The sequence below is a fragment of the Vibrio sp. M260121 genome, assembly GCF_036533715.1.
Classification (GTDB): domain Bacteria; phylum Pseudomonadota; class Gammaproteobacteria; order Enterobacterales; family Vibrionaceae; genus Vibrio.
Genome location: NZ_JATABF010000015.1, coordinates 57,672 through 103,500 on the forward strand (window position 1 = coordinate 57,672; position 45,829 = coordinate 103,500).

The 45,829-nt window shown below is 44.9% G+C and carries 38 protein-coding genes, 1 pseudogene and 1 riboswitch (1 of these 40 running past the window's edge); of the genes and pseudogenes, 22 read left to right on the forward strand and 17 right to left on the reverse strand.

The annotated features are described in order from the left end of the window. The 4 genes in view from QTO06_RS10650 to QTO06_RS10665 are tightly spaced (at most 18 nt apart) and all read left to right on the forward strand, a layout consistent with a single transcriptional unit that may run on beyond the window. Nucleotides 1-1,352, forward strand: the 3' portion of a protein-coding gene (locus tag QTO06_RS10650; RefSeq protein ID WP_331407943.1) for a TolC family protein. It extends 64 nt beyond the left edge of the window; 1,352 of the gene's 1,416 nt are visible here — the last part of the coding sequence; its start codon lies beyond the left edge, outside the window; it ends in the stop codon at nt 1,350-1,352. A 3-nt stretch (nt 1,353-1,355) separates the two neighbouring features. After that, nucleotides 1,356-2,336 (forward strand): HlyD family secretion protein, encoded by a 981-nt coding sequence (locus QTO06_RS10655; protein ID WP_005446013.1) that lies wholly within the window; start codon nt 1,356-1,358, stop codon nt 2,334-2,336. Between the two features lie 18 nt (nt 2,337-2,354). Then, the gene (locus tag QTO06_RS10660) at nt 2,355-3,542 is read left to right on the forward strand and encodes an ABC transporter permease (RefSeq protein WP_331407944.1); all 1,188 of its coding nucleotides are present in this window, start codon (nt 2,355-2,357) and stop codon (nt 3,540-3,542) included. Beyond that, on the forward strand, nt 3,539-4,690 hold the full coding sequence (locus QTO06_RS10665; protein ID WP_009703302.1) for an ABC transporter permease: 1,152 nt from the start codon (nt 3,539-3,541) through the stop codon (nt 4,688-4,690). The genes QTO06_RS10660 and QTO06_RS10665 overlap by 4 nt, the downstream gene beginning before the upstream one ends. A gap of 207 nt (nt 4,691-4,897) precedes the next feature. Here QTO06_RS10665 and QTO06_RS10670 read toward each other — a convergent pair whose 3' ends face one another. The 3 genes from QTO06_RS10670 to QTO06_RS10680 form a co-directional block, all read right to left on the reverse strand. Further along, the gene (locus tag QTO06_RS10670; RefSeq protein WP_331407946.1) at nt 4,898-6,823 is read right to left on the reverse strand and encodes a UvrD-helicase domain-containing protein; all 1,926 of its coding nucleotides are present in this window, start codon (nt 6,821-6,823) and stop codon (nt 4,898-4,900) included. A gap of 9 nt (nt 6,824-6,832) precedes the next feature. After that, a complete protein-coding gene (locus QTO06_RS10675; protein ID WP_331407948.1) occupies nt 6,833-8,995 on the reverse strand; it encodes an ATP-dependent nuclease in 2,163 nt (720 codons plus the stop codon). Nucleotides 8,996-9,377: 382 nt separating this feature from the next. After that, entirely contained in the window at nt 9,378-10,886 is a 1,509-nt protein-coding gene (locus tag QTO06_RS10680) for a DUF3360 domain-containing protein (RefSeq protein ID WP_331407950.1), read from the reverse strand. 237 nt (nt 10,887-11,123) lie between these two features. On the opposite strand from QTO06_RS10680, the gene QTO06_RS10685 reads away from it, so the two are divergent. Together QTO06_RS10685 and QTO06_RS10690 are read left to right on the forward strand one after the other, a co-directional pair. Further along, the gene (locus tag QTO06_RS10685; RefSeq protein ID WP_443088832.1) at nt 11,124-11,285 is read left to right on the forward strand and encodes a hypothetical protein; all 162 of its coding nucleotides are present in this window, start codon (nt 11,124-11,126) and stop codon (nt 11,283-11,285) included. Between the two features lie 327 nt (nt 11,286-11,612). Next, nucleotides 11,613-12,599, forward strand: a complete 987-nt coding sequence (locus QTO06_RS10690) for a cytochrome-c peroxidase (RefSeq protein ID WP_331407951.1) — start codon at nt 11,613-11,615, stop codon at nt 12,597-12,599. A 74-nt stretch (nt 12,600-12,673) separates the two neighbouring features. Here the strand turns inward: QTO06_RS10690 and QTO06_RS10695 are convergent, their stop codons facing one another. From QTO06_RS10695 to QTO06_RS10730, 8 genes are all read right to left on the reverse strand, one after another. Continuing rightward, nucleotides 12,674-12,823: a hypothetical protein gene (locus QTO06_RS10695; protein ID WP_331407953.1), complete on the reverse strand. Its 150-nt coding sequence runs from the start codon at nt 12,821-12,823 to the stop codon at nt 12,674-12,676. A 60-nt stretch (nt 12,824-12,883) separates the two neighbouring features. Further along, complete coding sequence (locus QTO06_RS10700) at nt 12,884-14,308, reverse strand: aspartate kinase (protein ID WP_331407954.1); 1,425 nt, start codon at nt 14,306-14,308, stop codon at nt 12,884-12,886. Between the two features lie 81 nt (nt 14,309-14,389). After that, on the reverse strand, nt 14,390-14,776 hold the full coding sequence (locus tag QTO06_RS10705) for an ectoine synthase (protein ID WP_331407955.1): 387 nt from the start codon (nt 14,774-14,776) through the stop codon (nt 14,390-14,392). Between the two features lie 13 nt (nt 14,777-14,789). Next, nucleotides 14,790-16,055 carry a diaminobutyrate--2-oxoglutarate transaminase gene (gene ectB, locus QTO06_RS10710; RefSeq protein ID WP_331407957.1) on the reverse strand — a complete coding sequence of 422 codons (1,266 nt, stop codon included), beginning with the start codon at nt 16,053-16,055 and terminating at the stop codon, nt 14,790-14,792. A gap of 35 nt (nt 16,056-16,090) precedes the next feature. Continuing rightward, the gene (gene ectA / locus QTO06_RS10715; RefSeq protein ID WP_009704321.1) at nt 16,091-16,624 is read right to left on the reverse strand and encodes a diaminobutyrate acetyltransferase; all 534 of its coding nucleotides are present in this window, start codon (nt 16,622-16,624) and stop codon (nt 16,091-16,093) included. Between the two features lie 342 nt (nt 16,625-16,966). Then, a complete protein-coding gene (locus QTO06_RS10720) occupies nt 16,967-18,631 on the reverse strand; it encodes a BCCT family transporter (RefSeq protein WP_331407958.1) in 1,665 nt (554 codons plus the stop codon). Nucleotides 18,632-18,856: 225 nt separating this feature from the next. Then, complete coding sequence (locus QTO06_RS10725) at nt 18,857-19,606, reverse strand: 3'-5' exonuclease (RefSeq protein ID WP_331407959.1); 750 nt, start codon at nt 19,604-19,606, stop codon at nt 18,857-18,859. Beyond that, nucleotides 19,603-21,483 (reverse strand): DUF294 nucleotidyltransferase-like domain-containing protein, encoded by a 1,881-nt coding sequence (locus QTO06_RS10730; protein ID WP_331407960.1) that lies wholly within the window; start codon nt 21,481-21,483, stop codon nt 19,603-19,605. Before QTO06_RS10730 ends, QTO06_RS10725 begins: the two co-directional genes overlap by 4 nt. Before the next feature lie 438 nt (nt 21,484-21,921). Here QTO06_RS10730 and proV point away from each other — a divergent pair, with 438 nt between their 5' ends. The 4 genes from proV (at nt 21,922) to QTO06_RS10750 (ending at nt 26,868) form a co-directional block, all read left to right on the forward strand. Then, a complete protein-coding gene (gene proV, locus QTO06_RS10735; protein ID WP_071236067.1) occupies nt 21,922-23,109 on the forward strand; it encodes a glycine betaine/L-proline ABC transporter ATP-binding protein ProV in 1,188 nt (395 codons plus the stop codon). 5 nt (nt 23,110-23,114) lie between these two features. Continuing rightward, nucleotides 23,115-24,233, forward strand: a complete 1,119-nt coding sequence (gene proW / locus QTO06_RS10740; protein WP_331407964.1) for a glycine betaine/L-proline ABC transporter permease ProW — start codon at nt 23,115-23,117, stop codon at nt 24,231-24,233. Further along, nucleotides 24,226-25,233 carry a glycine betaine/L-proline ABC transporter substrate-binding protein ProX gene (gene proX / locus QTO06_RS10745; protein ID WP_138942471.1) on the forward strand — a complete coding sequence of 336 codons (1,008 nt, stop codon included), beginning with the start codon at nt 24,226-24,228 and terminating at the stop codon, nt 25,231-25,233. The genes proW and proX overlap by 8 nt, the downstream gene beginning before the upstream one ends. A gap of 225 nt (nt 25,234-25,458) precedes the next feature. Further along, the gene (locus QTO06_RS10750) at nt 25,459-26,868 is read left to right on the forward strand and encodes an MATE family efflux transporter (RefSeq protein WP_331407967.1); all 1,410 of its coding nucleotides are present in this window, start codon (nt 25,459-25,461) and stop codon (nt 26,866-26,868) included. 70 nt (nt 26,869-26,938) lie between these two features. Here QTO06_RS10750 and cysS read toward each other — a convergent pair whose 3' ends face one another. Beyond that, complete coding sequence (gene cysS / locus QTO06_RS10755; RefSeq protein ID WP_331407968.1) at nt 26,939-28,312, reverse strand: cysteine--tRNA ligase; 1,374 nt, start codon at nt 28,310-28,312, stop codon at nt 26,939-26,941. A 392-nt stretch (nt 28,313-28,704) separates the two neighbouring features. Between cysS and QTO06_RS10760 the strand changes: the two genes are divergently transcribed. Further along, complete coding sequence (locus QTO06_RS10760) at nt 28,705-30,642, forward strand: LTA synthase family protein (RefSeq protein ID WP_331407969.1); 1,938 nt, start codon at nt 28,705-28,707, stop codon at nt 30,640-30,642. A gap of 275 nt (nt 30,643-30,917) precedes the next feature. Continuing rightward, nucleotides 30,918-31,301, forward strand: a complete 384-nt coding sequence (locus tag QTO06_RS10765) for a hypothetical protein (RefSeq protein WP_009704311.1) — start codon at nt 30,918-30,920, stop codon at nt 31,299-31,301. Nucleotides 31,302-31,423: 122 nt separating this feature from the next. Here the strand turns inward: QTO06_RS10765 and QTO06_RS10770 are convergent, their stop codons facing one another. Then, the gene (locus QTO06_RS10770; protein ID WP_331407970.1) at nt 31,424-32,158 is read right to left on the reverse strand and encodes a chromosome partitioning protein ParA; all 735 of its coding nucleotides are present in this window, start codon (nt 32,156-32,158) and stop codon (nt 31,424-31,426) included. 31 nt (nt 32,159-32,189) lie between these two features. After that, a complete protein-coding gene (locus QTO06_RS10775) occupies nt 32,190-32,348 on the reverse strand; it encodes a hypothetical protein (protein WP_005434065.1) in 159 nt (52 codons plus the stop codon). A 530-nt stretch (nt 32,349-32,878) separates the two neighbouring features. Next, nucleotides 32,879-32,980: riboswitch (glycine riboswitch) on the forward strand. Nucleotides 32,981-33,096: 116 nt separating this feature from the next. On the opposite strand from QTO06_RS10775, the gene QTO06_RS10780 reads away from it, so the two are divergent. After that, nucleotides 33,097-34,473, forward strand: coding sequence for an alanine/glycine:cation symporter family protein (locus QTO06_RS10780; protein WP_331407971.1), 1,377 nt, complete (start codon nt 33,097-33,099; stop codon nt 34,471-34,473). 469 nt (nt 34,474-34,942) lie between these two features. Next, nucleotides 34,943-35,611 (forward strand): ParA family protein, encoded by a 669-nt coding sequence (locus tag QTO06_RS10785; protein WP_331407973.1) that lies wholly within the window; start codon nt 34,943-34,945, stop codon nt 35,609-35,611. A gap of 99 nt (nt 35,612-35,710) precedes the next feature. On the opposite strand, the gene QTO06_RS10790 is transcribed toward QTO06_RS10785, so the two are convergent. Then, entirely contained in the window at nt 35,711-36,277 is a 567-nt protein-coding gene (locus tag QTO06_RS10790; RefSeq protein WP_331407976.1) for a threonine transporter RhtB, read from the reverse strand. Beyond that, the gene (locus tag QTO06_RS10795; protein ID WP_331407979.1) at nt 36,277-36,912 is read right to left on the reverse strand and encodes a LysE family translocator; all 636 of its coding nucleotides are present in this window, start codon (nt 36,910-36,912) and stop codon (nt 36,277-36,279) included. Before QTO06_RS10795 ends, QTO06_RS10790 begins: the two co-directional genes overlap by 1 nt. A gap of 257 nt (nt 36,913-37,169) precedes the next feature. On the opposite strand from QTO06_RS10795, the gene QTO06_RS10800 reads away from it, so the two are divergent. The 8 genes from QTO06_RS10800 to QTO06_RS10835 all read left to right on the forward strand — a co-directional run bounded on the left by QTO06_RS10800 (nt 37,170) and on the right by QTO06_RS10835 (nt 45,543). Then, nucleotides 37,170-37,673 (forward strand): hypothetical protein, encoded by a 504-nt coding sequence (locus QTO06_RS10800; RefSeq protein ID WP_331407981.1) that lies wholly within the window; start codon nt 37,170-37,172, stop codon nt 37,671-37,673. Nucleotides 37,674-37,761: 88 nt separating this feature from the next. After that, nucleotides 37,762-38,256, forward strand: coding sequence for a hypothetical protein (locus QTO06_RS10805; protein WP_331407983.1), 495 nt, complete (start codon nt 37,762-37,764; stop codon nt 38,254-38,256). Between the two features lie 74 nt (nt 38,257-38,330). Next, nucleotides 38,331-39,035: a molecular chaperone gene (locus tag QTO06_RS10810; protein WP_331407985.1), complete on the forward strand. Its 705-nt coding sequence runs from the start codon at nt 38,331-38,333 to the stop codon at nt 39,033-39,035. Between the two features lies 1 nt (nt 39,036). Next, nucleotides 39,037-39,723 (forward strand): pilus assembly protein, encoded by a 687-nt coding sequence (locus QTO06_RS10815; RefSeq protein ID WP_331407987.1) that lies wholly within the window; start codon nt 39,037-39,039, stop codon nt 39,721-39,723. Further along, nucleotides 39,707-42,190 (forward strand): fimbria/pilus outer membrane usher protein, encoded by a 2,484-nt coding sequence (locus tag QTO06_RS10820; RefSeq protein WP_331407988.1) that lies wholly within the window; start codon nt 39,707-39,709, stop codon nt 42,188-42,190. The genes QTO06_RS10815 and QTO06_RS10820 overlap by 17 nt, the downstream gene beginning before the upstream one ends. Continuing rightward, complete coding sequence (locus QTO06_RS10825; protein WP_331407989.1) at nt 42,180-43,052, forward strand: hypothetical protein; 873 nt, start codon at nt 42,180-42,182, stop codon at nt 43,050-43,052. Before QTO06_RS10820 ends, QTO06_RS10825 begins: the two co-directional genes overlap by 11 nt. A 107-nt stretch (nt 43,053-43,159) precedes the next feature. After that, nucleotides 43,160-43,828: a response regulator transcription factor gene (locus QTO06_RS10830; protein ID WP_331407991.1), complete on the forward strand. Its 669-nt coding sequence runs from the start codon at nt 43,160-43,162 to the stop codon at nt 43,826-43,828. A 236-nt stretch (nt 43,829-44,064) separates the two neighbouring features. After that, complete coding sequence (locus tag QTO06_RS10835) at nt 44,065-45,543, forward strand: carboxypeptidase M32 (RefSeq protein ID WP_331407992.1); 1,479 nt, start codon at nt 44,065-44,067, stop codon at nt 45,541-45,543. Between the two features lie 121 nt (nt 45,544-45,664). Here the strand turns inward: QTO06_RS10835 and QTO06_RS10840 are convergent. Continuing rightward, nucleotides 45,665-45,829: pseudogene (locus tag QTO06_RS10840) on the reverse strand (IS5/IS1182 family transposase); the annotation flags it as partial.

The window sequence follows — 45,829 nt, forward strand, 5'->3', positions numbered from 1 at the left end:
ACTCGGCTCCCATCACATTCGATGATGCATGGAAATTGTTGTTAGAAAACAACTATTCCCTTAAAGCGCAACGTGCCAATGTAGAAAGTTATGAATACCAACAAAGCGCGACAGATAACCTCAACTTACCGCAAGTAAGCATCGGCGCGAACTACACGCGTTTAGATACGGACGTCACCTTGTCCGGACAGCAGATTCTCGATAGCACTGGGCAACACATTAGCGTGCCACCTGTTTTCCAACCTATTTTTAGTGCGCTTGCGAATACTACATCGACGATCACTGAGCGTGACATCTTCTCCTCTTCTATTCGTGCTATTTGGCCAATCTTTACTGGCGGTCGCATCAATGCAGCTCAAACCGCTGCAGAAGGTAAAACGGACGAGGCAAAAAGCCAACTCGCAATGGAGCAGCAAGCTCGCTTTGAAGACCTCTCCAAATACTACTTCTCCGTTGTCCTAGCAAAAGAAGTATTGGCAACCCGCCAAGCGGTAGAGAAAGGCTTAACCAAACACCGCGACTTTGCGATTAAGATGGAGGAGCAAGGTCAAATCGCCCGTGTTGAGCGCCTTCAAGCGGAAGCTTCACTAGACAAAGCCAAAGTCGAAACACGCAAAGCTGCCAGTGACCTGAGTATCGCGCAAGCGGCTCTTGGCAAGATCTTAGCGCAAAACGATTCTGTAGAACCTTCAGAAACGCTGTTTATCAACAATAACCTGCCGCCGTTGAATGCGTTTGTTGATCAAACACTGCTGACCTACCCGGGCTTAGATTTGTTGGATGCCAAACACAAACAAGCATCAAGTCTAATCAAAGCTGAAAAAGGCAAATACTACCCAGAAGTTTACCTATACGGTGATTACAGCCTGTATGAAGACGACTCTCTTGCCAGCCAAATGAAACCGGATTGGTTAGTGGGTGTGGGCGTAAACATCCCGCTTATCGAATCCACTGGCCGTAGCGAAAAAGTAAAAGCGGCGCAAAGCATGGTCACGCAAGTCGATGCGCTAAAATCACAAGCGAAACAAGACTTGTCGCTTCTGGTACAAAAGACCTACCTAGAAGCACAACAAGCCATTGATGAAGTGCAAGGTCTAGAATCTAGTATCGCCCTTGCGGACGAGAACCTACGCTTGCGCGAAAAAGCATTCACTCAGGGCTTATCATCCTCTTTGGATGTCGTTGACGCGCAACTGTATGTCGCCAGCGTAGAAACACAGCAATCAGCGGCACGTTTCCGTTATCTGATTTCTTTAACCAAACTATTAGCACTGAGCAGCGAAATGAACAGCTTCGCTCAATACCAACATACTGCTTACGTTCCAACATCAGCATCCAAAGAGGCAAAATAAGTCATGGCAGCAAAATCTCTAAAACCCGCTCTACTATCACTTTGTGCTTTGGGTGTCGCTTCTTGGGTTGGCTACCAGTTCTACCAAGCATATCAACCAGAACCGGCACGTTTACAGGGGTTGATTGAAGCGCAGCAATACAGCATCTCTTCTAAAGTTCCTGGTCGTATTGATGAAGTCATGGTGCGCAAAGGCGATGATGTCGAGAAAGGTCAGTTGATCTTTACCCTTCACAGCCCAGAAATAGAAGCAAAATTGGAACAAGCCAAGGCAGGTGAAAAAGCCGCTGGCGCATTGGCCCTAGAAGCAGAAAAAGGTGCACGTGAGCAACAAATTCAAGCCGCAAAAGACCAATGGTTGAAAGCGAAAGCGGCTGCAGATTTGATGGAAAAGACCTACCAACGTGTAAACAACCTTTATAAAGATGGCGTAGTTGCGGAGCAAAAACGCGACGAAGCCATGACGCAATGGCAAGCATCTAAATACACCGAAAGCGCAGCGTTCCAAATGTACAACATGGCGAAAGAAGGCGCGCGTAGCGAAACCAAAGTCGCAGCAGCAGAAAAAGCACGCATGGCGGCTGGCGCAGTAGCGGAAGTAGAAGCGTATGCCAAAGACACGCAAATCTACAGCTGGTTTGATGGTGAAGTCTCTCAAGTTTTACTGCAAAGCGGCGAACTTGCACCTCAAGGCTTCCCGGTTGTGACGGTTATTGATACCCAAGATTCTTGGGCAACACTGAACGTACGCGAAGATTTGCTCAAACACTTCACCAAAGGCACGACCTTTAAAGCTTACCTACCAGCATTGGATAAAGACGTTGAGTTTAAAGTCACCCATGTTGCCGTAATGGGCGATTTCGCTACATGGCGCGCGACAGACGCATCGAAAGGTTTTGATCTTCGCACATTCGAAGTGGAAGCTCGCCCTACCCAACCAGAGCCTGAGCTACGCATGGGCATGAGTGTTGTGGTTGAGCTGTAATCGCGTTGGCTTAAGATTATGACGATTCAAATCTCACAACGACAAATCCTGCGGCGCGATAAGTGGTTATTATCTTGCCTGACATGGGTGCCGATCTTATTGGCCGTCACTATTTGGGGTGTTTTCTCTGCAGGTATTGCAAGAGATCTCCCTATCGGTGTGGTTGATTTGCAGCACTCGCAGTTGTCACGCAAGATGATTCAATCTCTTGATGCCTCTTCCACTCTTTCTGTTGATTTCCACTACAGCAGTTCGACAGAAGCGAAGAACGCGATGATCGAGGGTGATATCTACGCTTATGCTGTGATTCCCCCTCAATTTGACCAAGACATTCTTTTGCATCGACAACCACAGCTATCTGTCTTCTTTAACAGCCAATACATTTTGGTTGCCAAGTTGATCAACTCGGCAGTCGCGCAGTCTCAAGGGTATTTTGATGCGCAGCTAGAAACCATGGGTAACTTAGCAAAGGGGAATACCACAACGCTTACTGCCGTTGGTCAAGCAGTGCCGATTTCGACTCAGATTACGGCTCTATTTAACCGCAATACCAACTACGCTCAGTTTTTGGTGACAGCGATTGTTCCGGCGATCTGGCAGATCTGTGTCGTAGTCAGCACCATTTTGATCCTCGCGGCGCATTTTCGCCTTTATGGTAACGGCAACAATAGTTTTGCTTTCTTAGGCGAGCGCCCTTTCACTCGACTAAGCAAAATTCTAAGCCAGTACATTCCTGTCTTTATGGCACAAGGCGCGCTGTTCTTAGTCTGGTTCTACATGGTGCTTGATTGGCCGATGGAAGGCAGTTATCTGGTGATGCTATTAGCGCAGTTCGTAACGACTATCGCATGCATCATCATGGGAGCCTTGTTCTTCTTCCTATCGATGGACCCAGCTCGCGCGATGAGCTTTGCTGGCGCATTTACCGCGCCTAGCTTCGCGTTTATGGGTATTACTTTCCCCGTTTCAGACATGAATGCTCTTGCCCATGCATGGAGAGGATTGCTGCCAATTACGCATTACATCGAAGTTCAAGTGGACCAAGCAAGCTACGGCGCAAGTGCGGCACAATCTATCGGCTCACTCTGGCCGATGGTTGGGTACATTATCCCGCTACTGATGACGGCAGCTTTATTAGCAAAACATCGCAACACAGCTTTGCTAAACAGCGCATCTTCAACAGATAGCAAACAGGAGGTTGTATGACACTGTGGCAACTGATTAAAACAGAACTTCGCTCAGTGATGACCAACCCTGTCGTGGTACTGACGGTCTTTGGTGGCGTGGTATTTTACTCCTTCTTATACCCACTTCCATACGCACAACAAACACCGAGGGAACAGCCAATAGCGATTGTGAATCTCGATGGAAGCCAAACCAGTCTAACCTTAGAGCGCATGGTCGATGCCACGCCTCAGGTTAAGGTAGTGACACGTTTACATACTATTGCCGATGCGAAACAAGCATTCTTAAACCGAGAGATAACTGGCTTCTTGGTGATTCCAGAACACTTCTACAAAGACTTGATGCTTGGCAGCAGCCCTACTCTGGCTTATGCCGCCGACGCTTCTTACTTCTTGGTGTACGGCACAGTCGTCGAAGGTTTAGCACAAGCTGGTGGTACGCTTGGCGCTCAAGTTAAAGTAAGCAAGATGGTAATCGATGGTGTGCCACTGAGCATGGCGAGCCATGACTACTCTGCAATCAAACTCAACATGAAACCAACCTTCAACCCAACCATGGGCTACATCGAATACGTGGTGCCAGCGGTGTTTGTATTGATCCTTCAACAAACGTTGATCATGGCAGTCGGGTTGCAAACCGGTACTCAGCGCCATGGTCGTGGGTATTGGTCACAAGTGCCAACAGGCGCTCTGTTGCTGGCCAGAACCTTGGTCTTCGTTGCTATCTACTACTTGCTCAGCGCCTACTATTTTGGCTTCAGTTTTGAACGCTTGAACGTCAATCATGTTGCCAATGCCGGTGAATTGTTGACCTTGCTGTTGCCGTTCTTGCTCGGCTGTTGTGGATTAGGTTTATGGCTCGGTTACTTGTTACCAAGACGCGAGTTGGTGACATTGGTCGTGCTGGTTAGCTCAATGCCATTAATCTTCTTAGCAGGCTTTATTTGGCCGGTTGAGTCGATTCCTGCCCCGCTGCTTTGGTTTGCTGATTTGAGCCCGAGCACGTGGGCAATCAAAGGCTTTTTAGCACTCAACCAAATGGGCGCAACGTGGCAACAAGTCGCTAAACACTGGACCGCACTTTGGGTGCTTACAGTACTTTGGGGTGGCGTTGCTTACTGGATTGCCAAACGCAACACCAAACCAGTAGTAACAGAAAGCTTAGGTTAACGGCTTTTCATCCAATTAAGAAAGGGGCTCACGTAGCCCCTTTTTGTTTGTGTCGATGTTCTAGTGACTCAGTTGAACAGAACAGTTACTGGCTCGTTTTTGGACAGAAGCGAGCTAAGTTATTTGTGGTAGCTCGCCAATATAAGATTAGTAAAAGTAAGTTAAAACCCTAGAAACAATTGGCTCCCATTCGCGAGACTTATTTCCTTAAAGCTCAATAATCTCACATTCTCGAGCAAATTTTCTTTCAATAAGATTTGTCTTTAGTCTGTTTACATCGGAAGTGTATATCACATGGGCAAGGCTACTCTTCGCTCGTGTAGATGTAACATAGAACAGCCGTCGAGTGCGCTCCAAACCAGTTTCTTCACCCGCATCCTGCTTTTTCTTACTACTTTGAGAAAGTTCCTTTACGCCAAAATACTGCTCGTAGGAAAATAAGAACCCGCCGGCTTCATCATCATCCATGATAACCATAACACGATCGAATTCGTTTCCCTTCACGCCTTGATGGGTGCGAAAGATTGAGTTCTCCTCAATGTATTCTTTATAGTTCCGAATTTGAAAGAAATCAGTCTCTAAGGCTTCAGCCCAAGCAGAAATCTCGCTGTCATCCCACTCTTCAGGTTCCGGTTCAAACTCCAGTATGACTTTCGCTTGATCTAGCTTTGATTCAACCACGCGTTCTTCAGTGGTAGCTACAAAAGACTGCAATTTCGCTGGAATTCTTAGGAGATTATGCTCAGCAAGCACTTCTAGAACTTCACGAAAGCTAACCTTATCATTTGAAACCACACATCTAAACGCATGTTCTGCTGCTCGGGCAAGAGCTAGCGGATCATCCTTGTGAGCATCAAGCACACTGGCTTCCAGAAGCGGCGACTTCGTTTCCCTTAAGATAGACATCAATTCAGCTCGGTTTTTCTTCAAACTCGCCTCAGCAATAGGAAAAACAATGCCAGCAAAAAAATTCAGCTCTGTATTTTCACCTTCAGAAATCCGATCTTTAATTTTGCCTGATTTTGAAAGCTTGTCCCAAAGAGCATCAAAACCAAGCCGACGACCAGCCATCTTATGTTCCAGAAGTAAGATAGCTGTTTCTTTTGATTGAATATCTATCCAGTCAGCGTCGCCCGTAACTTCCGCCATAGTCTCACGAATTTTCAATTCGATGTCATCTTTATCCGAAACACCTTGCTGTAATAAGAAATATCGTACGTAACCTTCTGCAGCTCCTTCTCGGGCATACTGTTTCCGTTCATCACCTGCATTACGTATTTGATTGCCTAGCCCAACGATACGTCGAGCTGAACGATGGTTCATTTCCTTATTGAAAGTGATCCAATCGCTTGGCTTTGTGTTGCCTAGTTCGGGTTCACCCCCACCAAAGATGCGCTGCATCGTATCTCCAAACAAGCCGATGACAACTTTATCCGATTTGGTATCTTGCAGCTCAAAAAATGCACTGACTACATCTTTGTTGGTATCCTGACTTTCGTCGAGAAATATAAAAGGGAACTTATTTACTATTACTTCGGCCATCATCTGCTTATTAATCAAAAAAGTTGAGAAAATTTTTAAGACATCTGCATGCGACAGCGAATTCGGGGAGGAGTTAACTCCATTTGGGTCGTAAATAAAAGATCTTGGTTCTGCTAGCCATTCCATTTTTTTAGTCAAGCGGATGATATCTCTTTTTCGAGCATCAGAGGCCTTGCCTGCTCGACCTTTCCGTTCTTTTTCTTCAAGATCTTTTAAATCAGTGGGGATTTTTTCCAAGTACCACTTGCGAATATCCTCATTGAAACCAGCAATAGCGGACCAGCAAAAACTATGAATCGTCGAAACCGCAAAGATTGGGCTTTGTTCAATCCGATCTTTTATTTCATCGGCAGCGTTGTTCGTAAAGGTCACAACAGCAATTTGCTTTCCCTTAAGAATAAAGTCATCAGAATATTGAGCTTTCAGGAATTCTAGAGCCTTTTTCAGGGAGTAGGTTTTGCCTGACCCCGCCCCTGCGAAGGTGATGAAGCTTTTTCCCGAACCAATACTCAGACACTCACGGATACCTTCATCAACTTTATTATCATGATCGATAGGTTTGGTTCCAGCCAAGTAAAATTGCTCTGACATAATTTCCCCCTACGCTTTTGGTGACAGTTGATCTTGCAACCACGTAAGACCATCGCTCATATATTCTGGGGGATTGAAGCTATTCGCCTCATTATCCGCAAGATGAAAGAGGCAATTGAAGGCAAAGTCACCCTTCTTTAAACCTTGCACATAGTCAAAAAGTGACTTCGACAACGGTTCCGTGCCGTTTTCAAAACTAGTTTTCGCATCTTTGAGCTTTTTAATGTTCTGGAAATAATCATCCTCGAAATTCGCCAAAATCAACGCATCTTCAAAAGTTCGGGATAAAATCTTTTCCCCAGAAATCTGTGTTGGTTTTTGATAGGCAACATAAAGAGGTGCATCTCCACTTGTTGTTGAATGCTCCGCTTGAGGTAAGGCCACCAAGTCATCTAGCGCTTCTTTCTTTGGATGCCATTTCTTCAAGGTATCATTATTAGTTTTTTGAACTGACTTCTGTTGCGGGAAACAAGACTTCCCTTCATTATTGACAGAGTCAAGATCTGTCAGCACTAGAGTTGCAACTCCAAGCTTCTCGACTAAATTTCTGTACTTGTGCGTGTGCGCACCGTTCACCTCAAGCATAGAGATGTACCGACTCGACAACTTCGGGAAGCTCTTGGAAATAAATTCAGGCACAAGAAGGCTCTCTGCTTGGCCTTCAACAAAAATAACGCCATCGGCAAAGAAGATGTCACAATGAGTGAGCTTCAAGTGTTTTCTAACAAATAACAGCTCATCTTTTGCCTTCGCAAAAAGCTCTGACATGTTTGCAATTGATGTATGATCCATTTTGATGGACTTATTCGCATCATTTCGTCGGAAGTAACGTAAATCTTTGAAATCAATATCGTTGATAATATGACTAGAGTGGGTACTAATCACGAGCTGTGTCTGGTATTCAGACTTATCTTTTTTGGTTGCCTTGTCGCGCAAATCGGGGTGGTTCCGCAAAGTATCATAAGCTTTCGATACAAACACGCGCTGAACCTGAGCATGAAGATTAACTTCCGGCTCTTCGAGTAAAACTAAATGGATTGGTTCTATCTGATCCTCGACTTTATCCTCAGATAAAGCCGACTTTCCTACGCGCATCCATTTATCACGAAACTCTAGAAGCCTAAAGGTCAGATATATAAGATTTTGGTAGCCAAGGCCTAAGTAGCTTTCGGGAAGAAACTCTTCTTCATTTGTATCAAAACGATATCGGACCGATGAGGATTTTTGCAAAGCATCCGTGCCGCTAATTTTCGCAGCAATTTCAACAGTCGGATTGCCGCCGATACCGGGATATCCCATGCTCTTCAGTTCTTCGAATGGTGCATTGAACTGCTCGTTCAACCTACTGGTAAACCCCTCTTCTAGTTTTTGCTGGTGTCCCAAGACCTCAAGGTCTTCTGGCTCAGGAAAATCTTCGGGGTTCAAGATACGATCGTAATATCCTCGAAGTAGCTTATTGAGCCGCTGCTTTTCCGAATATGGTCCTTTTGGCTCCGTTTTATCTTCATCACCAGAGCCGCGTTGCTCAGATTGAACATCGACTCTGATTAACTTTTTCAAAGCGTCAGATTTTAGGGGCTGCACAACCTCTTTCGAAGTAGGCTCGACTCCTTTACTCAAAATGTAATGCTTTTGCTTAATGAATTTACTGAGGTTACGACCTTTCTCCAAGAAATCACATAGATCTTTGGGCCACAAACTTACTTTACCTGTATAGTTGGATACAACGCCTCTCATATCAACAAACTCACGACACAGTTTAGAAATATCGGTTGCTTCGTAAGTTATGCGAACAAATAACGCCCCACCGCGCCATTCCAGATCTGGCAGGATGTCACGAACCTTGTATGCCTCATTCACTTCCGCAGTAATCTCTATGTCTAAACTCGGCAGTAGACTAATAAGAACATCCGATAGTTCCTGCATTTTCTCGCTAGTAGGGAATTCTTGTTCGATTTGTTTGCCTAGCTTTTGGATTTCCTTCCAATTACGCTTCGATATATCTCGAAATTTTAGATTATCTGGGCTTTTCAGGAAGGTGTGTAGCGCCCCTATACAGGACGTTTTTCCACTATTATTAGCTCCGACAAGGACAGTTGTTTTATCATCGAGCACCAAGTTGACATCGGCTAGTCTTCGGTAGTTTTTCAAAGCGAAAGAGGTGATTTTCATATAACAAAACCTAAAAACAGAAAAGGGGCTTTCAAAAACATAGTCCTGTAATTCTGAACGGATAAACGTCAATGAGAGCAATAATTTACAACATATCGTTGTTTCTTCCTCCTATTCTGCTCGCCTTAAGTAAGCAACTCAACGTATATCAGCAAACTGTGTGACGGCTCAGCGCATAATGAGAATGAACCACTGCAAAACTGATTGAGTAATAGTCTATCGTTTCATTAATATTGATAAGGCAAGGTTCAATTAACAAAATGTGAAATACCCTTTACTCTAACAAGGAAAGGACAAAAAACGATTTAGCTCCACAGAACTAAACCGTTTCTATCAGGTTTGAAAAAGGGTCTTCAAACTATAAATCGTACTATGAGCTTACCTAACGAAAACTTGGAATAATCGCTGGTATCCCTGGTAGTAGACCAACCAATGCCATTACGCTCGTTAACACAACAAACATAATGCCAGGCAACACCCAACGGCTCATTTTACTCAGTTCCCCACTACGCTCTTTACAGCCGACTAAGCCTAAATTATCTAGCAACATGGTGAGAGACCAGCCAAACGCAGGGTTAACGAGCGCTGAAGAAAATACAACTATTGCCGCCGATTGCGTGGTTTTCCCTTCACGCGTCATTTCCATTCCTGCTTCTAGCAAAGGAACAAATACCCCAACAATGAGCGCAACACAAAGTACAGGTTGCCAGATCGCTAAGTCCATTGGGTAGCCCCAAACGGCAGCGATGATACAGAACAGCGCCGTTAGTAACGCGCCGGCAGGAATAGGACGTTTAGCGATAGCCGCCGGAACGATGTAAGTTCCCCACGAAGACGTAAAGTTAGTACCACCGAGCAAAGAGCCGAACGTCTGACGAATTGAAGCGGTAGTCATCGTATCGTCGATGTTCATATGTACTTTTTCTGTACGTTCTGGATAGCTGATTTTTTGAAACACTTGATGCCCTAAAAAATCTGGCGACCACATGGCTACGGCTAAAATAGCGAAAGGCAGTACGACCATGAAATGTTCAATCGTCGGTAACCCTAGCATCCAGCCCGTATCTTCCCCCCACCAATACATCGGGTTCATATTGGGTAAGCCGGGCTCGGTTTGAAAAGAAAACGGAGCGCCCATAGCAAAAGCTAAAGTACCGCCTAGTAAGCAACTAAGAGGGACGGCTAGCCAACGCTTACGAAAGTGTTCCAGTAATGCATATAAAATAATGGTGCAAAAGATCACGACGAAAGCGATGTGATTCATCCCTATTCCCTCTGCCCAAGCGAACAGCTTTTTCACTTGAGAGACGGTTCCAACAAAGCCTAGGTAGAGTAACAAACCGCCACACACGCCTTTACTGGTGAGATTTGCCAGCATACTGCCACCTTTACTGATGGCTAACAGTATGCCAAAGGCGCCAATCAGCAGACCAAAGGCCATAGGGTGCCCACCAGCAGCAACGACGATAGGGATTAATGGGATCAGTGGGCCGTGTGTACCCGCGAGGTTTGCGGTCGGCAGTAGAAAGCCTGAAAAAAGAATTATGAAAACAGAGGCGATGAGCAGTTCATAACGAACATTTTCTAAAATAAAGCCTTCATTCAGCCCTAGCGCTCCGGCAAAGGTTGCTGCGATGGCTCCCACCATAACAACTTTACCAATGGTCGCGGCCATCGCTGGGATGGTGTCTTCTACCTCGAAGCGATAATCTTTAAACGGCAAATTGGGACGCCAACGTTTAGGCGCCATGATTTGCAGCTCGTGCTCTAAATATTGTTCTCGGGACTCAAACTCCGAGCTTGGTTTATGTTGTTGTTCATAAGTGAGTTCATCCTCACTGGCTTTAGGCTTATCTGTTCCAATATGTACGGACTCTAAAGTGCTGCTCATTGTGATTCCTTTCGTTCACACTCTAAGGTGTGTTATTCCAACCAACGTTGTCTACTCACTAAACGAAGATTAAGCGAGTCGTTGTCTATAAATTCTCTGCTACAAGAACTCGATGACTGATCTTTATGAACTCTTAAAATTCAGCTGCTAGTACCTTATACCAAACGAAAAAATACAAATAGTCTCAGTTGGTTAGACATTAGTCGTAGGGTTCGGGCTAACGGTATGAGCTTTGTGATGAAGGAAGAATTAGCACGGGGAGATCTTGTTCGTATCCTACCCGATGTGCACGATTTAGAGATCCCGATTTATACGGTGTACCAAGAGAAAGCCGTGATGCCGTTACGAGTACGAACACTGATTGAGTTCTTAAGACAAAAGACTGATGCGTTTCAGTAACACCATATCTCGCAAAGGGAAATATTGTTAACACCATCACACTGAGAGGTTTGTAGAATCCAATTGCATAATTGACCTAAGTCAACGAACCATTCGTTTATATTCTTTACATATTTGTAAATGAAAGGTGACCAACTGCTTGGGAAGCTAGCAAAATCAAATCGTGCAAAGTTTGGGCGTTTTTAACATCGTTTTTTGCCATAAAAACCATCGATTTTTTGCATTTTATCGAATAAAACGATTGCTATACCGTGGCTTTCAGAGCGTACCAACACGAAGTACGCCGCCCTAGTGAGAGTGAATAAATCACTTAAAAAGGAAGTTATTATGAAAACTCTTATAGCAGTGAGCGTCTTGTCAGTCCTATCTTTCGGTGCCTATGCAGAGCGCCAATCAACAGAGCCCATCAAGGTAATCGAACCAGTTGCTGGACTTGATGCGAAGAAAGTAGAACTGGGTAAAACGTTGTGGTTTGAACCTCGTTTATCCGCCTCCAACACCATTTCTTGTAACTCTTGCCATAACATCGCAAAAGGTGGCGTCGATAACCTACCTAGCTCCATTGGTCATAAATGGGCAATTGGCCCTATCAATTCACCAACGGTGTTTAACTCGGATTTGAACTTTGTTCAGTTCTGGAATGGACGCGCAAAAGATTTGCAAGAACAAGCAGCTGGCCCTATTGAAAACCCACTTGAGATGGCCTTTAGCCACCAGCTTGCGATCGACACGCTCAAGTCGATTCCTCAATACCGCGAGTGGTTTAAACAAGCCTACGGCAGTGAGACGATCACCATTGATAACGTGACTGATGCAATTGCGACCTTTGAGCAAACCTTACGTACACCAAACGCACCGTTCGATCTTTGGTTGAAGGGCGACGATAACGCACTAACAACAGCGCAGGTCGAAGGCTACAACTTGTTCAAAGCGAAAGGTTGTACAGCGTGTCACAGCGGCCCTCTCGCCGGTGGTCAAATGTACCAAAAGATGGGCTTAGTGAAGCCGTTTGCAACGGATAACCCAGATGTTGGGCGTAAGGCGATCACGGGTAATGATTTCGATAAGTTTGTCTTTAAAGTACCGACACTGCGCAACATCGAACTCACCTACCCGTACTTCCATGACGGTTCGGTTTGGGATCTAGAAGAAGCAGTCGCCATGATGGCTGATCTTCAGCTTGGTCAAAAATTGACGAAAGAAGAGTCGGTCAAAATCACTGAGTTCTTACGCTCATTAACGGGTGAGCAACCAGAAGTGACGCTACCTCATCTACCACCGTCAACTAACGAGACGGCACGTCCAAATATCTAACTCGGTCGCACATAAACACAAAGGAGCCGGCTTTGGCTCCTTTGCTTTGGTTTGCCTATATACATAGGTGTGAATTAGCTCGCTGCGACTAATTGGCTCATCACTTCCACAAATCGTTCTGGTTGCTCTAGCATTGGCGTGTGAGCCGATTCAGCAATGATCTCGAGCTTCGTATCTGCCTTTCCAAAATCGATCTGATCCCATGAAAAGGGACGATAAACCACGCCCCTTCTTTTCTATTAGCAGCTAACCGTTGTCTAACAATGAACTATCGTCAATCAACTTCAAGCAACATTCGCCGACTTACTTGTATCGCTGCCTTGTTCAAAGAACTCTTTATGTAGCGCGCAAATCGCTTCTTTATACTCGTCGTCACTCACAACAAACTGCACGTTAACGTTTCTCATTGATGAGTGGAGAGCAATGGGTGTCACGTCGCGATTCATCAGTGCAAAAACGCCTTTAGCTAACGTCTTATTAGTATCGATTTGAGAACCGATTGCAGAGATGAGCGCTACCATGCGTCCATTAATTGAAGCTTGTGGGTAGCGTTTCTCTACTTTGTAACGCACCTTGTTTAAGCTATCTACACTGCCACCTAGGTAATAGGTGATCGAATTTGCGTTCATTTCCTTCCCTATGAGATTGACGCGAGCATCAGCGATTATCTCCATCAACTCGTAGCTAACGTTGTCTACCTTTCCAACCATAGTTTGATCAAATAGGTGAAGCGCAAATACCTTCTGCTTACCGGCAATGATTTCAATGCGGTCGCTTTCTGGGCGGTAATCAGCAGAGATCAGTGTTCCTTTATGTTCTGGTTCAAACGTATTTTTGACCTGTAATTCAATCCCACTTTCGCGCAGTCCTGCCGCCGCATTTGGGTGAATCGCTTCCATACCCAGATTCGCTAACTGATCGGCCACATCATAATTGGTCGTTCCAATTGGATTGACACACTCAACACCAACAACCCTTGGGTCGGCAGAGCTTAAATGGTACTCCTTATGAATTATCGCCAAATCGGCTTTGGTTGTTGCAGCAATTCGGCTAAAGGTCATTTCGCTGTAACCACGATCATAAGTGTGCATCAGCCCTTCTTTGCAATACGCATAACCCGTCACGATTGGTAGCTCTTGAGTCACATCTATCTCTTCAAACGCTTCACGTATCGTCTCATCTAAACTGCGAGGCTGTTGGTTATCCCAACCGGATAGGTCAACAAAGGTCGAGTTAATACCCATGTTCTTTAGCTTTAAGGCGGTGTTATAAGCACTGTGAGCTTCGCCAATGGATGAAAGAAACTCACGAATTTGCGGTAAGTATTGGCGCAGAGAAAACTGCCCGTATTGGCAAGTTTCTAGGATATTGGTTACGCATATTTTTGCTTCTGAAATACGAGAACGAATGAACTTGTCCGCGCGCATACGATTCATGGGATCGGCAAAAATATGTTCGTTTGTCAGCAGCATACGGCTTTCAACATACGCTAGTGCGTCTTGCCAAGCTTCATCTCGTTTAGCGATAAGCTGATAGACACCGGGCTTACTGGTCTTTTTACATTCCAATAGAGCATCTGTCATTCCGCCATAAGCAGAAACAACAAAAATACGGTTATATGGGTTTTGTGGGCGAAGGAGAATGTTGTCGAGTACAGCATCGAATGCTGTCATAGATGTACCGCCGATTTTTTCTACGGTAAATGTCATGAGGGGGCCTTAATGATTGGTAATTTAAAAGAATGGATAAGAAAAAGGGGTGAAACATCACCCCTCTAAAACATCAGTGGGCTAGTCCACCAGCGGATAAACGCCATTTTCGTCGTGAACTTCCGCACCCGTGATTGAGGGATTAAACACACACGCCATGACCATTTCTTTGTTTTTATAGGCGCGTAAGTAATGTTCGTCATGTTTATCTAGAATGTATAACGTACCCGGTTTGATTGGGTAAGTTTCACCGCCAACGACTTCAATTTCCCCTTCTCCACTCATGCAAAATACAGATTCCAAATGGTTCTGATAATGAATGTGTGTTTCGGTTCCTTCGTATATCGTCGTGATATGGAATGAAAAGCCCATGTTGTCGTCTTTCAATAACATACGGACACTTTCCCAGTTATCAGACACAACTCGTCTTTCGCTATTGCGACACTCATCGAGAGTTCTAACGATCATATTTCTTTCCTTGCTATGATGCTTGTTTGAAAAGTTTGCTTGCGATGGCTTCAACCGAGCCCTCGAAGATATTAAGCCCTTGGGTAAGTTCGGCTTCAGAAATGGTCAATGGGCAAAAGAACTTCACCACCTCATCATTTGGTCCTGCGGTTTCAATCACCATTCCGTTCTCAAAACACGCTTTTGCAATATCACCAGAGATTTCACCGTTCTTACATTCAATACCAATCATCATCCCGCGACCTTTACGTTGTACAAACATCTCTGGGAATCGTTTTACCGATCGCTGAATGACTTCATCAACCATGCTCGAACAACGTTTGATATGCGCTTCAAAATGGTCATTTGACCAATATGTTTCGATTGCTTTCGCTGCTGTCACAAACGCATGATTGTTGCCACGGAATGTGCCGTTGTGCTCGCCTGGTTTCCATTTGTCCAACTCAGGTTTTAGCAAAACAATCGCCATTGGCAGACCATAACCACCGATGGATTTCGACAGCGTTACCATATCTGGCTTAATGCCCGATGGCTCAAAACTAAAGAATGTGCCTGTTCGACCACAGCCAGCTTGGATGTCATCAACAATTAATAAAATATCGTGAGCTTTGCAAAGCTTACTGAGGCGCTGCAACCATTGGTTCGACGCTACGTTGAGGCCACCTTCGCCTTGTACCGTTTCTAATAAAACTGCAGCCGGTTTGTCCATGCCTGCCGAGTTATCTGACAACATGGTTTCAAACAATTTGAGGCCATCAATATCTGCGTAACCTTCGAAAGGAATACGAGTAACGTTGTTTAAACTAGAACCCGCCCCTTGGCGATGGTGTTGATTACCCGTTGCTGCAAGTGCGCCTGCCGTACAACCATGGAAACCGTTTGTGAAGGCAACGATACTGCTGCGTCCCTTCACTTTTTTTGCCAACTTGATTGCAGCTTCTACGGCATTGGTTCCGGTTGGGCCTGTGAACTGAACTTTGTAATCCAACCCTCTTGGTTCAAGAATGTATTGATTCAGTGCTTCAAGAAAAGCGGCTTTGGCTTCTGAATGCATGTCCAAGCCGTGTGTAATGCCATCCATTTCAATGTACTCAAGGAGCGCTTGCTTAAGTACTGGATTGTTATGACCGTAATTTAGAGATCCCGCTCCAGCAAGGAAATCGAGGTAGCGTTCGCCTTGTTCTGTTTCTAACCAGGTACCTTTTGCTTTACGAAAGACGACTGGAAAACTGTTCGAGTATGAACGTACGTTGGATTCCTGCTTTTTGAAAATATCCATGATAAGACCGTTATTTGATTCCTATTTTGTGGGGATTACTTGAGGGGAATACGATACAGATACTCGGTATCGTGCTTGCCTTTGAAATGATCCTTTTCATCCAAGAAAGTCGTCACTTCGCCAGCGTTTCCATGTTGAGCATCGAGCTTTTTAAATAACGCCCAAGATGCATCATTGGATTTAGTGATTGTGGTTTCGATTGCGTTGATGTCTTCTAGCCCTTCTCGCTTTAGTAAGCGTTCAAGCATTTGAGACGCCAAGCCGTTTCCTCTGAAACGAGGGGCAACCGCAACTTGCCAAATGAACAGCACGTTAGGCTCATCCGGCTTTTGATAGCCAGAAACAAACCCTGCAATCTCACCTTTGTGCTCGACCAAAATACAAGTTTTGCTGAAATGACTAGATTGAAGAAAATTACAATATGAAGAGTTCATATCGAGCGGCGGACAATCTGCGATCAAACCATAAATATCATCGCCATCAGACACGACAGGTTCACGAAAAATCCATTTTTTGCTTGGGTCTTCTCCAATCTCTGGATACATAACCCAAGGGGCTGAGGTAATCATGTGTAGATACATATCCTTCGTACACTAATTAAATTTCCTTTTTATTATGCACACTGATTGTGCATAGAAATCAAACAAAGCCGCTTAAAAACCCTACTTATTTGATCTATGTCGCACTAATACCAAATGGGCATGACTTTAAAAATAGTTTGAGCTCTAATTTATTTATAGGGTAAAAAATAAATTGAAGCCAAATGAGCAAAACATCGTCAATTTCGCACTGGGGAATTGTTTCGAGTAGGAAGAAAGTTGCAGTAGATTGATGGCTAAAGATGAAGAATTCAGATAAGAAAACGGCACGCCGAAGCATGCCGTTTTTTGTTGTTATGGAGGAAGCTTAAATCACGCTTTCGCTTTCTTCATTGATTTTGATGTTGGGCGAGGCTCATCCATCAAACCTTTCACTAGAGATACCGTTGCAACCAACAATACGATAGTGAATGGCAGACCGGTTGTTACCGCCATCGCTTGTGCAGCCGCGAGACCACCACCAAGCATTAGCGCGATTGCAACTAAGCCTTCGAACGTACACCAGAACACGCGTTGAGGTGTTGGCGCATCTACTTTACCGCCCGCTGCAATCGTATCGATTACAAGAGAGCCAGAGTCCGCTGACGTGATGAAGAACACCACAACCAGAATAATACCTACGATAGAGGTGATTTGAGACAGTGGCATCACATCTAGCATGGCGAACAGTTTAAGTGGAAGCTCTGCGTCAAATACCGCTTGGTAACCATCGTTCACGTATTGGCTGATCGCTGTACCACCGAATGCCGTCATCCATAATACACACACGGTTGATGGGATCAGGATTACACACACGATGAATTCACGAACTGAACGGCCACGAGATACACGCGCGATAAACATACCTACGAATGGTGACCATGAAATCCACCAAGCCCAATAGAACGCCGTCCAACCTTGAGAGTAGTTCACGTCTTCGCGGCCGAATGGCATTGAAAGCGCTGGAACGTTCGCTAGGTAAGACATGATGTTCTCGAAGAAGCCAGTCATGATTGCGAGTGTTGGACCTACGACGATCACGAACAAAAGCAATAGCGCCGCTAAACCCATGTTGATTTCAGACAGACGTTTTACACCGCTATCCAAACCAGCAACAACCGAGATCAAAGCAAGTGCTGTGATGATCACGATAAGCACAACTTGCGTCGTATCTGTCATTGGTACACCGAACAGGAAGTTTAGGCCTGTTGCTGCTTGTGATGCACCGTAACCAAGAGACGTCGCAAGACCGAATACCGTCGCGACTACCGCTAGGATATCAATGATGTGACCAGTCCAACCCCAAACGCGCTCGCCAAAAAGAGGATAGAAAATAGAACGCATCGTTAGAGGTAAGCCCTTGTTGAACGAGAAGATCGCCAAACCAAGTGCCAATAGTGCGTAGATTGACCAAGGGTGAAGTGCCCAGTGGTAAATCGTTGCTGCCATACCAAGTGCAGACGCCGCGGATGTATCACCTTCTGCTGCACCTAGTGGAGCCCAGTCAGTACGAACACCATTCTCAACGTTCACACCGCCAAGAGCAGCACTGAAGTGAGACATAGGCTCAGATACGCCAAAGAATACCAGACCGATACCCATACCAGCCGCGAACAGCATCGCTAACCAACCTGCGTACGTGTAATCCGGAGTTGCTTCTGTACCACCGATACGAACGCGACCAAGTGGTGTTACGATCAGGATCAAACACACTACGACAAACACGTTGCCCGCAGATAGGAAGAACCAATCAAGGTTAGAAACAAGCCAACCACGTAGACCCGCGAAGAACGGCTCAACTTGTTGTCTGAATGTCAGTGTTAACACTACGAACAGGATGATCGACATACCTGAAATAGCAAACACACGGTTGTGAATATCAAGTCCAAAAGGACCTACTTTTAGCGCGACGTTATCCTGACCGATCTGGTAATCAGTATCGATCGGGTTCACTTTACCGTCGGGGCGTTGGATACCGCCATTGTTGTCGGTGCTCACGATTTATCTCCTTAAAATGCGTGACCAAATTAAAATCTGTGTAGGACTTTGAGTGATGGCTTTCTTGCGTCACTTGCTGCAAAGCTTATTTGCGATCGTTACGTCGCTTTTAGAAGGGTTGCTCTACTTTGTAATTTTAGCGTTAATCGTCCTGATATAGCATTGCATTTTGTTATCAGGACGACTAATAAAATTTATCGCCAATTCATAGACGATGTGGATGAGTTATTGCCATATCACGGACAGTTGCATGTCACCATCAAAGTGATACTGCAACTGGGCTTGAAGCAACTCAGCAGTAGCAAGAGCGTCAGTCAGCGCATGGTGTGGCTGATAAGCAGGCAAATGGTAGCGCTCACGCGCGTGGCCGAGTCGTACAGAACCGGGCTTTTTACCCTTGAGCTTATTTAACCAACCTTCACACTCACGACGTTGAATCGCGTATTCAATGTCCAACGTATCAACGACTGGAAATTGAATCCCCTCACCCACACTGTTTAACAACGCATTATTGAAGAATTGACGCTCGATATTTTTGTAGTGCACCACCACAATCTTTCCGGCTAACTCATCAAGAATGGCATCCAGAATTTGTTCAAGTTGCGGCGCATTCTTCACTTCGGAATCGGTAATACCGTGGATCACCACTGATTCTTCATTCAGTTCTCGATTTGGATTCACCACCCAATGATGAGAGCCGCTGCACTGCACTCGCCCTAGCGTAAATGGCACCAAGCCTATGGTGAGAATGGCATCTTCCTCGGCGTTTAAACCCGTGGTCTCAAAATCGACGGAGACAAACGGTACCTCTTTTAATGGCGTATCACCATTCACAATAGGCGTAGAGTAATAACGTTTTAATCGAGTATCGTTCGCTTGCTCGGCAAGTTGCTCGAAGAAGATCGGCCAATCAGGTGTCTGGCTGGTATCAAGCAAATCAGTGATATCTTGCTTTTGTTTTGAAAACCACATCATTTGCCACTTCTCTGGTAACGGAACTTAATGTAGTTCTGCGCGTTGCTTAGGATTTGGAAAGCGGCTTTTAAGTTGCGACGCTCAAACTCCGACATCTCTTCTGGCTCGATATTGTTATCCGGCTCTTCGCCATTTTCAATATCCAGTGCTTGATGTCGGATTCGCACCATGTAGATCAACTCCATCGCATCTTTTAAGTCCATGCCACGGCCTTTCGGTAAGATGCCCGCGTTGTTGATGTCATCCAGACGTTCAAACGAGTTTTGCGAACGGGAGCCAATTGCCAAAGCATGCACACGAATCAGATCCGCCATTGGCGCAGTGCCTCGGCGTTTCAAGTTGATGGAATTGCGATGACGACCGTCTTTCTCCATAACAAAGTCTTTGAAGAAACCAAGCGGCGGAGTGCGACGAATCGCGTTGTAAGCCATACAAGCTAAGAATCGATTGTTCTTCTTAGCACGACGCACAATGAAGCCGCTCAGTTGCTCTGCCCATTTCACACGTCCATATACACCAAGTAAGTCGAAGAAAATACTGCTGTTAAGAAGTCGCTCTGGCGTTGGATCATCAATCCAGTTCGCAAAGCACTCTTCCCATTCTGAACGCGTTTTGCGCCATTCTGGGTTGGTCGCCATGATGTCGCCTGTACAGTAGGTGTAACCGCATTCGGCTAATCCGTCACAGATGAATTTTGCGAGCTGAGCAAAGTACTCACCATGCAGTGCTGGGTCGTAGCTGTTATCCAGAATCAGCGCGTTGTCTTGGTCTGTGACGATAAGCTGTTCATCACGCGCCATAGAACCCATCGCTAATAAGCAATAAGGGATTGGCGCAGGACCTAATTCTTGCTCTGCTAACTCTGCCAGTCTTTGTTTGAAGCTGCTGCCGATCACCGACATTGCTCGTCCAACCATATGAGCATTTGCGTCTTCACTTACCATTCGCACAAAGCAGTCTTTCACTTGTTTAGATACCGCTTTGAGATCTTCTACCGAGTTTTGTTGGAAGATAGAGCTCACAAGCAACAAACTGTTTTGCGATTCATAACGGACGATATCCGTCATGCTGATCACACCAATTGGCTTTTTGTCTTTTAAGATTGGCAGATGGTGAACGTTGTAACGCAGCATTGTCAGCATGGCTTCAAACACGTAAGCGCTGTAATCGAGTGACACAACGTCGTAGCTCATCACTTCACTCACAGGGATGTCGCTGTCTCGCCCTTCAGCTAAAACGCGAACGCATAAATCTTTCTCGGTCAAAATACCAAGCAGTTGGTCATCATCGTCTTCAGTAATGTCTTCTTGTGCGCGGACAATCAAAAGCGCAGTGACGCCCTCTTCCGCCATCAAGATTGCGGCCTCACGCACCGTAGCACTGGCTTCTAACGTTACTGGCTCGCGGCTTAAGATCTTGCGTGCTTTCGCAGTAGTAAAGTCATTCCCATCTGAGTGGTTTGATACAGCAGTGCGCAGCCTCGCGCTGTCTTCCAATTCCATGAAATCAGCGAAGTTTTCAAACTCGTCACATAGCTCAGTGAAGATCTTCTCTGGAATGCAGTAAACCAAAGTGTCTTCTATCGCTTTGGCTGGCATACGGACACGGTTGTTCATCAACAACCCCATTTGTCCAAACAAGCCACCAGCGTCGATACGGTTGTACAACTCGCCTTTGCGGCGGAAGATTTCCACGACACCACTGCGGATCATGTACAAATCACGAATGTCATCGCCTTTCTTGAGAATGTCCGTCCCTGCGCGGTAATACGCGACTTCAGCATTCATTGCGATGTTTCTTAAGTGCTCTTCCGGTAAGTCATCAAAAGGTGGGTATTGGCTAATGAAATTGAGTACTTCTAATTGCTCGGCTTCCATTCTTTATTCCATGCATTGCCTAAACTAAGGCGATAAATATCACCAAGCATTCAATCAGGCAATAAATAAATCCAGAGTTGGTATGAATCGACTCAAATAGCAGAACATGCCACCAACACATTAATTTGAACTCTAATTTAAGACATTCTAAAGCGTCCCCTTGGCGAAAGATTCAGTTAGGTTCAAAATGTCACTTATCAACCACAATAAATTCAAAAATATTTCATAGCCAATTTCAGTTCCTTTTGCGACGCACCACAAATCAACATAAGACACTGTTTTTAAATCATTTAAAACCAAGTCATTGATTAACCCATTTATGTCCAATTTGTGTAATGTCACGACATAAACCTTTTGTCGAACATTGAAATTCGACTACAAATTACTTAGAGTACGAAACGTTTTACTACAAAATATTCAAAATTAAGGATGATTTACATGGATCCCATACTGGAAGTTAAGGGACTGTATAAGGTTTTTGGTGACGATCCTGACCGCGCATTCTCGCTGATTGAGAAAGGCATCGATAAAGATCGTATTTTTGAACAAACAGGTTTAACGGTTGGCGTTAACGATGTCTCTCTTTCCATCAACGAAGGTGAGATTTTTGTCATTATGGGCCTATCTGGCTCAGGAAAATCCACCCTCGTTCGTCTTCTCAATCGTTTAATTGAACCAACCAAAGGCAGCGTTTACCTCAAAGGTAAAGACATTGCCCACATTTCTGAAGATGAACTTAGAGAAGTTCGCCGAAATAACATTTCCATGGTTTTTCAAAACTTCGCGCTCATGCCTCACATGACAGTGATCGAAAACGCCGCTTTTGGCCTTGAACTCGCCGGTGTGAACGTCAAAGACAGGCAAGAAAGTGCGTTATCAGCCTTGCAACGTGTTGGCCTCGATGCCTACGCAGAATCCTATCCGGATGAGCTGTCTGGAGGTATGAAGCAACGAGTTGGCCTCGCTCGAGCTCTTGCGTGCGATCCTGATATCCTTCTGATGGATGAGGCCTTTTCAGCGCTCGATCCACTTATCCGAACCGAAATGCAGGATGAACTTATTCGACTGCAAAATGACGATAAACGTACGATTGTTTTCATCTCTCACGATTTGGATGAAGCTATGCGAATCGGCGATCGTATTGCCATCATGCAAAATGGCGATGTGGTTCAAGTCGGTACACCAGATGAAATTCTTCATAACCCTGCCAATGATTATGTGGAAGCCTTTTTCCGAGGTGTCAACGTTGCAAACGTACTGACCGTGAAAGACATCGCTCGAAAAAAGCCAGCCGCTGTTTTCAAGAAGTCCGAACATGATGGTCCCGGGTCCGCAATGCAGATATTGATGGATCACGACCGCGATTACGGCATCGTCATTGATAAATCTAGCCACTATTCTGGCATTGTTTCTCTTGATTCGTTACGCGTTGCCCACAAAGAAAATCGCTCACTAGCCAGCGCACAATTGATCGACGAAGTCACCCTCCTGCCAGACCAAGCGATCAACGACATTCTTGGTGTCGTCGCAGGTGTTCCTTATGCCGTCCCAGTTGTCGACGAGCAAGGCCACTACTATGGTGTCGTTACAAAATCACGTCTTCTGCAAACGTTGGATAAGGATTAGTCATCATGTCAACAGAACAAACCACTAACGATCCGTGGTCAACGACAGAAACGGAACAAACCGACCCGTGGTCAACAACCACGACAGAACAAAGTGATCCTTGGTCACAAGGCGGTGAAACGACGTCAAGTATGGACTGGTTGAACTCTGAAACCGTTGAAAAAGCCCCTTTTGATATCATGAATCCCTTTCAAGATGCGGTCCTTCCTTTGGATACTTGGGTAGAGTCTGGGTTAGATTGGCTAGTCGAACATGGACGTCCGGTCTTTCAGGCAATTCGCGTTCCCATTGATTTCATTCTCTCCTCATTTGAAACGGCGCTCGTCTCTACACCCGCTCCTTTCATGCTCATCATTCTATTTTTATTGGCGTGGCAATTCTCTAATTTACGCTTGGGGATGTCGACATTCGCTTCATTAGTCTTCGTTGGGCTGATAGGCGCTTGGTCCCAAGCAATGACGACCTTGGCATTAGTACTGACATCCGTCTTCTTCTGTCTGATCATTGGATTACCACTTGGTATCTGGCTAGCAAGAAACAACACCGCCGCTAAGTTCATACGTCCCATACTCGACGCGATGCAAACCACTCCGGCCTTTGTCTACTTAGTACCTATCGTCATGTTATTTGGTATAGGGAATGTACCGGGCGTGGTGGTCACCATTATTTTTGCATTGCCTCCCGTGGTTCGTTTGACCATTCTTGGTATTCAACAGGTCCCAGAAGAGCTGATTGAAGCCGGACACTCATTTGGAGCCAGCAAAAAGCAAATGCTGTACCGCATTCAGCTTCCTCTTGCCTTACCCACCATTATGGCGGGCGTAAACCAAACCCTGATGCTCTCCCTTTCTATGGTGGTTATTGCCTCTATGATCGCAGTTGGTGGGTTGGGACAAATGGTATTACGTGGCATCGGACGTTTGGATATGGGGCTAGCAGCGGTGGGCGGTTTAGGCATCGTAATCCTTGCTATTCTACTCGACCGTATCACACAAGTTTTAGGCGCTAACGCGGGTAACACGAAGTTACGTTGGTACCACACCGGTCCAGTTTCTTACCTTTTAAAGCTGACCAACAAATCGAACCAACCTGATCTCAAACTTAGGAGAAACACAAATGACTAATTCATGGAAGAAAGCGCTAACAGCAGGAACGTTAGCAACGATGGCGTTTTCTACTCAAGCTTTAGCGAATGACTTACCGGGTAAAGGCATTTCAGTCCAACCAGTTCAATCAACGGTTGCCGAAGAAACGTTTCAAACTCTTATTGTTAACCGCGCGCTTGAAGCGTTGGGCTACGATGTTCAACCAACTAAGGAAGTCGATTACAACGTTGGCTACACTTCGATCGCAAAAGGCGATGCGACGTTCTTAGCTGTGGGTTGGTTCCCTTTGCACGCAGACAAATACACGATGTCAGGTGGTGATGATAAATTCTACCGCCGAGGGCAGTACGTTAGTGGTGCGGCTCAAGGCTACTTAATCGATAAAAAAACCGCAGAAAAGTACAATATCACCAACATTGGTCAGCTGAAAGATCCTGAGCTAGCAAAACTGTTTGACGCCAATGGCGATGGCAAAGCTGACCTCACTGGTTGTAACCCAGGTTGGGGCTGCGAAATGGTAATTGAAGAGCAGCTTAACGCTTACCAACTTCGTGACACGGTCACACACAACCAAGGTAACTACGCGGCAATCATTGCGGATACCATTTCTCGTTATAAGAAAGGCGACCCGATTTTGTACTACACGTGGACACCTTATTGGGTAAGTGGCGTACTCGTTCCGGGTAAAGATGTGGTTTGGCTAGAAGTCCCATTCTCTGCCCTACCTGGTGAACGTAAAGATGTGGATACCACTCTTGAGAATGGTAAAAACTATGGGTTTGAAATGAACTCAATGCGCATCGTGGCGAACAAAGATTTTACCGAGAAAAACCCTTCTGCTGCAAAACTGTTCGAAATCGTTAAGCTGAACATCAACGATGTCAGCGCGCAAAACATGATGATGAGTCAAGGAAAAAACAGCGCGGCGGATATCGAGTCTCACGTTAATGGCTGGATCAAAGCAAACCAACAATTGTTTGACTCTTGGGTTGCAGAAGCTAAAAAAGCGTCACTGTAATTAACTATCGAATTCCTTCCTAAATAAGACCAAGCGCCAGCAACCAAAACTGCTGGCGCTTTTTTATCCGAAACTCATTTCGCAATCGTTTCTCTGTGATCCAAATTACATATTGAATGGCAGAACAAAAGTCCGTATATTGCGCCTGCCTACGCGGCACACCCTACAATGCACAACGCCATCCTGCTTCCACTGGTGCATTGATATTGGTGTTTAACTACATCCATGCAAAACACACCTTCCTCTTTTTCTCGTTTTTTTAAAGAATCGGGCGCTTTGTTACATCTATCGATCCCTATCATTCTGATGCAGCTTGCCACTCAGTCGATGGGCTTTATCGATACCACAATGGCAGGCCAAGTGAGTGCTGCCGACCTAGCCGCGATCGCACTTGGTACCAGTTTATGGCTACCCGTTTCGCTATTGCTTCGCGGCATCATCATGGCATTAACACCTGTCGTGGCTTACCACCGCGGCGCACAAAGTTTGGATAACGTGCGTATCGCGTTTATTCAGATGCTTTGGTTGTCTGCGTTCGTTAGCGCAATTTTGATTGTTTATTTGCTGCTTGGTGAAAGCATTCTGGTTGGCTTAGGCGTTGCGCCTGAGATCATTCCTATCGCCAGTGATTACGTTGTTGCATTGGCATTTGGTGTACCGGGCATTGCGCTTTTCTACACCTTGAATGGCTTCTGCGAAGGGATGAACAACACTCGCGCACCCATGCTGATTTCGGTGATTGGTTTGTTGGTAAACATCCCTGTTAACTACATTCTGATTTACGGTAAATTCGGCATGCCAGCATTGGGTGCCGTTGGTTGTGGCTGGGCTACGAGCTTGGTTTACTGGCTGATGTCTGCCCTACTATTTAGCTACATCAAACGCCATCATCATTACAAAAACATTCTGCACTTCGCTGAGTTAAAACCGATATGGCAAGAGATCAAACAGCTGTTCAAACTCGGTATGCCGATTGGTTTGAACATCGCGGTTTGTGGCAGCATCTTTGCAGTGATTGCTCTGTTGATTGGTCGTATTGGTGCAGAGAACGTTGCGGCGGCGCAGATTGCACTGAACATCTCTAGCATGACGTACATGATCCCAATGAGCCTTTCCTTTGGTATCACGATTCGTGTTGGTCATGCCTTGGGTGAACAAAAGCTTGAGACAGCTTCTCACCGCAGCTTGGTGGGTATTGTTACCGCAGCGCTACTGTCGCTGATTTCAGTCGGTTTCTTCCTGCAGTTCCCAGAGTGGATCATTCGTTTGTACACCACAGATCCGGTAGTTTCCGCAACGGCGGCTACTCTGTTGATGTTTACTGCAATGTACCAGTTCAGCGACGCGCTACAGACGTCTGCAAACGGCGCTCTGCGTGGCTACAAAGATACTAAGATCCCGATGATTCTGGCGATTCTAGCCTACTGGGGCTTGGCGCTTCCACTGGGTATGTTGCTGGGTATCACAGATGAAATCGTTCCTGCAATGGGTGAAGAAGGCTTCTGGATTGGTATCGTGACGGGCTTAACCACCGCAGCAATTGCAATGCTGATTCGCTTGACGCTAGTGATTAAGAAGTACAATCAAACCGCAGAAGTGAATACTGCTTCGCAACCTGAGTTAGCGATTCAATAACGACGAAAGCGTTTATCGTTTCAACTAGAAAGGCTCACTATCGCAGTGAGCCTTTTTGTTTTCCAGCTTGCTAGCCTTGTTTACTTACCGTTGAGTTATCGCCAGCATCGTTGATTCTGTAGCCGAGTTCGGCAACTTTCTGGCGGATTTCGTCAGCTTGCTGGTATTCCTTCTGCTTTTTCATTTGCAAACGCAACTCTACCAATTCCATGATCTCGCGAGGGATTTCCTCTTCTTCTACTTTATCAAGCTCCAAACCAAACACACGGTCAAAATAGCGCGCCATTGCCTTTTTATCTGCATCGTTTAATGCACTTCCGAGTAACTCCCACATCAATGCGATCGCTTGTGGCATGGCTAAATCGTTGTTGATGAGTGACATAAAACGCTCAACATACGTTTGGTCGACTTTGCCACCTTGTGGTAATGCCGACACTTTCGCTTTCAGGCGCTTTAGAGCCGTTTGTGCGGCATCCAAGCTCTCCCACGTAAAGCTCAAATGACTGCGATAGTGACTGGTCAGCACCAAGTAACGGTAAGCCAGCGGGTCATAGCCTTTCTCGATTAACGCATCAAGACGAAGTGACGTACCGGACTTGGAGATCTTCTCTTTGTTCAATTGAAGGAAGAAGCCATGCAGCCAGTAATTCGCTTGTACGTGTCCATTCTTCGCTTGGCATTGAGCTATTTCGTTAGTGTGGTGAACTGGGATATGGTCTTCCCCACCAACATGAATATCGAACACTTCCCCAAGGTATTTCTCTGCCATCGCAGAACATTCAATGTGCCACCCCGGAAAGCCGACTCCCCAAGGGCTTTCCCATTCCATTTGTCTTGGTGTGTCGCCGCTAAACTTCCAGAGTGCGAAGTCGGTTGGGCTCTTTTTCTCTGCCATTTCGACGCGAATGCCCGCTTCTAAGCCCTCGCGGTCCAGTTTGGCAAGTTTTCCGTAATCTGGAAGCTTGGCCGAATCAAAATAAACGCCATCGGAGGTTTGATAGGTAAAGCCCTTTTGTTCAAGCTCTTGGACGAATTCAATCTGTTCTTGAATGTGCTCGGTAGCGCGACAAATGATGGAAGGCTTAGTGATGTTGAGGCTAGTAAGATCATCTAAAAACGCGTCTTCAAAATACTTTGCGATCTCCCAAGCGGACTTGTTCTGTTTTCTCGCGCCCTTCTCCATTTTATCTTCACCGGTATCGGCATCAGACACCAAATGACCAACATCCGTGATGTTCATAACGTGGTTTACGTCGTAACCATTGAGCTCTAACGTGCGCCTTAACACATCCACAAAAAGATAGGTTCTTAAGTTACCTGCATGCGCGTAGTCGTACACCGTCGGACCACAAGCGTACAACCCGACTTTACCGGATTCGATGGTGTTAAACGGCTCAAGGGTGCGCCCCAGTGTATTGAATAGTTGTAATTTTGACTGACTCATATTGTTATTCCCTTAAATGCAAAAAGGCCGCGGATGAAAACATCGGCGGCCTTTAATATGTCTGTATGATCTTTTGCTAACTAATAGCTACGCGAAAGCCGCCGCACGTCTTGGGAGGTGCAACAACAGTTGGTTGAGATAGAAATAGCTAAATAGTTCATACCCAACACCCTAAATAAGAAATCTATAGAAATCAACCCTACGATTTTGACGCGTTTCGTGGCGACAAACCGAACTGCGCATGCCGTATGGCATTACTCCCCCTTACAAAGCCGTACTAATCATTACAATTAAATTTATAAATAAACCTTATATTTCACGTTTGTTTCACGTTTTCTTTGATAAAAGACACGCCATAAAAATCAGTTACATCAGTAAATTAGGGAATATTTATGAAGAAGCCCGCATTTGGGCCTTTGCAGCCTATTGCTGTATTTGCGCTATTTTCGCTTGCTTTTCTGTCCGTTTCGCGGATTTTACTCGCAATTTGGCTCTCTGACCGAATCGAGTCTTTTAACGACCTTATCTACATTTTGGGTCAGGGCCTACGCGTAGACTTTGCCACTATCTGCTGGCTGTTCATTCTTCCGGGCTTACTTTCTGCTCTATTGCCTGTTCAAGGTAAGGTCGGCGAATGCTGGAAATGGGTTCTACGTTGTTGGATGGTCGCAGGTTTGTGGATCTTGGTTTACATGGAGTTGGCCACTGCTCCGTTTATTCAAGAATACGACCTACGCCCAAACCGCTTGTTTGTTGAATACCTGATTTATCCAAAAGAAGTGTTCAGCATGCTTTGGACTGGTTACAAGCTAGAGCTCTTTATTGGCGCAGTAGGCACGGCGCTTACCCTTTTCCTTGGTTGGAAATGGAGTAAAAAGCTCACCGACAACGCACAACAAGTAAACTGGAAATGGCGTCCTGTTCTTGCCATTTTAGTGGTTCTAATTGGTGTTGCTGGCGCACGTTCTTCTCTGGGACATCGCCCTTTAAACCCTGCAATGGTAGCGTTCTCTAACGACCCACTGATGAATGATCTGGCACTAAACTCCTCTTACTCTCTGTTGTTTGCTGTAAACAATATGAAATCAGAAAAGAGCGCAGAAGAGTTCTACGGAAAAATGGATAACCAGAAGATGCTCGATCTCGTTCGTGCCTCTTCTGCTAAGTCAAATTTTGATCCGTCAGTTCTGCCAACCATGAACAGCAACGAAGCAACCTATCAGGGCAAACCAAAGAACTTGGTTATCTTGCTGCAAGAGAGTTTAGGTGCGCAGTTCGTGGGTTCACTAGGCGGACTACCACTCACTCCAAACGTCGACAAGTTAATGGCGGAAGGCTGGAGCTTTACGCAACTATACGCAACCGGTACTCGCTCTGTTCGCGGTATTGAAGCGGTGACAACAGGTTTCCCACCATCGCCATCTCGTGCGGTTGTAAAGCTAAGTAAGAGTCAAACCAACTTCTTTACGATTGCGGATCTTCTGAAAGCCAATGGCTACCACACAGAATTCATTTATGGTGGTGAAGCAAATTTCGACAACATGAAGACTTTCTTCTTTGGTAACGGTTTTGACCAAATCATCGAAGAGAAAGACTACGAAAACCCATCGTTTGTTGGCTCTTGGGGTGTGAGTGATGAAGACCTTTACACCAAGGCAGATCAAGAGTTCGAACGTCTATCAAAAACCGGCAAGCCTTTCTTTAGCTTGGTATTCAGTTCGAGCAACCACAGCCCTTACGAATACCCACAAGGTAAGATTGAGCCCTACGACTCTGAATACATGACGCGTAATAATGCGGTGAAATATTCCGATTACGCGATTGGTACTTTCTTTGATAAAGCGAAAAAATCATCTTACTGGGACGACACGGTCTTCATCATCATTGCTGACCACGATGCCCGTGTATCCGGAGCTAACTTAGTGCCAGTGAAGCACTTCCACATCCCAGCATTGATTCTTGGTAAAGACATTAAGCCACGTAAAGACGACCGTATTGCCAATAACCTAGATATGCCACCAACGCTACTTTCTTTGATTGGTGTGGATGCGAAAACGCCGATGATTGGCCGTGATCTTACTAAGCCTCTCGCACGCAAAGACGAACGTGCCATGATGCAATACGACAAGAACTTTGGTTACTTAACCCGAGATAACCTCGTTGTGTTCTCGCCGGGCGAAAAGGTATCGACCATGCAGTACAACTTCGATAACCAAACCATGAAGCCTATTGAAGTGGATCCAGCAATCGTTGAGCGCGCTAAGGCCAACGCTTTGTTTGCCTCTAAGGCGTACCAAAACGACTGGTACAACTCAAAAGCAATACAATAAAAACAACAAAGGAGCGCTCAATGCGCTCCTTTTGTTTATCTCCTTTTACAAAACCAGCCACTCACTTAAAAACAACTCAACTCCGTATATGACTTGGGCTTAGTTTCACTTGACCTCTTCGGACACAGCACTTGCTTATCTAATCACTGCCAAAGCGTAAATAATCAAAAAATCGTTTAATAATGTGCTTTTTAGCCATTCCCATTCAGACTTCAATAAATTAGACTCAAGCCAATGCCCAAGAAGTTTGAATTATTGATAAAAAAGGAATGCCAATGAGCTCAAGTATGATCCTTAATGAATCGCTGATTGTAAGTGGCCGAGATATCCCACTAAAAGAATTGTTGTATGCGAAGCGTGTACTTGATAATTACATGGCAGTGGCAAAAGAAAGTAGCCCATTAGAACTGCTGACCGAAATGAAGTCTGCGGCAAAACAAGTAGAGTACTTCACCACCGATGATAACCCTTGCGAAGCGCGTAACGTCATCAGCAGCATGATTGATGAAATCGACAGTGCCGAGACGTTTGATGCATTTAAAACGCTGGCGGGGAAACCTTCTCAAGCACTTAACGAACTGATCGAAGATCGTGCTCAGCTGATCAAGCACGAGCGTGAATTGCTGTTGGCTTCAGGCTACGACGCGTCTCGCATCTGATCCCTGGCAATTGCCCTAACGAAAAATAGTTCTAACGAAACATCGCGCATCAAAAAGGAGCTCATTGAGCTCCTTTTCTGTTTCTAAATCTTTGAAGATCGTAATCGCTCTATGCTTTGATGCTACAGCCCCATGTCTTCAGTGATTTCTTTAATCTGTTTCAAGTCCATCTTGTGAACTTCGATGAGCTGGTCAACTTGGCTTAGTCGTGAGTTCGCTTCATCGTGTTTGTCACACGCGTCAGATTTCACATCCCAAGACTTACCTTCTAAGAAAACATCACACTCTTTTTTAAGCGTCTCGATTTTCGGTAACAACGCTTGGCGTTCTTTTTCTAGTGACTCAAGCTCTTGTGAGATTTGCAGCTCTTTACGGAACACTTCACGTGAACGTTCAAATATGGTCGCTTGCATGTCTGCTTGACGGTTAAGTTTGTCGTTCTCGCTCTTGGTCGTGTTCAACGTCGCTTTCTGCTCCTTCACTTGAGATTCAAGCGACAAGTTCACTTTCTCTACTTCAGTCAGTTGCTCTTGAAGTGCTTTGAGTTGCGCTTTGTGCGCTTCTTCTTTCTCTGCCAACAGTGTCGCGACTTTAGCATCGATCTCTTTATCTAAGCCCGCTTCACGTGTTTTTACTTGAGAGACCAAGTTGGTTTTGTCTTGTGCCAGTGCTTGGTACTTTTCTTCCAACACTTGATAGGTCGACTCCCACTTGCTTGCTGTCATTGCAGAACCAGCTAAGCCACCGAACGCTAAACCTAACACGGCTGCAATCGCGATATAAATGTGAGTACGCTTATCGCGCTCCTCAATGACAACTACTTCGTCTTGGTCTTCAATATTATTTTGAGAAGTCACCGTATCTTACTCCAAGGACTCTACTGGTTTGCTAGCGAGTGAGTTCCGCAATCATGATTGATGCGGTATAAATTAAGAACGCGCCGATCAAGGTAATCACGGTCGCCTTTTGGACTTTTTCATTGGTACGATAACGAAATAGCACAAACGCTACTCCAATCAATACCGCTATGGCTAACAATCTGGTCATACCGTCTCCTTGTCCAATAATAAGAACTTATCCGATTCCATAGACAGTTGCGCAAGGAATCATTGTAACCTATTTCTACGTAGCTTATGGTCAACTTAGCGTAGATTTTGAAGCGATTGCTCCCGTTTTGATCAATTTTCTGTTCTAAACTGAACAACTTATCACCAGCCTAGAGAACTCTCATCAAACCCTACGATTGGTCTCTTCCCTTACATACATACCAAGAATGAGCAACATAGAGAGTTATTTGTTCAATTAATCAGCAAGTCTATGAAACTAAGACAGCAAAACCCGCATAATGTGTTGAAAATAAATCTTCATTTGGGTGTTGAAATGGTAACAAAACATGATAGAGTTCACACGTTAATGGTGACCAGCATCATTAACTAACCTTTACTCATTTGATTGAGTAAATGTTCCGATGAAGACTGCAGGAGAGTGGTTATTAACCAAATCTTAACATTTGGTTAGGGTAACTCGCCGAAGAATTAACTATTTCAGGTGCTACCTTGGTAGCGGGGACTGTAGTTGGAGGAACCTCTGGAGAGAACCGTTAAATCGGTCGCCGAAGGAGCAAGTCCTGCACATGTGTGCGGGGTGAAACTCTCAGGCAAAAGGACAGAGGAGTGGAAAGTAACAACCTAACTATTTGGCGTTCCCGCCTTATTTTGAATAGCATGGCTATTCGAGATCTTTGATCTCGTCCTTTCCCTCTTCTCCTTATTAGTTGTTTTATTAAGGGGAAATCATGAACGACCTACAATCTTTACTTCAAACCATTGATAACTTTGTCTGGGGTCCACCACTGCTGCTTTTGCTCGTGGGTACCGGTGTTTACTTCACTTTTAGCCTAGGCTTGATCCAATTTAAGCACCTACCAACTGCGTTAGCGATGGTATTTCGTAAAGATAAGTCATCTGATAAACAGGGTGACGTTTCTAGCTTTGCTGCGCTGTGTACTGCGCTGTCTGCAACCATTGGTACAGGTAACATCGTTGGTGTTGCTACCGCAATCAAACTTGGTGGCCCTGGTGCCCTATTCTGGATGTGGCTTGCCGCTCTATTCGGAATGGCAACCAAATACGCGGAGTGTCTTCTTGCGGTGAAATATCGTCGCGTTGACGACAAAGGCCAAATGATTGGTGGCCCTATGTACTACCTACAATATGGTGTTGGCTCGAAAGCGCTTGCGATCATGTTTGCGGTATTTGCACTGGGTGTAGCGTGTTTTGGTATCGGTACCTTCCCTCAAGTGAACGCGATTCTTGATGCCAGCGAAATTTCTCTCGGTGTAAACCGTGAACTTGCTGCTTTCATCCTGACTCTATTGGTTGCGTTTGTCACTTTAGGTGGCATTAAATCCATCGCGAGTGTTGCAGGTAAAGTGGTTCCGGCAATGGCAGTATTTTACGTACTGGCTTGTTTGAGCGTGATCATCATGAACGCTGACCAATTGCTAAACGCCGTTGAGTTGGTGTTGGTGTCTGCCTTCACTTCAACCGCAGCGACTGGTGGTTTCTTGGGTGCAAGCATTATGCTAGCCATCCAGTCAGGTATCGCTCGCGGTGTATTCTCAAACGAATCAGGTTTGGGTAGTGCACCGATGGCAGCTGCGGCAGCGAAAACAGACTCTTGTGTTAAACAAGGACTGATTTCAATGACGGGTACCTTCTTCGATACCATCATCATTTGTACCATGACAGGTCTTGCTCTGATCCTTACGGGTGCATGGCAAAGTGACCTTGCAGGTGCAGCGATGACAACACACGCATTTGCCGTTGGTTTGAACGCAGAGACATTAGGCCCAATGCTGGTGTCTATTGGTCTCATGTTCTTCGCGTTTACCACCATTCTTGGTTGGAACTACTACGGTGAGCGTTGCGTTGTGTTCCTATTCGGTACCAAAGCAGTGCTTCCATACAAGCTGATTTTCGTTGGTCTGGTGGCGTCTGGTGCGTTCCTTCACCTTGATATGATTTGGCTACTGGCTGATATCGTAAACGGTCTGATGGCAATTCCTAACCTGATTGGTTTGATTGCTCTGCGCCATGTGGTGTTGGAAGAAACAAAACTGTTCTTCAAGCCGTCATCTCAATCGGATGATTTTGATGCAGTGAAAGCATAATCCAAGGGCTTTGTTGCGTAATAGTGAATGTGACCTGTTTAGCTCTATCAAACAGAACTATCCTCTTGGCCTGTTGATTGTCCAAACCGCCAGGTAAGGGATAAGCAGCCTAACATTTGATAAATAGAGATGAACTGTAGTTAATAATTCTTTTACGCAACAAAGCCGCTGATGAGCTAAGCGCACTTGGGTTTGAAGGTGCAGAGATGACCGTTCAGGCAGCAAACTAACCCTCAATAATAATTACAACGAATCACCAACAACTTGCCCGCGACTCCCCATCGCGGGCTTTTTTACTCATTTCAGAACACTCTTCGCTTTGAGCACCGATTAAATAAGGGAAAACGAGCTTCCAAACAAGCATTAGCATTAGCATTAGCATTAGCAAGGAATGATTTTATGGGATGCCAACCAATTAAGTTAACAGTTTGTACATAATGCCCTGATTTATTAATTTGGGGAAAACAGTTTGCTGCCGCTTGTAAAACAACGCCAAACCAGTATCGCATACTCAAAAGCGAAAAAGATCATCGTCTTAAATCTCAAAGGTGGTGTGGGAAAGTCGACTTTCTCTGCCAGTTTGGCCAGCAAACTCATCGGAAATGGACATACGGTAGAATTGATAGATTTCGATAAACAGCAATCTACCAACCGTTGGGCCAATGGCATCGATGAACTACCAAATCAGAGCTATAACCCTTCCTTTCGCAGTTTGTCTAATATCGCTGTCACGCTTAAGGTCAGTAACGCGACAGATTACGTGGTGATCGACTCTCCGGCAAACTTCTCAGAGAGCGACTTAGTGCGTTATCTTAGATACGTCGATTACATAGTCATACCAATGCAACCGTCACCCATCGATTTGCATGCGTCGTTGCCATTCATCAACACGCTGATCGAGAAACACATCTTTAAGTCTCGCCAAATCAAAATTGGTTTTGTCATCAACCGATGCGTTCATCAAGACGAAAGGCTCGATCGCGTTATGCGTCTTTTGCGCTTCTTCCGCCAGTTCAAAACACTAGGCATCATGAGCGAGTCCGAAGTGTATCAGCAACCTTTCATGGACAAAGAGTTGGTTGATGCAAGGAACGTAGACCCAATCCTGTGGGATAACGTGATTAAGTGGTTAGGGTAACAAGCTTCATCACTATCTAGCACTCAACCTCCAGACAAATAAAAAGAGACAAGCATCGGCGCTTGTCTCTTTTGTTCTATTTAAAGTTTAACCAGAAACTTAATCTCGTAGCCATTGGTGCTCTTCACCATCACCTTGCTTGTTAAAGAAAGATGAGTGTTGCTGCTTGAACTGGTCCGCTTTTATTTCTGAAATCGGCCATTGACTGAAGTCTTCGCGAATGAAGTCATCCTCAATACCAAACTCTAGGCTTCTTAGCTTGCTGCCAACAAAGCGATAAATGTAGCTCTCCCCCGAATCTTCACAAAGCATAGGAACATGAGACATAGGCTGACCATTCACCGAAACGGACACCCACTTGCTACTTTCTGGCTTACACGCTTCTTGGTTAACCACATCAATCTCGAATTTATTGTCTAGTGTGGTTCCTACAAATACTGCGGTTGACTCTTTTAAGTAAACGCGGCGTAACAACAGCTGTTTAGTATCTTGCGTGCGCGTGGCTTGGATACCATTGGAAAAAGGCTCAAAGTAAGCCCAGTGCCAATCCCACCTCATCCCTTTCTCGGCGAAGTTCAACTGGGGAACCGTCTTCCATGTGACGATCCCGAGCAAGACGACGATAAAAAGAACTAAAGCGATGACAATTCGAATAAGAACACGCATTAAAATGGCTTTTCTACAAGTAGTTTAATACCGAGAGCTACAAGCACAGCACCCGTTGCCCCTTCCATCCACTTCATGAAGCTCGCGTTTTTCAAGAGTGTTTTTGCTGAGTTCAAAGTGCCAGCCAAACCACATTGCCATACCATCGCAATAATAAAGTGGATTGAAGCCATCATCATTGATTGCAACAATGGAGAACCTTCTGGGTTTACAAACTGAGGCAAGAAAGCGAGATAAAAAACGGCGGTTTTTGGGTTCAATACATTAGAAAGGAAACCTTCGCGGAATGAGCGTTTGCCATTGTAAGCTTGATGCGCTTGTTCAGAAACCGCAATACCGCCATTTGTTTTCATCAGTGCACGTAGGCTGCTCAAACCAAGCCAAATTAGATAAGCGGCACCTACCATCTTCACCATTTGGAACAGTTCAGCAGATTGGGCAAGAACGGCAGAAATACCCACAGCAGAAAACAGCGCATGAACAAATAGCCCGAAACAGATCCCCAAGCTGGTTGTACAACCATCTTTAAGACCTGCGCGGCTTGTATTGCGAATCACCAATGCGGTGTCCAATCCCGGCGTGAGCGTCAAAATCGTAATGGCAATAAGAAATGCCTCAAAATTCAAAATATCCATATTCTTTTAATAAGTTGTTGTGTATCACCCATCAATACCGTCAATCCACACAATGCGCAAGCAACTTTTGTGAGCGTCATCGTTGAAACTCACATAACGTACAAGGCAATACGCATAAGTTTTTCCTTATATAAAGAGAGTTACAACTATTTCTACAACTTTTATAAAAACGATCAACCTCGTTTACTACTCCTCTATTTTCATCAGGAATTATAGTTTACTTCAACAACACAAAGTAAACGAAAGTTGGTGTGCAAATGGGATATATCATTCTTTTTCATTGCTGCCTGATGATCGCAATGTGGTTATTTGTTTTTGCGCCACTGTTTAGTAGTGCCAATACCTTAACGATGAGTCTTGTTGGCAAATTAGAAGATCGGTGTGAGATAAACTTCACGTCAGGCCAGAAAATAGATTTGTCCGAACACAATATCAAGACATTACCATTGGATATATATTGCAATCAACCACTTGGTGTAAGTGTGTTTTCAAAGAATGGCGGATTAAAACTGGACAACCGAGACGACATCCCTCCATTCGAGTATTTATTTGAAATTAACATTAACAAAGCCAATATTCATGAAGAAGTAAAAAGTATCGACTTACTCTCTGAAAAACGCTTTGACAGTTCAGGTGTTATTCCATTTTCGGCATTAGGAGAAATAAGAATAACGCTAGAAGATCGCTTGCTATACGCAGGCTATTACGAAGACGTGATTGAAATTGATGTATTCCCCTCAATTAACAGCGTCATCAACTAGGAGTTCTGTATTCGATACAGAGAAAGGCTAGCTCGGTGGGATTTGGGCTAAACATGTATGTTATCTCTCAAGTTAAAGGAATCTTTTTATGAAAAAACTTACGATTTGTGCAGCGGCTGTTACAGCAATTTTCGGTTCGCAAGTTCACGCAGGTCCGGGTGATGTTCAATTAGTGGGTTATGTTTCTCCAGTATGTGAAGTATCAGGGCTTGCTACTCAATTGCTCGACTTTGGTGATGTAACACAAAAACAAACTGTTTCTATCGATCTGGATATGAAATGTAACGATGTCGATGGTGCAACCGTTTCGTTGACCAGTTCTGAGGGTGGTCTTGAATCGGATGATGATGAAGATTTCGCGCTAACTTATACCGCAACTTTTGCACCTACAGGTCTTCCATCATTTGATCTAAATGCACCTGGTGGTCCGGGTTTAAACGATGTCTCTAGTGAGCTGTCATACCCGGGTTCTTCGGGTCTAGCATCTGGTGTTGATGCGACATTGACTGTTCAAACAACAGAAGTGGCAACATGGGCAGGTGGCTACTCAGACACGCTAACCGTTAATGTAACTTCTAACTAATCCCCTCTGGGAGGCTGAACGTATGGCCTCCCTTTCTACACAGCCATACCAAGCTGACATTGATGGAGCTCAACATGACTCGATGGATTATCCTAGTCGCAACATTTTTATTTTGTTCTTACGCTATCGCATACAAGGTTGAACCTATGGTTGCTGAGATTGAACCTATAGGCAATCGAGCCCAAATGTCGATGCGTATCGACAATACATCCCGAGTACCCCTAACTGTTGAGCTCTATCCTTTTTCAATGACCATGGATGAGCAAGGTGTAGAAACAACAAAACCCGCAGACGATGAATTGCTCGTTATTCCAGTAACGGCAATCATAGAGCCCGGTCGCTCTCAATCAGTCATGATTCGTTATTTAGGTGACCCTTCAATCTCTGAATCAAAAGCATATCGTGTCTCTATTAAACAGGTAGAAGTAACCCGTGGTGAAGAACAAAGCGCTAAGATGGGGTTATTACTTCAATTCAATACACTAATTAATGTTAAGCCAAAAAACACATCAGCAAACTTAGATATAAAGAGTATCAAACAGAAAGGGAATAAATGGATTGTGGAAGTAGAGAATAACGGAAACAGTTATGGTAGGTTGACAAATACTAACTGGAATTTATCCGATGGTAACAATTCTAAATACCTTAAAGGATTAGATATTAGTAAGTTGATCGCAGGCACACTTGTCCTTCCTCATTCAACTCGCTTTTTCGAGATGAAACCATTAAAAGGATTCGACGTTTCCGATCTTTCGATTGAAATAGAACAGGAAAAATAAGATGTTCTATCCTTCTATCACCTGTCTCGCCTTGCTATTATTTAGTAGTTTTGTTAATGCGATTATCATTTCACCAACTGTATTTGAGTTGAATACAGATAGTAATACGACATCACAAATAATCGTGACAAATAATTCAACAGAAAAAATGCCACTAGAAGTAAGCATCCATCAGTTGGTATTTAAGCCAAATGGCCAATACAAAACCAAAGCATTAAATAGCGACGCACTTTTAGTTTTTCCACCGGCAGCAATGTTAGCACCGAACTCAAAGCAAGTATTTCGCATTCAATGGCTTGAACCTTCCGTGCAAAAAACGTCTTCCAGCTACTTTATACGATTTACGCAAGCTCACTTGGCAAATGCTGACAGTCACACCGTCACTTTATCCGGGCAGCAGAGCGGAGTTAAAATTAAAGTGCATTATAACGCGCTGCTTCATGTGTACTCCAACAGCCAACAACCAGACGTCACCTTGGAAGTTTCTGATGCCGGACAATTGGTTATTCGTAATACTGGCGAACGCTTTACCTACTCTCGACTACTTTATTTTGAGCCGTTAACAGCGACAGAAAATTACTCGCTCCAACAACAAGTCGGTGACCAATTTTTGCCACCATTTTCTACCTTCACCCTGCGTTCACGGAAAGCAATCCCAGTAGGAAAATATCATGGAAGAGAGCAATGAGCGTCGGAGCAGTGCTGTTTGGCTCCTATTCATTTTATTAACGATTTTATGTATCGCTCAAATCAACATCAGTTGGGCACGCGAGGTTGTGCTTAATCCAACAGGTCGAGATATCGAGCTATCCTCTCTTTTAAAAATCAGTGACAGCGTCTTGGGTCAGGCACAAGTCACCATTACCGCTGATGACGAGATTCGCTTACCGAAAGACAGTACCATCGCCCTACTTTCGTCATCTGTCGCCGAGTCAGCCTTAGAGAAATTACGAGACGCCCATTCAGGGACCTTATCTCAAGAAGACTTTCGACGTGCCGGGCTTGGGCTTACCTTTGATTTATCCACCCTAGAATGCATCATTTCAGTTCCTAACGAGTTGAGCGTCACGCGACAAATATCGTTAGCTGAAGACAATGAACATTTTAATTATTCTGAACCCAGCTTTTTCAGTGGTTATGTCAATGTCACCGCATCGGCGAATGAAACTCAGACCATAGCAGAGCAAAATGACCGACAAAGTATTTACAGTACAAGATTTGAATCGGGCTTAAACGCAGGTTCTGCAAACCTTGAATACGAAGCCACCTTTGAAAATGGATCATCTCAAGACTCAGATTATTACCGCCAAGGCACGCGCTTAAACTATGATTTTCCTTCACAAGGAACGCGCCTTGTATTGGGTGATATGTTTAACTCTGGCAAGAGCTTTCAAGATGGTACCGACATCCTTGGAATCGGCATCACACGTGACTTTACTTTAATTCCTACTCGAAACGTGCGCCCTAAAGCCAATCAGTCTTTTACATTGCAACGCACGTCGAATGTCGACGTTGTTATCGATGGCATTGTCGTTCAGAGGCTGACACTGGGCGCAGGCAGCTATAACTTGAGTGATATCCCTCTCGCACAAGGTACTAACGATGTCGAATTGGTGATCACCGACTCTTCTGGGCAAACCGAAAGAATTCAATTTTCTGTCGCAACGGGGAATGACCTTCTTAACAACGGAGAGTTTGAGTACAGTTTAATGGCGGGCGTGCCATCAGAGGTCAATAACAACGAGCTCGATTATCAAACCGATCAAAAATTGATACATGGTTATCTTGATGTTGGTGTATTGCCATGGCTTACGCTAGGCGTAAACGGTCAAAAACGTGAAGACCTGTACCAATATGGCGGGACGGCTTTAATTGCAAGCTCATTAGGTGTCACCGAATTGTCCGCCTCTCAAAGCCATCATCCCACTCTCGATTCTGGGCAAGCATTCCGCGTCGCTTTCGATGCAGAATTTGATGATGACAATCCTTGGCAACCACAATTAAGTGTTTTCTATGAATACCAATCGGAAAACTTCGCGGGCGTAGAAAGCTACGACACCATCGACTCTCCTCTCAACCAAACCACCCACTATGCCTCGGCGTTTGGTGCGTTTTATATTAATGACGATTTACGTGCAGCCATGACGGTCAATTACCGCTCTGGCACTGAAGATACTGCGAATTATTGGTCAGTTAGCCCTAGCCTGTCCGGTTCGTTCTTCTCGACACCTGCGACATGGAGCGCAAGGGTCAACTATGAGAACAACGACGTCGGTTCAGATGAATGGAATACGTCTCTCACGTTAAGCTGGCCATTAAGCGATTCCACACGATTAGTCAGCCGCTACAACAGTGAAGTCGATAAAGCAGCACTAGACCTCACTTATCAAAATAATGTAGGTAATACTGGGGGCATGTCAGGCTATGCTTCTGTTGTTACCAGCCGAGACAGCGACGCTGACATTGACCTTGGCGTTAACTATTCTGCCAACCGCTTTCAAGTTATCGCTGACCACGCTACGCGTATGGAGAGTTTGAACGAAGATATAAGAAACCACAGTACGCGTGCAGAAGTCAGTAGTGCGATTGCCTTTGCTGGTTCCTCAATAACAGTTGGACGCCCAGTGCGTGAAGCGTTTGCAGTGGTGTCTAAGCACCCAAGCTTGGAAGAAAACAATGTTGATATCGATCCAACTCTAGACGGTGAAAACGCTCGCGTATATAGCCATAGCGCATCCAATGTATTGATACCGGACTTGGTTGCCTACAACCCTCAATTGATCAGTTATGACGTAGAGAACCTACCGCCCGGTTACGATTTAGGTGACGGGGCATTTTGGCTGAGTCCTGGCTACAAACGCGGTTACCAACTCAAGATTGGCTCAGATTCTGTGTTAACTGTAATGGGAACATTACTCGATCGACATACTGGCAGCCCTATCCCACTCATTGCTGGCGTGGCGACTTATTTGGGTAGCGAAACCCAACAGCCCATCGAATTCTTTACTAATCGAAATGGCTTGTTTGCAATCTCCGGCTTACGTCCCGGTCAATACCAACTCACACTCGACACAAAAGAAAAACAGACAGTGGTGATCACTTTAGATGAACGCAGCAATGTTTTAATCAGATTAGGAGAGCTTTATGTGGATTAAACCTTTTATCAGTCTAATATTGCTTGCTCCCCCAGCATTAGCGGGTTCTCTTTGCTCAATGAGTAACTTAAGTGTCGAACCTGCTTCTACGCAGGCACGCTATGATGTGTTTGCCTCTGGTACATACACACTCATTTCGACATATCGACTGCGCGCCAATATTGAAGGCGAACAATGCCAAATTCCGGTCAAGTTAGAGATTGATGATGGTGACTCTTTTTTAAAAGGAGAAGCCAATGCCCAGTTAATTTTCGAATGGCAAGGCGGGAACGGTTACCAAAAAGGTAATCAATGGCATGTCGTCTTAACAGAGAATAACGCTGATATCACCTTTCAAATACGTTATCCGGCTCAACAATGGCTCGCCTCAGGTATTTATCAAGGCAAGCTCGAAGCGACAGTATTAACCGAACAACTTCTCAATAACGAATATGTTTTACCGGCTGTGACAAATATCGCAGTCACTGTTTTGCCGATGGCCAAAATACAGTTTTATGGTTTGACTCAACAGCACTACGAATTGGATATGGGGATACTCCAATCCAATAAAGTAGTTACATCCGCGCCCAAACTTTGGATTCAAAGTAACGCCGGATATAACCTGGTTTTTGAATCAAAAAACCGAGGTGCGCTCCGACACAAATCTGCGGACACCCAATGGGACATTAGCTACGATATGTATCTGGATTCTAAGCAAATTAACCTAGATCAGGCGAGTGCTAGAGTCAGCGAAAATACGCCATCTAAGGGACACGCCAAAAACATGAAATTTATCATCGGCGATACGCTAAATAAACCGGGAGGTACCTACAACGATGTGCTCCAGATCTCAATTGAACCTAAGCTTTCGCAACAACCTTAGGCAGTCGCAAAGTTGAAACAGAGAAAAGTGGCGAGCACTATACCCCTAGACTAAGGTGATTACATTATCAATATTATTAGTACAAAACTATTATATAGGGGCTAGTTATGAATATGGGGACACATAGGAAAGAATTAGAATCTAACATCCTTCTTATTGGTGAAAACTGTATTCAAAACCAGTTTATTCGCCGAGAATTGGAAAAGACCCCCCAAAACAAACTTACCCGTAAAAGCATCCATTGCTTGGACGATGAAATTAACTTGTCTAGCTACAACGTTGTTCTGATTTCTAACTATCTATTGGAAGAAAGGTCACTGTCTGACTACATCTCACTCAAAACAAAAAGCACCGACTTAGTGGTTTATGACGTACCGAAAACGGGCTCAGATCTTCGGCTTTTTTCTTGTCTCAATCTCAAAGGCGTACTTTATGAAGATTCGCCAATAGAGCATTTAACTCGCTGTATCGATGCCGTGTTAAGCGGCGAATTGTGGTTACCTCGAAAACTGATGGCAAAAATGCTGATTCATTTCCGTCCTTATGCCATCAGTTCTCAAGAAATCAGCAACACGCTAACGAAAAGAGAAAAGCAAATCCTCGATCGTATTGTTCAGGGACAATCAAATTTAGAAATTGCTGACGCTTTATTTGTTGCGGAAAGCACAGTAAAAACTCATGTTTACAAGCTTTACAAAAAACTCAATGTGAGTTGTCGTAAAGAAGCCATTCAAAAATTCAGCCGCCCTCTTAAGCAAGAAACTCAAGAACATTAGCCATCGTTGACTCTAGTCTTGTTTCTCAACATTCCCTTTGGTTAGGTGTACAAGTGACTGAATTTGTGCACAATAGACCTGCATTATTTGTTAATAAATAGTAAATTAGACACACTTCTCTATCGGCATTGTCTTAATGCTGCCTTTTTCTCTGCATCGGTGTCGAGAGATATGAACGTACGTTCAAAGACCCCATTTGGGGCGTTTAAGGAAAGAACATAACAAAGAGTAGTCACATGAGCGCATTTCAAAAACTCGTCGAACATTCAAAAAAAGTCTCTAACTTTGGTCACCTATCTGCAATCGTAGGGTGGGATCAAGCTGCCGTCATGCCAACAGGCGGTGCGGAAGCTCGCTCTAACGCGATGGCTGAACTTGAGGTGCATATGCACTCTCTTATGACTCAACCTCATTTAGGTGACCTGTTTGCACAAGCAGAAGAAGAGTCATTATCAACGCAAGATCAAGCCGTACTGCGTGAAATGAAACGCGATTGGCAACAAGCAAACCTACTGCCTGAATCTTTGGTACAAGCACAGTCATTAGCAGGCTCTAAGTGTGAGCATGCTTGGCGTACCCAACGTGGCAATGACGATTGGGTTGGCTTCGAAAAGAACTGGGCTGAAGTGGTTAAGCTTTCTCAAGAAGAAGCTCAGATTCGCGCAGAAGCGACTGGCACATCACCTTACGATGCAATGCTAGAACTGTACGAACCAGGCACAACGTCCGCGTCTCTAGACGTGCTATTTGCGGATGTGAAAACCTGGTTACCATCAATGATTGATGAAGCCATCGAAAAGCAAAAAGCCAATAAAATCCTGCTTCCGAACGGTCATTACCCTGCTGAAAAGCAAAAAGCACTGGGTCTGGAAGTCATGAAGCTGCTGCAATTCGACTTTGAACACGGCCGTCTTGATGAAAGTGTTCACCCATTCTGCGGCGGTGTTCCGACAGATGTCCGTATTACTACTCGCTACGACGAAAAAGAGTTCGTACAATCATTGATGGGCATCGTGCATGAAACAGGTCACGCGCGTTATGAGCAAGGCCTGCCAAAATCGTTAGCAGGCACAATGGCTGGCCAAGCTCGCTCAATGGGCATCCACGAATCTCAATCTCTGTTCTTCGAGATGCAGGTGGGCCGCAGCCAAGCATTTGTTGAGCACCTTGCTCGTCTGGCTTCTAACCACTTTGAAGGTCCTGAGTTTGCTCAAGACAACTTGTCGAAAATCTACACACACGTAGAAAAAGGCTTCATCCGCGTCGACGCTGACGAACTGACATATCCTGCTCACGTTATCCTACGTTACGAAATTGAACGCGACCTAATGAACGGCGTGATCAAACACACTGACGTTCCAGAGTTGTGGAATGAAAAGATGAAGGCTTATTTGGGTCTATCGACAGAAGGCAACTTTAAGAACGGTTGTATGCAGGATATCCACTGGACAGATGGCGCCTTTGGTTACTTCCCGTCATACACGCTTGGCGCGATGTACGCGGCGCAATTTATGGCAGCGATGCAGCAAACTGTGGACGTAAGTGGTGCGATTCGCTCTGGCGATCTGTCGCCAATCTTTACTTGGTTGTCAGATAACATCTGGAGCAAAGGTAGCTTGTTGTCTACTGACGGCTTGGTAAGCCAAGCTACAGGCGATGTATTAAACGCGAAACACTTTAAAGCACATCTAGAAAACCGATACTTGGGTAAATAAATTTCGCCAAGTCATCACACGAAAAAAGGCTGGTTTAGTACCAGCCTTTTATTTGCGCTAGAGTCTAGGCTTTGTTGCTTAATTAAGTGAGAAGACATGGCTGCCCCATGTTGATTGATACTTAAACAATACACTGAGTTTCAGGCATACCAAGCCCTGTAATCTTGTTCAACGCTTTGATCATAGCGTAAGTCTCGCCAACCTGAGCGTTGTAATTTCTTAGGCTTAGTTTCCCACCTAACAACTGTTTTACCCGATACATTGCTGTCTCTGAGAGCGAGCGCTT

Excerpts from the sequence above, each read along its gene's own strand:
- QTO06_RS10655 (WP_005446013.1), top strand. The coding sequence starts at position 1,356 with ATGGCAGCAAAATCTCTAAAACCCGCTCTACTATCACTTTGTGCTTTG.
- QTO06_RS10660 (WP_331407944.1), top strand. The coding sequence starts at position 2,355 with ATGACGATTCAAATCTCACAACGACAAATCCTGCGGCGCGATAAGTGG.
- QTO06_RS10665 (WP_009703302.1), top strand. The coding sequence starts at position 3,539 with ATGACACTGTGGCAACTGATTAAAACAGAACTTCGCTCAGTGATGACC.
- QTO06_RS10670 (WP_331407946.1), bottom strand. The coding sequence starts at position 6,823 with ATGTCAGAGCAATTTTACTTGGCTGGAACCAAACCTATCGATCATGAT.
- QTO06_RS10675 (WP_331407948.1), bottom strand. The coding sequence starts at position 8,995 with ATGAAAATCACCTCTTTCGCTTTGAAAAACTACCGAAGACTAGCCGAT.
- QTO06_RS10680 (WP_331407950.1), bottom strand. The coding sequence starts at position 10,886 with ATGAGCAGCACTTTAGAGTCCGTACATATTGGAACAGATAAGCCTAAA.
- QTO06_RS10685 (WP_443088832.1), top strand. The coding sequence starts at position 11,124 with ATGAAGGAAGAATTAGCACGGGGAGATCTTGTTCGTATCCTACCCGAT.
- QTO06_RS10690 (WP_331407951.1), top strand. The coding sequence starts at position 11,613 with ATGAAAACTCTTATAGCAGTGAGCGTCTTGTCAGTCCTATCTTTCGGT.
- QTO06_RS10700 (WP_331407954.1), bottom strand. The coding sequence starts at position 14,308 with ATGACATTTACCGTAGAAAAAATCGGCGGTACATCTATGACAGCATTC.
- QTO06_RS10705 (WP_331407955.1), bottom strand. The coding sequence starts at position 14,776 with ATGATCGTTAGAACTCTCGATGAGTGTCGCAATAGCGAAAGACGAGTT.
- ectB (WP_331407957.1), bottom strand. The coding sequence starts at position 16,055 with ATGGATATTTTCAAAAAGCAGGAATCCAACGTACGTTCATACTCGAAC.
- ectA (WP_009704321.1), bottom strand. The coding sequence starts at position 16,624 with ATGATTACCTCAGCCCCTTGGGTTATGTATCCAGAGATTGGAGAAGAC.
- QTO06_RS10725 (WP_331407959.1), bottom strand. The coding sequence starts at position 19,606 with ATGATGTGGTTTTCAAAACAAAAGCAAGATATCACTGATTTGCTTGAT.
- QTO06_RS10730 (WP_331407960.1), bottom strand. The coding sequence starts at position 21,483 with ATGGAAGCCGAGCAATTAGAAGTACTCAATTTCATTAGCCAATACCCA.
- proV (WP_071236067.1), top strand. The coding sequence starts at position 21,922 with ATGGATCCCATACTGGAAGTTAAGGGACTGTATAAGGTTTTTGGTGAC.
- proW (WP_331407964.1), top strand. The coding sequence starts at position 23,115 with ATGTCAACAGAACAAACCACTAACGATCCGTGGTCAACGACAGAAACG.
- proX (WP_138942471.1), top strand. The coding sequence starts at position 24,226 with ATGACTAATTCATGGAAGAAAGCGCTAACAGCAGGAACGTTAGCAACG.
- QTO06_RS10750 (WP_331407967.1), top strand. The coding sequence starts at position 25,459 with ATGCAAAACACACCTTCCTCTTTTTCTCGTTTTTTTAAAGAATCGGGC.
- cysS (WP_331407968.1), bottom strand. The coding sequence starts at position 28,312 with ATGAGTCAGTCAAAATTACAACTATTCAATACACTGGGGCGCACCCTT.
- QTO06_RS10760 (WP_331407969.1), top strand. The coding sequence starts at position 28,705 with ATGAAGAAGCCCGCATTTGGGCCTTTGCAGCCTATTGCTGTATTTGCG.
- QTO06_RS10765 (WP_009704311.1), top strand. The coding sequence starts at position 30,918 with ATGAGCTCAAGTATGATCCTTAATGAATCGCTGATTGTAAGTGGCCGA.
- QTO06_RS10775 (WP_005434065.1), bottom strand. The coding sequence starts at position 32,348 with ATGACCAGATTGTTAGCCATAGCGGTATTGATTGGAGTAGCGTTTGTG.
- QTO06_RS10780 (WP_331407971.1), top strand. The coding sequence starts at position 33,097 with ATGAACGACCTACAATCTTTACTTCAAACCATTGATAACTTTGTCTGG.
- QTO06_RS10790 (WP_331407976.1), bottom strand. The coding sequence starts at position 36,277 with ATGCGTGTTCTTATTCGAATTGTCATCGCTTTAGTTCTTTTTATCGTC.
- QTO06_RS10795 (WP_331407979.1), bottom strand. The coding sequence starts at position 36,912 with ATGGATATTTTGAATTTTGAGGCATTTCTTATTGCCATTACGATTTTG.
- QTO06_RS10800 (WP_331407981.1), top strand. The coding sequence starts at position 37,170 with ATGGGATATATCATTCTTTTTCATTGCTGCCTGATGATCGCAATGTGG.
- QTO06_RS10805 (WP_331407983.1), top strand. The coding sequence starts at position 37,762 with ATGAAAAAACTTACGATTTGTGCAGCGGCTGTTACAGCAATTTTCGGT.
- QTO06_RS10810 (WP_331407985.1), top strand. The coding sequence starts at position 38,331 with ATGACTCGATGGATTATCCTAGTCGCAACATTTTTATTTTGTTCTTAC.
- QTO06_RS10815 (WP_331407987.1), top strand. The coding sequence starts at position 39,037 with ATGTTCTATCCTTCTATCACCTGTCTCGCCTTGCTATTATTTAGTAGT.
- QTO06_RS10820 (WP_331407988.1), top strand. The coding sequence starts at position 39,707 with ATGGAAGAGAGCAATGAGCGTCGGAGCAGTGCTGTTTGGCTCCTATTC.
- QTO06_RS10825 (WP_331407989.1), top strand. The coding sequence starts at position 42,180 with ATGTGGATTAAACCTTTTATCAGTCTAATATTGCTTGCTCCCCCAGCA.
- QTO06_RS10830 (WP_331407991.1), top strand. The coding sequence starts at position 43,160 with ATGAATATGGGGACACATAGGAAAGAATTAGAATCTAACATCCTTCTT.
- QTO06_RS10835 (WP_331407992.1), top strand. The coding sequence starts at position 44,065 with ATGAGCGCATTTCAAAAACTCGTCGAACATTCAAAAAAAGTCTCTAAC.